The following is a 47,071-nucleotide window of genomic DNA, read 5'->3' on the forward strand; positions in this document are numbered from 1 at the left end:
GCGTTCCAATGGCTCGGTGCTGACTGATGGCAACACGCAGCTTGCAGCCCTTTATTACGTCGATCCACGCCGCTTCTCCAATGAGGATGCCGATGTCGATCTGACCGCCGGCCTGTCGGCTCGCGTGCTCGAACAGAACATGACCGTTTCCGCATCGGAATCGATCACGCCGCAGACCGAGGAGTTCGCCGACGACATCCTGCCCGTCCGCGTCGATACGCCGATCGCCAAGGCGCTGACGGATTCCGGCTATCCGCAGCAATATGCCGATGGCATTGCCGGGTTTATCTCACAGCAACTGGGTTCCGCCGATCTCGACAAGGGCGACGTGCTGCGGATCGGCATCATTCAGAAGGGCGAGCAGGCAAAGATCATTCGAGCCAGCGTCTATCGCGGCACGCGCCATCTCGTCACCGTGGCCGTCGACGACAAGGGCAGATACGTGCCCGGAAGCGAGCCGCCGATGCTGGATGCCATCGCCACCGCCTTCGATGACAATTCATTCGCGCCGCCACCCGGCCAGAACCTGCCGCGCGTCTATGACGGCATCTATCGCGCGGCCCTGTCCTACGGCATGACCAAGGATATGACGGCGCTGATCATCAAGCTGCTCGCCAGCAATGTCGATTTCCAGGCGCAGTTGAGGTCGACCGATAGTCTCGAGGCCTTCTTCTCCGTCGCCGACAGCGCCGGCCAGGCGACCGAGGATTCCGAACTGCTCTACGTCAACGCTCGTTTCGGCGATACGCAGACGCGCTTCTACCGCTTCCAGGACCCCGATGACGGCACGGTCGACTATTTCGACGAGAACGGCAAGAGCATCCGCCAGTTCCTGCTGCGCAACCCAGTTCCGAACGGCATCTTCAAATCGGGCTTCGGCATGCGCCGTCACCCGATCCTCGGTTTCGCCCGCATGCACACCGGTGTCGACTGGGCGGCCCCCCGCGGTACGGCAATCATCGCCGCCGGCAACGGCACTGTTGAAAAAGCCGGCTGGGATTCCGGCGGTTACGGCAACCAGACGATCATCCGCCATGCCAACGGCTATGAATCCTCCTACAATCACCAGAGCGCCATCGCCAAGGGCGTTATCCCCGGCGCCAAGATTCGTCAGGGTCAGGTGATCGGCTGGGTCGGCACGACGGGCGAGTCCACCGGACCGCACCTGCACTACGAGCTGATCGTCAACGGCACCAAGGTCGATCCCTTGCGCATCCGTCTGCCGGGCGGCAAATCGCTGCAGGGCGAAGCGCTGGCCAAGTTTGAGGACGAGCGCAAGCGTATCGATACGCTGCTGAACAATCAGACGGCAGATCAGGTGGCGAGCAAGTAATCGCCGCTATAGCCGGCAAGCTGATGAACCGTTCAGTCGTTTCGCCCCCGCCAAACAGAAATGGCGGCCAAAGCCGCCATTCTCATTCATCCGGAGAAACGGCTTAGGCCGCTTCGCTCACCGTCTGCCGCGTCCTGAACTGCAGCCGGTCCGAACCGCTCGTCACCTTCACCGTCGACCGATCAGGCACCTGGCCCGACAGGATCTGCTCGGCCAGCGGATCCTGCACGAATTTCTGGATCACCCGCTTCAACGGCCTTGCGCCGTAGACCGGATCGTAACCCTTATTCGCCAGCCAGTGGCGCGCTTCCTCGTCAAGGTCGATGACGATCTTGCGTTCGGACAGCAGCACCACCAGCCGCTTCAGCTGGATATCGACGATCGCGCCCATCTCCTCACGCTTCAGCCGGTGGAACAGAATGATCTCATCGATGCGGTTCAGGAATTCCGGCCGGAAATGCCCGCGCACAACCTCCATCACCTCCTCGCGAACCGTATCGCTGTCGTCACCGTCCTTGAGCTGCGTCAGATATTCGGCGCCGAGGTTCGAGGTCATGATGATCATCGTGTTGCGGAAATCGACGGTCCGCCCCTGGCCGTCCGTCAGGCGTCCGTCATCCAGCACCTGCAGCAGGATGTTGAAGACGTCTGGATGCGCCTTTTCGATCTCATCGAACAGCACGACCTGATACGGCCGGCGGCGCACGGCCTCCGTCAGCGCCCCGCCTTCGTCATAACCGACATAGCCCGGAGGCGCACCGATCATCCGGGCAACGGAGTGCTTCTCCATATATTCCGACATGTCCATGCGCACCATCGCCGTTTCGTCGTCGAAGAGGAAGCGGGCGAGCGCCTTGGTGAGCTCCGTTTTACCGACGCCGGTTGGGCCGAGGAAAATGAACGAGCCGATCGGCCGGTTCGGATCCTGCAGACCGGCGCGGGCGCGGCGCACAGCGCGCGACACCGCCTGAACCGCATCGCCCTGGCCGATTACCGATTTCGCCAGTTCATCCTCCATCCGAAGCAGCTTGTCGCGTTCGCCCTCCAGCATCCTGTCGACCGGAATGCCGGTCCAGCGGGAAACGACATGGGCGATATTGTCGGGGATAACAACCTCCTGCACCATCGCGCCGCGTTCGCCATCCTGCCTCTCAGCATCGACCAGCTGCTTTTCCAGATCCGGGATGACACCGTAGGTCAACTCGCCGGCGCGCTGGAATTCACCCTTGCGCTGGGCAATCGCCAGTTCGTTGCGGGCATCGTCGAGCTGCTTCTTGAGATCGGCGGCAAGGCCGAGCTTCTGCTTTTCCGCCTGCCAGCGGGCCGTCAGCGCATCGGCTTCCTCTTCGAGGCCGGTCAGTTCGGTCTCCAGCCGCTTCAGCCGGTCGGCCGAGGCAACGTCGGTTTCCTTCTTCAGTGCCTCGCGCTCGATCTTCAGCTGGATGATGCGGCGGTCGAGTTCGTCGAGTTCTTCCGGCTTGGAATCCACCTGCATGCGCAACCGCGCCGCCGCCTCGTCCATCAGGTCGATCGCCTTGTCGGGCAGGAAACGATCGGTGATATAGCGGTTGGAAAGCGTCGCAGCCGCCACCAGCGCGGCATCGGCGATGCGCACCTTGTGATGCTGCTCGTATTTTTCCTTCAGGCCGCGCAAGATCGAGATCGTGTCTTCGACCGTCGGCTCGTCGACGACAACAGGCTGGAAGCGCCGAGCAAGCGCCGGGTCTTTTTCGACATGTTTGCGATATTCGTCGAGCGTGGTCGCGCCGACGCAATGCAGCTCACCGCGGGCAAGAGCGGGCTTCAGAAGGTTGGACGCGTCCATTGCCCCATCGGCCTTGCCGGCGCCGACCAGCGTGTGCATCTCATCGATGAACAGGATGATCTCGCCGTTCTCAGCTTGCACCTCGTTGAGCACGGCCTTCAGCCGCTCCTCGAATTCGCCGCGGTATTTTGCACCGGCAATCAGCGCGCCCATATCGAGCGCCATCAGCTTCTTGTCCTTCAGCGATTCCGGCACGTCACCGTTGACGATGCGCAACGCCAGACCCTCGACGATCGCGGTCTTGCCGACACCGGGTTCGCCGATCAGCACAGGATTGTTCTTTGTGCGGCGCGAAAGCACCTGAATGGTGCGGCGGATTTCGTCGTCGCGGCCGATCACCGGGTCGAGCTTGCCGTCGCGGGCTTCGGCGGTGAGATCACGTGCGAACTTCTTCAGCGAATCGAAACCCTGCTCCGCATTGGAAGAATCCGCCGTCCGGCCCTTGCGGATGTCGTTGATGACCTGGTTCAGGCCCTGGGCCGTCACGCCTGCGTTTTTCAGTGTCGAAAACGTCGAGGCCGAGGATTCGATCGCCAGCGCCTGCAGCAGGCGCTCGACGGTGACGAAGCTGTCGCCGGCCTTCTTCGCCGCCTCTTCGGCGGTCGAGAGCACCTTGGCGAGCGGCTGCGCCAGATAGATATTGCCGTTACCGCCGGAAATTTTCGGCAGTTTGGCCAGCGCTGCGTCATTGGCGAGGCGTGCAGCCTTGGCATCGCCGCCGGCGCGCTCGATTAGCGACGCCGCCATGCCCTGATCGTCGTCGAGCAGCACTTTCAGCACATGTTCGGGCGTGAATTGCTGGTGACCCTGCGCCAGCGCATAGGTCTGCGCCGACTGAATGAAGCCGCGCACCCGCTCGGAGTATTTCTCGATATTCATATTCTACCTCCATGGATCGCCCTGCCCTGACGAGGCGCAGACCGATGATTGAGATCGACCCCCTGAAAAGGCAGGCCGCGCTTGGCCCATCTCAGATTTGGGCGAAGCAGTCGAGGAGAATATGGTACCCTGTTCTGCGAGTTTAAAGAGCCGACAAAACGAAAATCCCCGGCGCGAAGCCGGGGATTTTCGTCGCAATTCTAACAGATGGCATGAACCTCATACTCCCCCTGAAGGAGAAGCGAAATCCTCATTCCGATGCGGCGTCAGCCAGTACCGGCGCCTCGCCAGAGGAACCCTCGCCCTCAGCGGCTGCTTCGCCTTCAGCGCCGCGACGCGGGCGACGGGGACGGCTGCCGGTGCTGCGACGGCGGGGCTGGCGCGGCTGACCGCCGGAGCCTTCCTCATCCATGGCGACCTCGGCCGGAATGCCTTCGATCTCCGGCTGCGGGCCGGTTCCGTCGATCACCTCGGGCTGGGGTGCCGGTGCAGCCGCCGGGGCAGGCGCCGGTTGCGGCTGTGCCTGCGGCCGGTGCTGCTGCCTGCTCTGCGGCGGCTGGACGATAACGACATCGTCGCCGTCATTGTCGTTGTTATCCATATCGTCGCCGTCGCGATCCGCACCGTCCCGATCAGAACCATCGCGATCATATTCGCCGCGATCGTCGCGCTGGAAGCGTTCCTGCATCTGCGCCTGGGCGCTGGCGATGATACGATAGTAATGTTCGGCGTGCTGGAGATAGTTCTCGGCAATCACGCGGTCGCCGGAGCTTTGGGCGTCGCGGCCGAGCTGTGCGTATTTTTCGGCGATATGCTGAGCAGTACCGCGAATCTTCACATCGGGGCCGGAACTGTCATAGGTCCGGGTCAGCGGATTGCCGCCCTTGCGGTTGAAATTGTTGTTATTGTTATTGTTACTTCCGCCGCCGCCACCGCCGTTATTGTTGTTACCACGCCCTCGACCGCGCTTGTTCTGCTGTCCTGGCCTCATAGATCGTTCACCTGAATTCTCTGTTTATGATGGATACATGGCACCAACCGCCATGACCGAAAAGCGGGTCAGGACCTTTGTGCCGCGAGCATACTGCGCCTTTGCGCCGACCTGCCGCTTGGTTTTCAAGTCAGATTGACTGATTCACGCATTGGGTCGTGTTCAACCGTTGAAACTCTCGTTTAAAAGAGCGGACCCCCGAGGCAAACCAAGTACCGAACGAATCTCGTTCATTCCTATCTGCCCAACACGTGACCGCAACCTATATTGCTTCCCGTGGAAATCCAAGCCTTTTCTTCGCAATAACAATAATGTCCTGTTCAATGCAGCAATTATCGCCAGTCACGCGAGCGCGAACACGAGCACTCTATCATTCTGACCATAATCTTTTACGGATTTGAGGCATTTGAAGCCTTTCGCTTCAAAAATCGCCGTCACATCGTTTCGCTGATCGTAGCCGATTTCGAGTCCGACGACCGCATCGGGCCTCATGAACCTTGCGGCATCTTTGGCGATCGCGCGGTAGGCGTCAAGCCCATCCGGGCCGCCATCCAGTGCCGCAACCGGATCAAATTTCGTCACTTCGGGAGCAAGATCGTGAATGACATTGGAAGCAATATAGGGCGGATTTGAGACAATCGCATGAAACCAACCCTGGATGCTCTCGAACCATCTCGACTGTACGGCTTGGAAACGATCCTGTAATCCGTTTCTTTCTGCATTCGATGTTGCCGTCCGAAGTGCATCCGCCGAAATATCGCTGCCGATACCTGACGCTTCAGGACATTCGCTCAAAAGCGCAAGGCATATCGCCCCCGTCCCGGTTCCCATATCAAGAATATGGAGATGGTCTTGCGCCTCTGCAAGGTCATTCAGATAGGCAAGCACCGTATCGACCAGGATTTCCGTATCCGGTCGCGGTTCCAGCGTTTCCACTGAGAGCCGAAGCGGCAGGCCATAGAACTCCCGCTCGCCGAGAATGCGATGCACCGGCTCATGACCGAGCCGCCGCTGCACCGCCTTGAAAATCACCTCGGCCTGCTCAGAAGAAAGCCGCTCGGACGATCGCGTCAAAAGCTCGGTCGGCGATAGCTTCAGAAGGCCCGCGACAAGCAACCGCGCATCGGTCGCCGGGTCGGCGACACCTGCTTCGATGAAGCGGCGGCGCGCTTCGGCAAGCGTATCGGCGACCGTCGAGCTCATTGTTGCTCGCCGAGTTGTGCCAGCTGGCTTGCCTGGTAATCGGCCATCAGCGCATCCACCACCTCCTCGATCTCACCTTCCATCATCCGGTCGAGCTTGTAGAGCGTCAGATTAATACGGTGGTCGGTAATGCGACCCTGCGGGAAATTATAGGTTCGGATGCGTTCCGAGCGGTCGCCGGAGCCGACCTGGCTCTTGCGGTCGGCCGAGCGCTCGCTGTCGGCCCTCTGCCGCTCGGCATCGTAGAGCCTGGAGCGCAGCACCTGCATCGCCTTGGCGCGATTCTGGTGCTGCGATTTTTCCGAGCTGGTGACGACGATACCGCTCGGCAGATGGGTGATACGCACCGCGGAGTCCGTTGTATTGACGTGCTGGCCACCGGCACCCGAAGAGCGCATCGTGTCGATGCGGATATCCTCCTGGCGGATCTCGATGTCGATCTCCTCGGCCTCCGGCAGCACAGCCACCGTTGCGGCCGACGTATGGATGCGCCCGCCCGCCTCGGTCTCCGGCACACGCTGCACACGATGCACGCCGGATTCGAATTTCAGCTTGGCGAACACGCCCCGGCCGGTGATCGTCGCGATGATTTCCTTGTAGCCGCCGGCTTCGCCCTCGCTCGCCGAGAGCACCTCAACCTTCCAGCCTTTCTCCGCCGCAAAACGCTCGTACATGCGAAAGAGATCGCCGGCAAAAAGGGCCGCTTCAGAGCCGCCTGTGCCGGCGCGGATTTCGAGGATGGCGCTCTTCTCGTCAGCCGCATCCTTCGGCAGCAGCAGGATCTGCATCTCCTGCTCAAGCGCCTCGATCTGCTCTTTCACCTCGGGCAGCTCCAGCTCCGCAAGGTCGCGCATTTCGCGGTCGACCGACTTGTCTTCGAGCAGCGTTTCGAGATCGGCAAGCTCGGCGATCGCCCTCTCATAGGCGCGGATCTTCGTCACGACGGGCTGCAGCTCGGAATATTCGGATGCGAGCTTCACATAGACATCGGCAGCCGGGCCGGCCGACATGCGCGCTTCGATCTCGCCGAAACGGCGTTCCAGCTCGCGCATCTTTTCAACGGGAAGCTTCGCCACCCTTCACTCCGATTCTTCTTAGTCTCTGTCTAAAGGGGAATATTGTGGCTTTCGGCGAAGCGGGCAAGCACCTCGCGCATCGGCATCATGGCGTGGATATCGTCCAGCACCTCGTCCATCGCCTTGGTCAGCGCCCCGACATCGAGCCCGAGCAGCATTGCCTTCACCGGCCCGATCGAGGCCGGCGACATCGAGATCGAACGGAAGCCGATGCCGAGCAGCGCCATCGCCGAGATCGGTTTGCTGGCAAGCTCGCCGCAGAGCGTTACCGGCGTCTTGTTCCGGTCCGCGCCGCGCACGATATCGCGCAGAATGCGCAAAAACGGTTTGCCGAGCGGATCGAAGCGGTCCGAGACCCGCGCATTGCCACGATCGACCGCCATCGAAAACTGGAAGAGGTCGTTCGAACCGACCGAGACGAAATCGACCGCCTCCATCAGTTCATCGAGCTGCCAAAGCAGTGCAGGCACCTCCAGCATCGCGCCGAATTGCAGCTTGCGCGGCAGCCCGTGGCCGAAGCGCGAGAGATGCTGCACTTCCTTCTGCAACAGCTCGCGCACGATCTTCAGCTCGGAAACCTCGGTCACCATCGGCACCATCAACTTCAGCTCGGTGTCTGCCGATGCCTTCAACAGAGCGCGCAGCTGGGTACGCAACAGTCCCGGCCGGTCGAGCGACAGCCGGATGGCGCGCCAGCCGAGTGCGGGATTTTCTTCCTCATGGCCGCGGAAATACGGCACGACCTTGTCGCCGCCGATATCAAGCGTACGGAAGGTGACGGCGCGGCCCGCCGCCTGTTTTATCACATTGCGATAGAACTGTTCCTGCTCGTCCGCCTTCGGCATGGTGGAGGCGATCATGAACTGCAGTTCGGTGCGGAAGAGGCCGATGCCCTCGGCACCCGATTCCGAAAGCTGCGGCAGGTCGACCAGCAGCCCCGCATTCATCATCAACCCAATCCGCTGCCCATCCTTGGTCACCGGCTCGACGGCGCGCAGCGCCCGGAACTGTTCCTGCCGCCTGGCGCGGAAGCGAACCTTTTCCTCGTAGGAACGCCGGTGATCGGCCATCGGTCGCAGATGTACATGTCCCTCGTCGGCGTCGATGATCACGGCATCGCCGTTCTCGGCGAGCGCCACCACACCGGCTGCCTGGCCGATGACCGGAATACCCATGGCGCGCGCAACGATCACCACGTGGCTTGTCACCGCGCCTTCTTCCAGCACCAGCCCGCGCACATTGGCCCGCGGATAATCGAGCAGCTCCGCCGCGCCCATGGCACGCGCCAGGACGACCGCATCGTTGGGGAAACCTTCGGCAGTCGTCCGCCCGGTATACCCCGTCAATTGTCTGAGCAGCCGGTTCGCCAGATCCTCGAAATCATGCATGCGTTCGCGCAGATAGGGGTCGGTCAACCGCATCATCCGGGCTTTGGTGTCGCTCTGCACCTTCTCGACCGCCGCTTCCGCCGTCAGGCCGTTGCGGATCGCCTCCTCGAGCTTGCGCACCCAGCCCTGGTCATGCGCGAACATGCGATAGGTCTCGAGCACCTCTCGATGTTCGCCCTCCATCGAGACATCGCGACGCGACAGCATGTCGTCGATCGAGATCCGCAGCGAGCCCATGGCTTCGGCCAGCCGCCGGATTTCCTTCTCGGCATCCTCGTTCAACAAATTGGTGACGACGATGCGCGGCTCGTGCAGCACGACGTAACCGAGGCCGATGCCGTCATTATACGTGTCGCCGTCGACGGTCACTGAACGCGTCAGGTCAAGTTCGAGGCCCGGCTTGGTGATCTTCTTCAGCTCGCCGGTGGCGATCATCTCGGCCAGCACCATCGCCGTCGTCTCGAGCGCTTCCAGCTCTTCCTCGCGATAGTTGCGGCTCGCCTTGTTCTGCACGACGAGAACGCCAAGCGAGCGCCCGGTCCTGAGGATCGGCACGCCGAGGAAGGAATGGTAAATCTCTTCGCCCGTTTCCGGCAGGTAGCGGAAAGCAGGGTGCGACTGCGCATCGGAAAGGTTCAGCGGCTGGGCCGAGGCGGCGATCGTGCCGACCAGGCCTTGCCCCATTTTCAGTTGCGCCAGGTGCACGGCCTCACGGTTGAGGCCTTCGGTCGCATAGAGTTCGAGCACGCCGTCGGCCCGCAGCACGTAAACGGAGCACACCTCCGCCACCATGTTGCCGGCGATCTGGCGGACGATCCGGTCAAGACGATCCTGCGGCTCCAGCGGCTCCGCCATCAACTCGCGCAGCCGCCTGAGCAGCACGCGCGGACCGCCGGAAAGGTCTCTCATGGCGTCTCAAGCTCCCGAAACAACGCACTCAGTCCCGGCGGGCCGGCCTTCGTCTCCTCAACCTGAAGGGGCAGGCCGCCCACTGGGAATCAATTCTTATCCAGACCGTAGCAGGAATGCAAAGTCCTGACAGCGAGTTCTGCATAGGGACCGTCGATCAGGATGGAAATCTTGATCTCGGAGGTCGTGATCGCCTTGATGTTGATGCCTTTTTCGGCAAGTGCACGAAATGCGGTAGCCGCAACGCCGGCGTGACTGCGCATGCCGATGCCGATGACCGACACTTTCACCAGCCCCGATTCGTTCTGCACGACATCGTAGCCGATCTTCTCCTTATGGTCGCCGAGCACCTTGATTGCCTTCTCGACGTCACCTGACGGTACGGTGAAGGTCATGTCGGTCTTCGACCCGTCCTCGGAGATATTCTGGACGATCATGTCGACATTGATATGGGATTCCGCGAGCGGCCCGAAGATCGCCGCGGAAACGCCCGGCCTATCGGCTAGACGGCGAAGCGAGATCTGAGCCTCATCCTTGGCATAGGCGATGCCGGTGACTACTTCCTGTTCCACGATTTCATCCTCGTCACAAATCAGCGTTCCGGGCGGGTTTAGCAGATCGCCCATGCCCGGAGCATCGGGATCTTCGAATGACGAGCGCACGAAGGTGCGCACCTTGTGCACCATGGCAAGCTCGACCGAGCGCACCTGCAGCACCTTGGCGCCGAGCGATGCCATCTCGAGCATTTCCTCGAAGGCGATCTTCTTCAGCCTGCGCGCCTTCGGCACGATGCGCGGGTCGGTCGTGTAAACGCCGTCGACATCGGTATAGATATCGCAACGATCCGCCTTGACAGCTGCCGCGATTGCGACGGCCGACGTATCCGATCCGCCGCGTCCGAGCGTCGCGAGGCGGTTGTCTGGTCCCAGTCCCTGGAAGCCGGCAATGACGGCAACCTGCCCCTCGCCCATCCGTTTGACGATGTCGGAACCGTCGATTTCCATGATGCGCGCCGCGCCATGCGCATTGTCGGTGCGGATCGGGATCTGCCACCCCTGCCAGGAGCGCGCATTGATATCCATCGCCTGCAATGCGATCGCCAGCAACCCGGAGGTCACCTGCTCGCCGGAGGCGACCACCGCATCATATTCCCGCGCATCGTAAAACGGCGAATTGGCGCCGATCACCTTCGGCATGCCCTGGACCCAGCCGACCAGTTCATTGGTCTTGCCGGACATGGCCGACACCACAACCGCCACCTCGTGGCCGGCATCGACTTCGCGTTTTACATGGCGGGCGACGTTCTTGATGCGGTCCAGGTCAGCGACGGACGTGCCGCCGAATTTCATTACGATGCGTGCCATATGCCTCTACCACGACTGGCGCCGGGAAAGCGGAAAACCGGACCCGGCATCACGAAAGCTCTGGGGCAGACCGCTTGGCCAGAGAGCCGGGCTCCCGACTTCCGGAACCGCTCAAAAAGCCTAGGTCCCCAAGGCCCCAAGTTGCGGCGTCTCTTAGCGAGTTTGGCGGGGGGAGGCAAGCGCGCGCGATAAAAGCAATTACCCAACTTTGCGTCAAAAGCTGTCCCTGACTACCCGTCACGTTGCCCGCGGAGATCCCGGCACGTAGGATTAAGAAAACAGATCGCAGGACTCTCATTTCACCTTGTCGGAAAAACGCTCGATCATATCGTCCACACGCGACAGGAAGAGCTTGAGCAATGGCGAGCTGTTTGCCTTGTGATACCCCACCATCAGATCGATTGTCGGCGCCTTGCCGATGAGCGGGCGGCTGATGACCGACCGGGATAGGAAGTTCTCGGCATAGGCGGGAAGCAGCGCGACGCCGCGGGTGGACGCGACAAGCGACACGCCCATGGCGAAATTGTCGATCAGGTGCTTCGGCGCGATCTTGAGACCGAGCCGATCGAAATAGTCGTTGATGACGCCGCGGAGTATATGCGGCGTATCGGACATCCCGATGAAAGTCTCGCTGGCAAGATCCATGGGATCGATCGCCTTGCATGCGGCAAGGCGATGGTCGCTTGGCAGGATCACCACCAGCGGTTCTCTTGCGATGACGACATATTCGATATCCGGCTTCGGCTCGCGGCGCAGAAAGGCGATGTCGAGTTTTCCGCGCTGGAGTTCATCGGCAAGCTGCGGCGAATACTGGCTCGAGACCCTGATCTCGATGTTGGGCAGCTCGTCCCGAAGAATTCTCGTGGCATGAGGGAGCCAATCCACCTCCTGTCCCGTCAGAAAGCCGATGGAGAACACCGGTTTGCTAGGCTCTGCAGCGCGCCGCGCCGCCTCCACCGCAGCTTCCGCCTGAGCAATCGCCTGACGTGCATGCTCCAGAAAGGCAAGCCCGGCTGCCGTCGCCTCCACACCCCGCGCGCTGCGCGTCAGCAGCGGAACGCCGACCTCGTATTCGAGATCCCTGATCTGACGGCTGAGCGAAGGCTGTGCCGTGTGCAGCCGTTGTTCAGCGGCAAGCGTCAGGCTGCCTTCTTCGACGACGGCGACAAAATAGCGAAGATGCCGGAGTTCCATCTTAACCTCCATGCCTGGAAGGCATGGCTACCAACTTACAAAGTCTTTTTCATCGGCGCAAGAAGCGCCTAGATCTTTGCTCAACGGAAACGATCACGGAAACGAAATCAGACGACAAAATCTGCGCCTGTTTTGATCCGTCTTTCGGAAAAACAATGAATTTCAAAGGATTAATATCATGTCTACCCCCGTCGTTCTTATCACAGGCGCGCTGACCGGCATCGGTCGGGCCGCTGCAGTAGCACTGGCCAAGGAAGGTAACCGAGTTGTCGTTTCCGGCCGCAATGAGGAAGCAGGCCATGCCTTGGAAACCGAGCTTCGCTCGCTAGGCGCTGAAGCCGAGTTCATCCGCGCGGATGTTCGCGACGATGACGATGTCCGCAAGCTGGTGGATCAGACGATCGAACGCTTCGGTCGGTTGGATGCAGCGGTCAACAACGCCGGCACCGAAGGCAAGCCGGGTGCCGTGACCGAACAAACCGCTGAGAGCTATGGAGCGACCTTCGATACCAACGTGCTCGGTACGCTGCTTTCGATGAAGCACGAGTTGCGCGTCATGCAGGCGCAGGGCCGCGGCAGTATCATTAATATCTCGTCGACCTATGGTCATGAAGGAGCCGCCGGCGCGTCCGTTTACGTCGGCAGCAAGCATGCGGTCGAAGGCATGACCAAGTCGGCGGCGCTCGAAGTCGCCGCGACCGGCGTTCGTGTCAATGCCGTGGCACCTGGCCCGACCGAGACGGGCATGCTGAACCGCTTCACCGGCACACCGGAGAACAAGACTGCACTGCTTTCTGGCGTGCCGCTTGGCCGTATCGGCCAGCCGGAAGAGATGGCCCATGCCATCGCCTTCCTTGCTTCCGACAAGGCTTCGTTCATCACCGGCCAGATCGTCACGGTCGATGGCGGCAAGACTGCTGGTTAATCCCGAACTCAAGGGCGGCCCCTGGCCGCCCGCATCCTCCAAACTCCAGCAAGGGATGAATACGATGTTTACCCACCAGACCGCCCCGACCGAATTCGTCGACGCCAACGGTATCCGGTTCGCCTATCGCGTTTTGGCAATCAAGGCGGCATTCCGCTCGTCTTCAATATGCACTTCACCGGTACGATGGATCATTGGGATCCACTGGTAACCGATGGTTTGGCAAGGAATCGCGAGGTGATCCTGTTCAACAATGCCGGCATATCAAGCACCTCTGGCGAAGTGCCAACTTCAATCGAAGAAATGGCCATCAACGCCGCAGTCTTCATCAAGGCGCTTGGGCTGACTGAGGTCGACGTTCTCGGCTTCTCGCTCGGCGGACTTGTCGCCCAGGAACTGGCGATCGCAGAACCGTTGCTCGTGCGCCGGCTGATCCTCGTCGGTACCGGTCCGCGCAGCGGTGAAGGCAGGACAACATTGACGCCCGAGGCCCAACAGATCTTCGGCGCAAGTTATGCGGATCCGGATAATCTCTGGCTTGGCGTCTTTTTCACACCTTCCGAGAAAAGTCAGACAGCCGGCCGCGAATATCTGAAGCGCTTCCGTCTACGCAGCGAGGGTCGTGATCCGGACGTCAGCGACAAGGTAGCATCGGCCCAGATCGCAGCACTTGGCAAGTGGGGCGCTCCTCGCGAGAATCCCTTCGACTATCTCAAAGCGATCCATCAGCCGACGCTGGTCGTGAATGGAGGACACGACGTGATCATCTATACCGTCAACTCCTTCATCCTGCCGCAACACATCCCGAACGCGCAGCTCATCATCACCCCGATGCGAACCACGGCTCGCAGTATCAGTATCCCGAGCTCTTCGTCGCGCACGCATCTCATTTCCTCGATGCACTGAAGTAACCGACCCAAACCGGCGCAATCCAGCACTCCGACAAGCCCAGCCGACATCCGGCACGCGACTACCGGCCGATGGACCATGCGCGGATCATCCTGAATTCTAACTCGAAAGGAGACCTTCGTGCCCAATCTTTCAGGTAAAACCGCCCTCGTCACTGGTGCCTCGCGCGGCATCGGCCGCGCCAGCGCGCGGGCGCTGGCCAAGGCAGGCGCACAGGTGCTCGTCCACTACGCTAGCAGCCCGGCAGAAGCCGACGCTGTTGTCGCCGAGATCCGCGCAACCGGCGGCCGCGCCGAAAAAATTGGTGCCGACCTTTCGGCAGTAGACGGACCGCACAAGCTCGCCAGGCAGACCCGCGACATTATCGGCGGGCGACTTGACATTCTGGTGGCAAACGCAGGCGTCTCGAAAGCCGCGACAATCGAGGACATGACGGTCGAAGACTTCGACGGTCTCTACGCCGTCAATGTCCGGGCGCCTTTCTTCCTCGTGCAGCAGCTGCGGCCGGTGATGTGCACCGACAGCAGTGTCATCTTCGTCTCCTCGCTCGCGGCGCATGCCTCGGTCGGCACGCTTTCGGCCTATGCCGCGACGAAGGGCGCAATCGATACACTGGTCAAGCATTTTGCCTCGGCGCTCGGCCCGCATGGCATCCGAGTCAATGCCGTTGCCCCCGGCGTCGTCGAGACCGACATGTCGAACTTCACCAAGACGGATGCCGGCCGGGATTTCACGCTCGGCATGCAGGCGCTGAAGCGCATCGCCCAACCGGACGATATTGCCGGCGCCATCGTCTTCCTCGCTTCCGACGATGCCCGGTGGATCACCGGCGACACACTCCGCGTCGACGGCGGATCGAAACTGTAAACGCTCATCCATCTCAATCCTTCAAGGACAGGACAATGAAACTCTATCAATCCAAGGGTTCGCCCAATTCTCGCCGCGTGCGGATACTGATCGCCGAAAAGGGCCTCGACGTCGAACTGGTCGCTATCGACCTGGGCGCCAAGGAGCAATTCTCCGATAGCTACCGGGCGGTCAACCCGCGCGTGGTGGTGCCGACCCTCGTGCTCGATGACGGCACGGCGATCGGCGAGGTTCCAGCCATCCAGCGTTATCTCGACGAGGCATATCCTGATGTGCCGCTGCTCGGTACGACGCCGAAGGAAAAAGCGATCATTGCCATGTGGGATCGGCGGGTAGAGGCGGAAGGCTTCGCCTCCACAATGGAAGCGATCCGCAACACCGTGCCAGGACTGAAGGACCGCGCCATTGCTGGCCCGCATGATTACGAACAGATCCCTGCCCTCATCGACCGTAGCAGGAAACGTCTCGCCAATTTCTACGGCGATCTCGAAATGCGCCTAAAAGACGTCCCCTTTGTTGCCGGCAATGCCTTCTCGGTGGCCGATATCACGGCACTGGTGACCGTGGATTTCGCTACAAACGCAATCTCCGCGCCAATCCCTGCTGAGACGACGGCATTGAAGGCCTGGTACGACAAGATCGCCAACCGGCCAGCGGCAACTGCCTGATGCCCGTAAGCGACGGTAGCAAGCATTGCGACCGCCGCATACGCTTCTCCTGCCCCTGCAACTCGGATCTCCTCTGGGAACAGGCCGCACCGCTCGCTCGGCATAACCTCTTGGGGTTATGTTCGATCCGTCCGCCTTCCTTCGTCATTTGTTCACAAAAACAATATGCATGTCTCGACGCTTACCGATGGCCGCTTCAAGGGTCTCGACATGACCTGTCCCTTCAATATGCTGCCGCAGCTTCCGGCCCTCTCGCTGCCCGTCGGGTTGCAGATTGTCGGCCGCCGTTTCGGCGACGAACATGTACTTTCCCATGGTGCTGCACTGGAGGCACGCCTAATCGCAACCGGCATCACCCAACGCGTCTGCCGCCACCCTGAACCGTGCCCCTTGACTTATGCCCGCGATCGTCCGACTTCACTTGGGACGAACGATGGAGAGGACGATGACGGAAACCGCCAGAAGGACGATCGACCAGACCGAGGTGGACCGCTTCTCGGCAATGGCGGCGGAATGGTGGAGCCCGACCGGCAAGTTCAAGCCGCTGCACAAATTCAACCCCGTCCGCCTTACCTATATAAGAGACAAGGCCTGCGAGAATTTCGGCCGTGAACCGAAAAGCGCCCGCCCGCTCGACGGCCTGCGCGTACTCGATATCGGCTGCGGCGGCGGTCTGTTGTCTGAACCGGTCGCCCGCATGGGCGCCTCAGTCACCGGCGCCGATCCGTCCGAGAAGAATATCGGCATCGCCTCGACCCATGCCAGGGCTTCCGGCGTTTCGGTCGATTATCGCGCCGTCACCGCCGAGGAGCTGGCAGACGCCGGCGAAACTTTCGACATCGTTTTAAACATGGAAGTGGTCGAACACGTCGCCGACGTCGAGTTCTTCATGACCACCTGCGCGAAAATGGTCCGCCCCGGCGGCCTGATCTTCGTTGCCACCATCAACCGCACCATGAAGGCGGCAGCGCTTGCCATCTTCGCTGCCGAGAACATCTTACGCTGGCTGCCGCGCGGCACCCACCAGTATGAAAAACTGGTGCGCCCGGAAGAGCTGGAAAAGCCATTGGCGGCAAGCGGGCTCGAAATCAGCGACCGCACCGGCGTCTTCTTCAATCCGCTGTCGAATCAGTGGAGCCTGTCCAGGGATATGGACGTGAATTATATGCTGCTGGCGAAGCGACCCGCATAGCTCCACCGATAATAAGCGCTACACTTTCAGCGTTCGGACGCAGGCAAGCAGATCCTTTTGAGTTTCTGCATTGCGAGCGGCAAGTTCCCTGACCCGGTCGCGATCGATTGTCGTCTCCGCTCCGCCAGGCCCGTAAGCCTGCTTGAACGTAAAGGCGCGAGGGCTTTGCCCGTGATCGGCAAGATATTCGAGGTGTTCGACACCCTCCTGCCAATCGGGCCGGTGATGCCCCGACACCCACCACAGAACCAGCGGCGGCCATGTCTGTGTCACATTCCAGTTGCGCGCGTGTTTCAGCGCCTCGGCATGCACGCCGTTATAGGTAAAGGCCATCAGGCACTCGATGTCGGCCCAGAGCGAAAGGGAGGAGGGCGCGGACGTAAAACCGCTGCCTTCGATATAACGGGGAAAGACTTGAACGCCCCAGCTTCTGGCTCCGGGATAACCGGGATAACCGGAGCGTCCGATAAAGCCGCAGGCACGGCCGGCGGCTTCGAAATTCAAGGGCTCGCGGAGAACGAAGCCTTCGACCGTTTCGCTTTCGGCAGGCGCGATGTGCAGGCCGAAATTGTAGAGGGCAAGACGCGCGGACTGCATTTCAGTTCACATCTTCAGGTAAAACCGGAATGGCGGCGATCTCGATGCCCTCTTCGAGCAGCGCCTGCGCCTCGTCGACCGTCGCCTGGCCGATGATGCCGCGGGCATCCGCCTCGCCATAATGGATCTTGCGGGCTTCCTCGGGAAACTGCGTGCCGACGTCCTCGGAATTGGCCTTGACCGCGGCGACCGCCTCTTTGAGCTTTTGCAGCGACTCCTGACGCAGGGCATCCATCGCCAGCGTCTGCCTCTCGTCCTTCTTCCGCGCCGTCGACACCGAGGGCGCCATCAGGAGCTTGGAGACGGCGGCGGAATGACAGACCGGACAGGTCAGGAAACCGGTCGCGACCTGACGATCGAAATCGGCACTTTCCGAAAACCAGCCTTCGAATTCATGGGCATTGTCGCAAGTGAGGGAATAGCGGATCAAGCGGCGACGCCTCCGGCGACTGCTCCCGCAATCTTCTCGACCGAGAACTCCCGGCCGTTCCTCAGATTCGGGATCTTGTCATGCGCAGCCTTGACCGCGCCGGGATCGATGTCGGCGATGATGACCGCCTCCCCTGTGGCGCCGGCCGACGCCAGCACCGTGCCCCAGGGATCGACGATCATCGAATGGCCGAAGGTCTCGCGCCCGTCCTCGTGCCGGCCGGCCTGCGCGGCGGCGATGACAAAGACACCGTTCTCGATCGCGCGTGCCCTGAGCAGTATCTCCCAATGCGCTTCGCCGGTCTGCTTGGTAAAGGCGGCGGGAACTGTCATCACCTCGGCGCCGGCAACCGCCTGGGCGCGGAAGAGTGCTGGAAAGCGCACATCGTAGCAGATCGCAAAGCCCACTTCGGCAAAGGGCAGCGACAGGACGCGCGCCTCCGAGCCAGCCGTATAGGCAGCACTTTCACGCCAGCTCTCGCCATTGTCGAGGTCGACGTCGAACATGTGGATCTTGTCGTAGCGATTGCGGATCCTGCCGTCGGGGCCGAAGAGGAAACCGCGATTGGCGATCTTGCCGTCGGAAAGCGCGATCGCCGTCGAGCCGACATGCATGTGGATGCCGAGTTCCCGGGCGAGCTCGGAGCCGGTCTTGACGATGATGTCATGCGTCTCGTCTGCGAGCACCGCACGCGCCGCCGCGCGGTCGCGCTGCAGCATGCCGGTCATCTCAGGCGTCTGCACATAGGTCGCGCCTTGGGCGGCGGCCTCGCGCACCAGCCGCGCCATGGCGGCGGCATTCTTCACCGGATCGACCCCGGAACACATCTGGACGGCGGCGGCCTTGAAGCTCATCGGTTCGTCCTCAGGCCGCCAGCATCGGATCGAGCTTGCCGGCCCGATCGAGCGCAAAGAGATCGTCGCAACCGCCGACATGATCGCCGCCGATGAAGATCTGCGGGAAGGTGGTACGCCCGTTCGACTTGCCGATCATCTCCTGGCGAAGGTCCGGTGAATATGTCGCATCGTGCTCGACGTAGTCGACACCCTTTTCTTCGAGAAGGGACTTGGCGCGGCTGCAAAAACCGCAGAATTGCCGCGTATAGATGGTGACGGGTATCATAATCTCTCCAGACCGATGCCGGGTATTTCTGTCATATAGGCTCGGACAACGCCCTTGCAAAGGTCAAAACCGTTATCTCGGCCGCGCCCGCCTTGCGCAGCGTCCGGCTTGCCGCAGCCACCGTCGCCCCTGTTGTATAGACGTCGTCGACGAGGACGATGCGCTTGCCGAAAATGTCGTTTTCGCAACCTTTGGCAATCGCGAAAGCGCCCCTGACATTGCCTTCGCGCGCCTTCGCGCCAAGGCCAACCTGCTGGCTGGTGCGCTTGACGCGCACAAGTGTGGCGGCAAGAAGCGGCTTACCCGAGAGCCTTGCCATATGGCGGGCAAGTTCGGCTGCCTGGTTGAATTTGCGCGCCAGCATACGGGTGCGGTGCAGCGGCACCGGGATCAGCGCATCGCAGCTTTCGACCGTCCCGTCGGAAGCGCGCAGCATCCAGGCAGCCATCATCGGCGCCAGATCGGTGCGGTCGCGATATTTCAACCCATGCACGAGATCGCGAACCGCATGGTCGTGGGTCGCAGCCGAGCGCAGCCGATCGAAGGGCGGCGGGTGGGCAATCGCCTCGGCGCTGAGGATGCCGGTGCCGAGATCATGCGAGAAGGGAATGCCGAGCACCTCGCAATAGGGCCGTTCGATGAAGCGGATGCCGGACCAGCATTTCGCACACAGCCCGCGATGGCCGCCGGTCGAAATGCCGCAGACGGAACAGGCGGGGGGATAGAGAAAATCTGCAAGCACGGAAAACGGCCGCAAGAGCTGCGCCCGCAAGAACTCCGTCCGTGTTTTGCCATCGATCGGCCTCATGCGGCTGAGACTAAAGCATGTCGCGCAAAAGTGTGCAGCGGTTTTTGCGTCAACGACATGCGTAAAAACAAAGAGCTAAAGCGCATGGAGCGAATCTGAAAGATCGCGACGCGCTTTAGCGCGTTCTTCCAGAAAGGAAAATCGTCTTGCTGCGTCAGCGCCACAGGATTAATGACATCGTCATGGAATCGATCTTCGACAGAGCCCTGATCGCCGCACATCGTCATCGCGCGCTCGCGAATAACGACCCGAAAGCCGCCTTCCTGCTCGACATTGCCGCTGAGGAAATGGCGGAAAGGCTTGCTGTTATCGAGCGGACCTTCGAGACCGCCGTCGAACTGCATGGCGCAACTGGAGCCGCCGCCCGTGCCGCGCTGGCGACCGGCAAGATCGGCACGATGATGCGCGTCGAGAGCGAGAAGGCCTATGCGAGCCCAGGCGAAACCTTGATCGAGGCGCCGCTTGAGGACGTGCCGCTCCAGCCGCAATCGGCCAATCTCATCCTTGCTCCGCTCAGCCTGCATCTGACCAACGATACGCCAGGCGTCTTCATCCAGATCCGTCGCGCTCTAAAGCCGGACGGCCTATTCCTGGCGGCTATCCCCGGTGCCAGCACGCTGCAGGAACTGCGCGACGTGCTGCTGGCCACCGAGGTCGAGATGACAGGCGGCGCAAGCCCGCGTGTCATCCCCTTCGCCGATGTGCGCGATGTCGGCAGCCTCTTGCAGCGCGCCGGCTTCGCGCTGCCGGTGATCGACGCGGAAAACTACACGGTACGATATGACTCGCTATTTCCGCTGATGCGGGATCTGAGAGCCATGGGCATGAGCAATCCGCTTGCAGCCCGGGGCCGGGTGCCGCTGACGCGCGCCTTCTTCCTGCGTGCAGCCGAGATCTATGCCGAGCGCTATTCCGATCCCGACGGGCGCATCCGCGCGACCTTCTCGATCATCTATGTCTCGGGATGGGCGCCGCACGAGAGCCAGCAAAAGCCGCTGAAGCCGGGTTCAGCCAAGGCACGCCTTGCCGATGCGCTGAAGGTGGACGAGCACAAGCTCAGCCAGTGACAGCGACGGTCTCTTCAATTTGTGATCATACCGTTGTTGATCACGTTGAAGACATTCTGAAGGGCGCCGGTGAAGAACCCGAGACCCGAGACGAGAGCGCCGCAAATGAGCGCGGCGATCAGACCGTACTCGATGGCCGTCGCACCTCTGTTATCTGCAAGAAATGCTTTCAAAAGATGCATGACCCCAACCCTTGGCGCGAACTGACAGCAAACGACCATTCCACGACCATCGGGCGATGGCCGGCATTTTTCAGCAACCGGCGCCGACGCCATAGCCCTGGACGACGCAGACCGAGCCGGGCGTATCCTGGAGGACGCTGCGGCGGATCGTATAACGCTTGCCGCTTTCGCTCTTCGGGATCGATCCGGTTGTCATCGTGTCGAATTCAAGCGGCGCGCTGGCAAAGACGCTCTTCTTCGAGGAATCCGCAAGCATCGGCGTCAGGATAAGCGTCAGGGCGACCACCGCCGTGCCGAACAGAAGGGCGATATTAAGCGCACCCGTCCTGCGCGAGGCAGACGAAACCCGTTCCTTTTCCCGGACAGCTTTCCAGAAATCATCGTCCATGACGTCAAGCCTTTTAATACACGCACGCCAGATGCTTGATTGAGGCCGATCTTTGGCAGAAGGTGTTAAATGATCCATTAATATCCACAGCCGAAAATGGCCCGGCATGATAATAATCAGGTAACGCTAATACATATCATCGGGAAATTCGCAGCGGTTCCGGGGAGGCATCATGCAAAAGACAAAGACTAAAGCGCATCATCCGAATCCGGATCGGCGTGATGCGCTTTAAAGTAAATCCTGCAGCATTGGGATGAGCGGCTCGTCGGCCGGCGGCATCGGGTAATCGCGTAGCGCCTGCGGACGCACCCATTTCAGTGCTTGACCCTCGCGGCCCTGGGGAATGCCCTCGTAACGCCGGCAGATATAAAGCGGCATCAAAAGGTGGAAGGTTTCGTAAGAGTGGCTGGCGAAAGTCAGCGGTGCCAGGCAGGCGATCTTGGTGTTGATGCCGAGCTCCTCTTCGAGCTCCCGCACCAACGTTTCCTCCGGCGTCTCGCCGGGCTCGACCTTGCCGCCGGGAAACTCCCACAACCCGGCAAGCGACTTTCCCTCGGGGCGCTGTGCCAATAGGATACGCCCATCGGCATCGATCAGCGCACAGGCGACAACCAGCAATATCTTCCGGCCGGCATCGCTCATCGCGGCTCCTGCTGCCAATAGCAATAATGATAAGCGTCGCGAAAACCGAGGCGTTCATAGAGTGCGATGGCCGGACGGTTGGACAACTTCACCTGCAGCCAGGCCGATCGGGCGCTGCGCATGCGCGCCCAGCGCAGCGCCGAGGTCAGGATCTCGGTGCCCAGTCCCTCGCGCCGCCGCGTTTCGGAGACCGAAAGCGACATGATGCCGGCAAGGTCGTTGTCCTGAACGCAGAGCACGGTCGCCAGCGGGCCGTCCGCCGCATTCTCGATCATGAACAGGCCGGACGGCGGCTTGATCGCCGAAATGATCTCGGCAAGCGCCGGCTTCAAGTTCAGTGGCGCCCGGTCGACGGCGAGGTTGGCGTCGACGAACCGGCCGATATCATGGGTCGGCAGGTGATCGAGCGTATCCGGCAGCTCGGCCTCGGCAAGGTCGCAGGTCATCACCACCGTCTCGTCGAACCGCGTCCAGCTCTGCGCGCGCAGAAGCTCGATCAGCACCGGCGAAGCAAGCGGCGTCTGGCGGATGACGGCGGCGCGGCCATAGGCCTCGAACTTCCGGCTCGCCTTTTCCAGGCGGATTTCGACGTCGCGATGGTCCGAGGGATCGAGCGGCACGATCGAATTCAGCCGGTTGGACGGATGGCCGGCCGTCAGCCGCACCTGCCAGCTGCCGTCATATTGCACGGACGCCGCCGGCCAGGCCCGGAAGCCGACGGCCTCCAGCCTGCGCACCAGCGGCAGATTGTGTGAAGAGATGGATGCCTGCACCAAAGAACGATCAGCTCCGATAGTCGCCATTGATCGCAACATATTCCTTGGTGAGGTCGCAGGTCCAGACGGTTGCCGAACCAGTGCCGAGTCCAATGTCAACTTTGACGGGGATATCCTGCGCCTTCATGACCTTCGAGGCGGCCTCCTCGGAATAATCGGGATCGCGCTCGCCATTGACCGCGACCCTGATGTCGCCGAACCAGATGGCCAGCCGGTCGCGGTCGGCCATCTCGCCCGATTTGCCGACCGCCATGACGATGCGGCCCCAATTGGCGTCTTCGCCGGCGGCCGCCGTCTTGACCAGCGGCGAATTGGCGATCGACAGTCCGATGCGCTTGGCTGCGGCATCGCTCTCGGCGCCCGTCACGGTGATTTCGAGCATCTTGGTGGCGCCCTCGCCGTCCCGCACCACCTGCAGCGACAGATCCTTCAGCACGTCGTTGAGTGCGGCCCGGAATGCTGCAAGGCGCGGGTCGTCGGCACTTTCGATACGGGCCTGGCCGTCCTTGGCCGCAGCACCCGTCGCAAACAGCATCAGCGTGTCGGAGGTGGAAGTGTCGCTGTCGACGGTCATGGAATTGAAGGTCGGGCCGACGCCATCGGACAGAAGCACTTGCAGCGCCTCGGGCGCGATGTCGGCATCGGTGACGACGAAGGAAAGCATCGTCGCCATATCGGGCGCGATCATGCCGGCGCCCTTGGCAATGCCGTTGATCGTCACGACGACGCCGCCGATCTCGGCGCTGCGGGTCGAAACTTTTGGATAGGTGTCGGTCGTCATGATCGCCTTGGCGGCCTCGAACCAGAAATCGCCGGTCGCTTCGACCTGCATCCGCTCCAGAACGCCTGAGAATTTGGTGGCGTCGAGCGGCTCGCCGATGACGCCGGTCGAGGCCAGATAGACTTCGTTTTCGGCGCAGCCGACTGCAGCGGCAGCCGACTTCGCCGTCAGTGCGGTCGCCTGGCGGCCCTTCAGGCCGGTGAAGGCATTGGCATTGCCGGAATTGACGACGACGGCGCGGGCACTGCCATGCGGCAGATTGGCCCGGCAGAAATCGACCGGCGCCGACGGGCACTTCGAACGGGTGAAGACGCCCGCAACGGCCGCCGGCTTGTCAAAGACCATCATCAGCACGTCGGTGCGGTCCTTGTACTTGATGCCGGCGGAAGCCGTCGCCATGCGCACGCCGCGCAGCGGCGGCATCGAGACGAAGGATTTCGGAGCGAGCGGAGAGACGGAACCGGACATGATGAAACCTGCCAATGGGCATTTCCAGGCGAATGGAAACCGGTTCGCCGTCCGGAAATGCAACAACAACAATGATATTAAAGGGCCCGGAAAAACCGGGCCCTGATGCGAATATTACTGCTTCGGCGCCGGCGCGACGGGATCACTGCCCGGCTCCGGCTGCTTGTTGGCCTGATCGTAACCCTTGCGCAGCGTCTCGTCGGTGATTTCGATCTTGGCGGAGGCCTTCGCCTTATTCAGAAGTTCAAGATACTTGTCGCGCATGACGAGCTGACGAACCTGATCCTGCACCTGCTCGAAGGGCGGCGGCGCGGCGTCGCGTTTATCTTCGACCTTGATGACGTGATAGCCGAAATCGGTCTTGACGGGCGTCTTGGAATAGGTGCCCTTCTCCAGCGCGAAGGCCGCGTCCTCGAATTCCTTGACCATCCGGCCGCGCGAGAAATAACCGAGATCGCCGCCTTCCGACTTGTTCGGATCGGTGGACTTTTCCTTGGCGAGTTCGGCGAAATCCTTGCCGGCGTCGAGCTGCTTGATGATGTCCTTGGCTTCGTCCTCGGTCTTGACGAGGATATGACGGGCGTGAACTTCCTCCTGCTTCGGCAGAGCAGCGACTTCCTTGTCGTAGCGAGCCTTGACTTCTTCAGGCGTCACGATGTCGACGACATGCTTCTTGAAGTAGGCGTTGTGCAGCTCGCGGTCGGTGAGATACTGCATGCGCTTCTTGAATTCGTCGGTCTGATCGAGCTTCTCGGCCGCAGCGTCGGCGGCGAGCAGCTTCACGTCGATGGCGGCGGAAAGGGCTGCGACCTTCTTTTGGTCATCGGGAAGCTGCGCCAGCTGCGGGTCGAGATTGGCGACGGCGAGGTCGAGTTCCGACTGGTGAATCTCCAGCGTGCCGACCTTGGCGATGACGGCGTCATCGGCATAGGCCGGGGCCTGGAGCGCAACAAAAGTTGCAAACGCCAGTACGGCAAGTTTGTTGGTGCTCAACATGAAATACCCTTCACAGTTACATCGCCGGTTTCAGCATCGCCTGAATCGGCCCAAAATAGCCATCAACACCGGATTGTGGCCTTTCTGTATCCGCCAAATCCGTTGACATCATTCGACCCCCCTCTTATCTGTCACGCAACCTCGCGTCCAGAACAGTTTCCGGGCGTTTTAGCCGCGCGCCTGATTTTCGGCTGGGCCGCGAACAACAAACGTCGGGGATGAATATTTGAGAAAGGACCAGTCATATGGTCAGCTTTGGCGGTCTAGCCCGCAAGTTGTTTGGATCTTCCAATGACCGCCGCGTGCGGTCTTTCCAACCGAACGTCACTGCCATCAACTCTATCGAAGAGAAGACCAAGGCCCTGACGGACGAGCAGCTCACGGCAAAGACCGTAGAGTTTCGTGCGCTGCTTGCCGAGGGCAAGACGCTCGACGACATTCTGATCCCGGCCTTTGCCGTCGTGCGCGAAGCCTCGCGCCGCGTTCTCGGCCTGCGGCCTTTTGACGTACAACTGGTCGGCGGCATGATCCTGCATTCGAATGCGATCGCCGAAATGAAGACCGGCGAAGGCAAGACCCTCGTCGCCACCCTGCCGGTCTATCTGAACGCGCTTTCCGGCAAGGGCGTGCACGTCGTCACCGTCAACGATTACCTCGCCCAGCGCGATGCCGCGACCATGGGCCGCGTCTACAGCTTCCTCGGCATGACCACCGGCGTCATCGTCCACGGCCTCTCCGACGAGGAACGTCACGCGGCCTATGCCTGCGACATCACTTACGCCACTAACAACGAACTCGGCTTCGATTATCTGCGCGATAACATGAAGTACGAGAAGAACCAGATGGTCCAGCGCGGCCACAACTTCGCGATCGTCGACGAAGTGGACTCGATCCTCGTCGATGAGGCGCGCACGCCGCTGATCATCTCCGGTCCGCTCGACGACCGCTCCGAACTCTATAATACGATCGACGCCTACATTCCGATGCTGGTGCCTAGCGATTACGAGATCGACGAGAAGCAGCGCTCGGCCAACTTCTCCGAAGAGGGCACCGAGAAGCTGGAAAACCTGCTTCGTCAGGCCGGCCTCTTGAAGGGCAACGCACTCTACGACATCGAGAACGTCGCGATCGTCCACCACGTCAACAACGCGCTGAAGGCCCACAAGCTGTTCCAGCGCGATAAGGACTATATCGTCCGCAACGACGAAGTCGTCATCATCGACGAGTTCACCGGCCGCATGATGCCGGGCCGCCGCTATTCGGAAGGTCAGCACCAGGCGCTCGAAGCCAAGGAAAGGGTGCAGATCCAGCCGGAAAACCAGACGCTGGCCTCGATCACCTTCCAGAACTATTTCCGCATGTATGCCAAGCTCGCCGGCATGACCGGTACAGCGCAGACGGAAGCGGAAGAATTCGCCAACATCTATAATCTCGATGTCATCGAGGTTCCGACCAACCTGCCGATCCAGCGCCTCGACGAGGACGACGAGGTCTACCGGACCTTTGACGAGAAGTTCAAGGCGATCATCGAGGAGATCCTCGACGCCCACAAGCGCGGCCAGCCGGTACTGGTCGGCACCACCTCGATCGAAAAATCCGAACTGCTCGCCGAACGCCTGCGCAATCAGGGCTTCGACGACTTCAAGGTATTGAACGCCCGCTATCACGAGCAGGAAGCCTATATCGTCGCACAGGCCGGCGTGCCGGGTGCCATCACGATCGCCACCAATATGGCCGGCCGCGGTACCGACATTCAGCTCGGCGGCAACCTCGACATGCGCATCGAGCGCGAACTCGGCGAAGTCGAAGCCGGTCCCGAGCGCGACGCCCGGATCCAGGCAATCGTCGAGGAAATCAAGGAACTTAAGCAGAAGGCGCTCGCCGCCGGCGGTCTCTACGTCATCGCCACCGAACGCCATGAAAGCCGCCGCATCGACAACCAGCTGCGCGGCCGCTCCGGCCGTCAGGGCGACCCCGGCCGCTCGAAATTCTACCTCTCGCTTCAGGACGACCTGATGCGCATCTTCGGCTCCGACCGCATGGACAGCATGCTGACCAAGCTCGGGCTCAAGGAGGGCGAGGCGATCGTCCATCCGTGGATCAACAAGGCCCTGGAGCGCGCCCAGAAGAAGGTCGAAGCCCGCAACTTCGATATCCGTAAGAACCTGTTGAAGTACGACGACGTTCTCAACGATCAGCGCAAGGTGATCTTCGAGCAGCGCCTCGAACTGATGGAATCGACCAATATTTCCGAAACCGTTTCCGACATGCGTCGTGAGGTGATCGAGGATCTGGTCGAAAAGCACATCCCCGAGCGCGCTTATGCCGAGCAATGGGATGCAGCTGGCCTGAAGACCGGTGCCTTGAACATCCTTAATCTCGACCTGCCGGTTGAAGATTGGGTGAAGGAAGAAGGCATTGGCGAAGACGATATCCGCGAGCGCCTGACGAAAGCCACCAACGCCGCCTTCACGGAAAAGGCCGAGCGTTTCGGCGACGACATCATGCATTATGTCGAACGCTCGGTGGTCATGCAGACGCTCGATCATCTCTGGCGCGAGCACATCGTCAATCTCGACCATCTGCGCTCCGTCATCGGCTTCCGCGGCTATGCCCAGCGCGATCCGCTGCAGGAATACAAGTCGGAAGCCTTCGAGCTGTTCACCGCGCTGCTGAACAATCTGCGCGAGGCGGTGACCGCACAGCTGATGCGCGTCGAGCTGGTGCAGCAGGCCCCTGTCGAGCCCGAACCGCCGTTGATGCAGGCCCACCACCTGGATCCGACGACCGGCGAGGACGATTTCGCCCCGGCGATCTACCAGGCATCGGAAGTCCTCGTTTCTCCCGAGAACCGCAATCCTGATGACCCGGCCACCTGGGGCAAAGTCGGCCGCAACGAGACCTGCCCCTGCGGTTCCGGCAAGAAATACAAGCATTGCCACGGCGCCTTCGAACAGGTCTGAGGCAAGCCGCAAAGACTGCGAAAATGCCGCCTTCGGGCGGCATTTTCTTTTCTGCGGCAGCGCCGGAAAACCGGAATTACAGTGTCGGGCGGCAAGCCCGATCCGGAACCGTTTCTTAACCCTGTTCTGTCAAGACTTCGGGACGATTTGCCTGACTTTCAGAGTTTTGCGTGTTCATCATGGCGGTCATAGAAACAGCGGAGAAAATGCTGCCCGCGGGCCTGCGCCTGATCGGCGGCCGCGCGTTGCGCATGCTTGCAGCGGTGCTCACCGAACGTGGTGAGAAGGCGGCCGCTCAGCGCATGGCGCTGACGGCCTTCACGATTCGCATCCTTAGCGCGGCACTCGCCTTCGTCTCCCAGATCGTGCTTGCCCGACTGATGGGCGAATATGAATACGGCATCTTCGTTTTCGTCTGGGTACTGGTCGTCGTCTTCGGCGATCTCTCATGCCTTGGTTTCCAAACGGCGATCATCCGCTTCCTGCCGCAATACCGGGCAGCCGGCGCCGTAGAGGAAATCCGCGGCCTCACCGGCACGGCGCGCATCTTTGCACTGCTTTCGGGTACTGCAGTGCTCGCCGCCGGCATGCTCGGGCTGCATTTCTTCGGCGATATGATCCAGGTCTATTATCTCGTCCCGATCTTCCTCGGCCTGCTCGCCATGCCGATGATCGCGCTCGGCGACATTCTGGAAGGCACCTCGCGGGCGAACCACTGGCCGGTGATGGCGCTGAGCCCGGTCTATATTATCCGCCCCATCCTCATCATCGCCTTCATGCTGATTGCCATTGCCAGCGGCGCCGAGCATACGGCCGTCACCGCGATGCAGGCAGCACTCGCCGCGACCTTCGTCACCGCGCTTGGCCAGTATGCCGCAACGCTCTATCGCCTTCGCCGGCATTATGACAAAGGCCCGCACAAGGTCGATTTCCTCGCCTGGTTCAGCGTCGCTTTTCCGATTTTCCTGATCGAGGGCGTCAGCTTCCTGCTCACCAATTCCGATGTCGTCGTTGTCGGCATTTTCCTCGAGCCGCACGACGTCGCCATCTACTTCGCCGCCGCCAAGACGATGGCGCTGGTGCATTTCATCAATTTCTCGGTCAAGGCGGCCTCCGGCCCGCGCTTCTCCTCGATTATCGCCGAAGGCGACCACGCCCAGCTGGCGACCGCCGCCATCGACGCCGCCCGCTGGACCTTCTGGCCGGCGCTCGGTGTTGGACTTGCGGTGCTTGCCGCCGGACATCTTCTGCTGTCGCTCTTCGGCGGCGCCTTCACCTCAGGTTATCTGGTCATGGCGATCCTGCTCGCCGGCATCCTCGCCAAGTCGTTGGTCGGCCCGGCCGAAACGCTGCTGATGATGGCCGGCAGACAGAATATCTGCGTCGCGCTCTACGCCGGCGCGCTGACGGCCAATGTCGGCCTCAACCTTGCTTTGATCCCGCATTACGGCATCGAAGGCACAGCGATCGCCACGGCTTCCGCCATGGCGGTCGAGGCAATCCTGCTGCATCTCGCCGTGCGCCGCACGCTCGGCATCGTCCTTTTCGCCTTCGCCAGCCCCTCCGCCGCAACGCCAGAGATGAGAGTTCGATAGATGGTGCGTATTCCTCCCGTTACCGAAAGCACCGACAGCGCTGCCAACCGCATGGTGCATGATCTCGCCGCGCTGCATTTCGAAGCGCCGCGGGCCGAGGCGCGCGCCGAGATCGGACGACCGGGACGCGAGCTCTGCCTCTACCCGGGCAAGCTCGGCTATGAGCTGCAGGAAGAACTCGACTTTCTCTCCCACCGGGCTATGGAACCGAACGTCTTCTTCTCCGGCCGCTTTCTCGCTCCCGCCATGCCGCGGCTCGAAGACCGGCAGGTAAACTTCGCCCTGATCCGCGACCACAATGCCGGCCGCAGCCGCATGCGCTTTCTGATGCCGTTTTCGATCGACAAGCCGGGCTTTGCCGTCGGTCCGTCGATCATCCGCGGCTGGTCGAACAGCTTCGGCCCGCTTGGCACGCCGCTGGTCGACAGCGAGGATGCAGCCGAGACCCTCGACAACCTCTTCGAGGGACTGACCGCGCGCGATCTCAATCTGCCCGGCATACTGGTTCTGCCGGATCTCAGGCTGAACGGCATCTTCGTGCGCATGGTCAAGGCCGTGGCGCTCAGCCGCAATCTTCCCGTCACCGTCACCAATCCCTACTTGCGGCCGATGCTGCAGAGTGACGAAGAGGCGCCGGCCTATCTCGGCCGCACCATCTCTTCCTCGCACATGCGCGAGATGCGCCGCCAGTGGCGTCTGCTGGAGGAACAGGGAACGGCGGTGTATGCCGTCGCCCGCCAGCCCCGCGAAATCCACATCCGTTTCGAGGAATTCCTGGCTATGGAAGCCGGCGGCTGGAAGGGTAAGCGGCGAAGCGCTCTTGTCACCGATCGCTATCATACGGCTTTCGCCCGCGAGGCGGTGTCGAACCTTGCCGCCGTCGACGCCGTGCGTATTCACACGATCGACCTCAACGGCAAGGCGATTGCCGCCATCGTCGTTTTGATGATGGGCGGCGAGGCCTACACCTGGAAGACCGCCTATGACGAGAACTATGCCCGCTATTCGCCGGGCAAGCTGTTGATGAGCGAACTCACCGAGTGGCATCTCGACGACGCCAATATCGTGCGCTCCGATTCCTGCGCCGTCTCGGATCATCCGATCATGAGCCGCTTCTGGCAGGAGCGCGAGGAGATGGGAACCCTAGTGATCGGCCTGACGCAGAACGGCGACCGCGACATGCGCCAGGTCTCAGCCCAGCTCCACATGTACCGCAGCACCCGCAATATGGCGAAGATGCTGCGCGAGAAGATCATGTCGCTGGCCGGCCGGGGCTAAAGCCCTTTATTTGCATATCGTTCTTCCGGAACCGCTACACACTTCCGGGCGATATGCACTAATCTTCGGCCGCCGCCTTTTCGCGCAGCAGCCGGCGGATCACCTTGCCGGTGGTCGTCAGCGGCAAGGCATCGATGAATTCCACCTCGCGCGGATATTCGTGCATTGAAAGCCGCGTCTTCACCCACTCCCTGATATCGGCGGCCAGCGCCTCGCTTGGATGATGGCCTGGCGACAGAACGATATAAGCCTTGACGATCTCGGTGCGCACCGTATCGGGTTTGCCGACGGCGGCGGCAAGCTGCACGGCGGGATGGCCGATCAGGCAATCCTCGATTTCGGCCGGGCCGATGCGATATCCCGACGAGGTGATGACGTCGTCATCGCGGCCCTCGAAAGTGACGTAACCGTCGGCGTCCTGCCGGCCGATATCGCCGGTAAGCAGCCAGCCTTTGGCGAATTTTCGCGCCGTCGCCGCCGCATCGTCCCAATAGCCGAGGAACATCACGGGATCGGGACTGGCGATAGCGATCTGGCCCGGTTCGCCGACTGGCAAAGCGTCACCCGCTTCGCTGACGATCGCAACGCGATGCCCGGGCACCGCCCGTCCGATGGCGCCCGCCTTGGTGACGCCATGGGCAGCGCTCGAAGCGAGCACGAAATTGCACTCCGTCTGGCCGTAGAATTCGTTGACGGTGATGCCGAGCGTGCGCTGTGCCCATTCATAGGTCTCGCGGCCGAGCGCCTCCCCGGCCGAGCCGATGGTGCGCAGCACCAGATGGTATTTCGAGCGTGGATCCGAAACAGATCGCATCAGCCTCAATGCCGTCGGCGGAATGAAGGCGTTGCGCACCCCCATCTCGGCCATGATCCGATAGGCCATGTCGGCATCGAATTTCTGCGCCGGCGACGAGACGACGGGAACGCCGAGCAGCAGGCTCGGCAGCAGCGCGTTGAGCAGCCCACCCGCCCAGGCCCAGTCGGACGGCGTCCAGACCTTGTCGCCCGCTTTCGGAAAATCCTCATGGGCAAACTGCATGCCGGGAATATGGCCGGGCAGCACACGGTGGCCATGCAGCGCACCCTTCGGCGGCCCCGTCGTTCCCGAAGTGAAGATCATCAATGCGGGATCGTCCGGACCGGTCTTGACGACATCGAAGACGGGAGAATGGCCGTCCACCAATTCGCCGAAGGCGGCTGCATCGGCACTCGCCCCGTCGATGCTGATGAGATGTTTCAGCATCGGCAGCCGATCGCGGATCTGGCGGATGCGTTCGAGACCGAAGCCATTGGTGACGACGGCCACGACGCCTGCCGCCTTCAGCCGGTATTCCAACGCCTCGACGCCGAAGAGCAGCGCCAGCGGCAGCGCGATCGCGCCGCTCTTGTAGATCGCCACATGCGCAATCACCGTCTCGAAGGATTGCGGCAAGAGCAGCGCGACGCGATCGCCACGTTCGATACCAAGCGAAACCAGCGCATTTGCAAAGGCCGAGGAACGGTCGGCGAGCGCGCGATAGGTCAGGGTGCGGTGATGGCCGTCCGGGCTGAAATGTTCGAGGCAGACGCGCTCCGGCGCCCTCGCCGCCCAGTCGTCGCTGACGGCGCGGCCGATATTGAAGCCTTCGGGAATCCGCCACGAGAAATCGCGATAGAGATCGTCGTAGCGATCGTGGGACGGCAGGATCATAGGCGAAATCCGGTGAATGCTGCACCAGCTAACACCTTGTGCTGCAATTGCGCAAGCAGCCGGTCCGGGGCGGCGATGACAGGCCTGGCTTCCGAGCCCATCACGCATTGTTGTGTGCCTGGCAGAACGGTTCTTCGTCGGCCGCCCTGCGACTTTGCCGGTTCCGCGCTAGATCATGGAGGCCATCCCCCGGGGCATGGAATTGGGGGCATCGAATTGGGTGATCAAATTTTAATCGCGGAGTCGTTTCATGGAATACGCAAAATTTGGCAAGACCGGTCTGGAAGTTTCGAAAATCTGCCTGGGCTGCATGACCTTCGGCGATCCCGGCCGCGGCAATCATGCCTGGAGCCTGCGGGAAGAAGAAAGCCGGGCGATGATCAAGCAGGCGATCGACCTCGGCATCAATTTCCTCGACACCGCCAACACCTATTCCAACGGCTCCTCGGAAGAGATCGTCGGCCGTGCTATTAAAGATTTCGCCAAGCGAGAGGACATCGTGCTGGCGACCAAGGTGTTCAATCGCATGCGGCCAGGCCCCAACGGCGCCGGCCTGTCGCGCAAGGCGATCTTCGATGAAATCGACAACAGCCTGCGCCGTCTCGGCACCGACTATGTCGACCTCTATCAGATCCACCGCTTCGATTACACGACGCCGATCGAGGAAACGCTGGAAGCGCTGCACGACGTCGTCAAATCCGGCAAAGCGCGTTATATCGGCGCCTCCTCCATGTATGCGTGGCAATTTGCCAAGGCGCTCTACGTCTCCAGGCTGAACGGCTGGACCGAATTCGTCAGCATGCAGGACCACCTGAACCTGCTCTACCGCGAAGAAGAACGTGAAATGCTGCCGCTCTGCGAAGATCAGAAGATCGCCGTCATCCCCTGGAGCCCGCTTGCCCGCGGCCGACTGACCCGCGACTGGGACGAGGCGACGGCGCGCAGCGAAACCGACGAATTCGGCAAGACGCTCTACACGCAGTCGAGCGATGCAGACCGCAAAATCGTCGAGGCCGTGGCCGAGATCGCCAAGGCTCGCGGCGTCTCCCGCGCCCAGGTCGCAACCGCCTGGATCCTGCAGAAAAGTGCCGTGACCGCCCCGATCATCGGCGCTTCCAAACCGGGCCACCTCAGCGACGCGGTTGCCGCGCTCTCCGTCAAGCTCACCACTGAAGAAATCGCCGCACTGGAAGCACCCTACATCCCGCACGCCGTCGCCGGTTTCAAATAGCCGCCGGCGGGTTTTCAGCCTCAGCGATCAAGGCAGATCCCCTCCGTTTGCGCGGAGGGGAAATCGAAACCATCACCATCCTGAGATTATATCCGACTGCCGGGATCGAGCTGCCGGCGCATCGTCACCAGAAACTGCTCGGCAAGCGCCCTGTCCTCCACCGCGCGCGCCAGAATGACGGCGCCCATCATCGATGAGAGGGTCGTCGCGGCATTGGCGCGGCGTTCTTCTTCGGTCTCGCCGGGAACGATATCGGCGAGTGTGTCGACCAGCACGGACAGCCCGTCGCTGAAGACGGCGCGGACAGCACCGCGGCTGCGGCTCACCTCCTGGATCAGCGTCGCGAAGACGCAGCTGCCGCCCGGATCGTCGACCGTGCGCCAGTGGATATAATGGTCGAGCAGCGATTCCAGCGGCCGATCCGGAGAATCGGCGATATGCTCCTTCCAGCGCGTTTCGACCTTGTCGATCAGCTTACGGCTGACCTCCAGCGCCAGGTCGTCCTTCGAAGCGAAATGACCGTAGAAACCGCCATGCGTCAGCCCCGCCGCCTTCATGATGTCGGCGACGCCGACCCCGTCGAAACCGTTCTCGCGGAAGAGCACGCCGGCAACGCCCAGGATGTTCTCTCGGTTTTCGGCAAACTTCTCGCGGCTCACCCGCATTTTTCATCTCCAGAAATAGTCGCTTGACAAAATATATGACGTCCATCATCAATAGGCAACAAATATGATGGCCATCATGTAAATCGATCTTGCATTTTCCCCAAGCTGAATTCGAACGGAATCTCGCCCATGGTTTCCACAGCCCTTGCCTCCTCTCTTGCCCGGCGTAACATCCACTACGGCTGGGTCGTCGCTGCCGCAACCTTTCTCACCATGCTGGTCACCGCAGGCGCCATGGGCGCACCTGGCGTTCTCATCAAGCCGCTGCAGGACGAGTTCGGCTGGGAGACGTCGCAGATCTCCTCAGCCCTTGCCATCCGACTGATCCTTTTCGGTTTCATGGGCCCGTTCGCCGCCGCCTTCATGAATTATTTCGGCGTGCGCAAGGTCATCGTTTTCGCCCTCGCCCTGATCGGCGCTGGCTTCATCGGTTCGCTGTTCATGACGACGCTGTGGCAGCTGCTGCTGCTCTGGGGCATTGTCGTCGGCTTCGGCACCGGCCTGACGGCCATGGTACTCGCCGCAACGATCTCCACCCGCTGGTTCACCAAGCATCGTGGCCTCGTCGTCGGCATGCTTTCGGCAAGTTCGGCCACCGGCCAGCTCGTCTTTCTGCCGCTGATGGCGGAGCTGACGCAACGCTATGGCTGGCGCTCGACGGTGTTTTTCGTCTGCGCCATGATCATGGTCGCAGCCCTTGCCGTGCTTGCCTTCATGCGCGACCGGCCGGCCGACCTCAACTTGCCCGCCCTCGGCGAAACTCAGGTCACGCCACCGCCGGCAAGCACCTCTCTCGGCGTCGCGCTGATGACGCCGATCACCGTGCTCAGGGAAATCTCCAAGACCTCGACCTTCTGGATCCTGTTTGCCACCTTTTTCATCTGCGGCCTCAGCACCAATGGCCTGATCCAGACCCATTTCGTCACCCTCTGCGGCGATTTCGGCATCGTGCCGGTGGCCGCCGCCAGTGTGCTGGCCGTCATGGGCATCTTCGATTTCTTCGGCACCATCGGCTCCGGCTGGCTGTCCGACCGCTTCGACAATCGCTGGCTGCTGTTCTTTTATTACGGCTTTCGCGGCCTGTCGCTGCTCTACCTGCCCTTCAGCGATTTCAGCTTTTACGGCCTTTCCATCTTCGCCGTCTTCTACGGCCTCGACTGGATCGCCACCGTGCCGCCGACCGTCAAGATCGCCGCCGACCGCTTCGGCCGTGAAAAGGCCGGCCTTGTCTTCGGCTGGGTCTTTGCCGGCCATCAGCTGGGAGCCGCCACCGCCGCCTATGGCGCCGGCCTCTCGCGCACGGAGCTTTCGAGTTACCTGCCCGCCTTCTTCATCGCCGGCGCCTTCTGCCTGCTGGCATCGATCCTGGCGATCACGCTGAAGAAGTCCGGCCTGACCGCTCCGGCACCCGCGGCGGCCCATTGATATCACAAGCATCCGGCCTCGAAACGAGGTCGGATCTCTCTACAGGATCAGTTGGATAACTTCGCTTGCCCGTCTTGCGCGTGCAGGCGCTCACATGTTAGACAGCCGCCCGGTCGTATCCGTTGCCCCATTGGCGGAATTGGTAGACGCGCTCGACTCAAAATCGAGTTTCGAAAGAAGTGCTGGTTCGACTCCGGCATGGGGCACCAGCCTACGCTCTATGAGCTTCGGCTCGGCCAGCCGAAGAGAGCAGCTAAGCGGAGGCTGTCGCGCCGCAGTTCCGTCAGGAATGAAGGCGGACTGGTTCGATAGTTCATCCCGAATACAATTGTGTCGTACCTCCGCATCAACAAACTGACGCGGGAGCACGCAACGAATCCGTATCCGAATAAAACTACTTGTTCTTCAACAGCCACATCTTGCCGGCCATGGTGATGCCGTAGACGTCTTTCGAGACATCGTCATCGAGGTGCCGCCGCTCGAGAAAACCAGGCTCCTTCAGCTCACCCAGCGTCTTGGCGGTGACCGATTTGATTTTCTGAGGCCGCTCTTTCCAACGGTCGGTCTTTGCGTAGGTCACCGTCGCGTTCTGATGCGTCCATTTATTGGCTGGCTGAGGGTAAAGGTCTCCATCCCTGGCGAGTTTCAGTGCGGCAATCTGGGACGGCGTAAGCTCAATCATACTAAAAGATCCTGTGCAGGTGTTGTTTGCGCTGGGAATGCGCTTGTACCAAAGGCGTGCTCATAACACCGACGGACGAGTTTCACCACTGCATTGCGATATTCGCGCCACGAAAGGCGAAAACCCGGCTCATTGGAACCGGGCTTCGCCTTCGTCGGGTAATCCTGGTCAATCGCAACGCCGGACCGTCTTGGTAACCTCGCCTTCGTCGGTCTGTCGGGTGACGCTCCTGGTTTCGCAGCCATAGTCGCGATAGCGGCGGTGCTCGCGTTCGCGCACCGCACCGAAAGTGACGCCACGCTCGCTGATGGTGATGCCGGGTCGTACCCGCTCATGACGATAGCCGTCGTCATAGGAACGCTCCCGGACATAGACGCTGTCGGCGAGAACAGGCGCTGCAAACGAGCAGGCGGCAAGGGCCGCTACAGTACAATTCAGGATGATCTTCCGCATGTCGTTTCTCCTTTCTTGATGAAAGAGCAACGAGACAAGAGACAAGTGGTTCCAACATCGCCGGAGGCCCGACCTTGCGGCAGACGAGTTCCAGGCCTCACGGGCAAGACCGCAAACAAGGGCAGCGCACCCAAATCAACTGTTTAATTCCGCTTGCACTTCGTACAGAGTGGCCGCCGCAATCACAGGAAGGGTCAGACGTGCATCAGGAAGTAGGGCTCATCGCGACGGTTGCCGTCAGTTTCGTTTTCGCGGCGGTCCTGGGGTATGCTGCTGACCGGCTTCGGCTGCCGCCGCTGGTCGGCTACCTGATGGCCGGTATCCTGATGGGGCCGTTCACGCCGGGCTTCGTCGCCGATACCGCCCTTGCCGGTCAACTCGCCGAAATGGGCGTCATCCTTCTGATGTTCGGCGTCGGCCTGCATTTTTCCGCCTCCGACCTGCTGGCCGTGCGTGGCATCGCCGTGCCGGGCGCGATCGGGCGCATCATCCTCGCCACCCTCATGGGCATCGGCCTTTGCAAACTCTGGGGCTGGAGCCTCGGTGCCGGCATCGTCCTGGGCCTGAGCCTGTCTGTGGCGAGCACCGTCGTTCTGCTGAAGGCGCTGGAGGAGCGCAATCTCGTCAACGCGCCGAGCGGGCGCGTCGCCGTTGGCTGGCTGATCGTCGAGGATCTGGTGATGGTGCTGGCGCTAGTGCTGCTGCCGGCCCTTGCAGAACTTCTGGGTGGCAATGCCGTCGCTACGGCCAACCACGGCCTCGGCGAGCTTTCCCTGGTGCTGACGATCGGCCTGACGCTGCTGAAGGTTATGGGTTTCGCCGCCATGGCGATCTTCCTCGGCCCGCGCATCGTGCCCTGGCTGCTGACGATGGTCGCCCGCACCGGCTCGCGCGAACTCTTCACGCTGACGGTACTGGCGATCGCCCTCGGCATCGCCTTCGGCTCGGCGGCGATCTTCGGCGTCTCCTTCGCGCTCGGCGCCTTTTTTGCCGGCGTCGTCATGAGCGAATCCCAGCTCAGCCACAGGGCAGCGGCCGACTCGCTGCCGTTGCAGAATGCCTTCTCCGTGCTGTTCTTCGTCTCCGTCGGCATGCTCTTCGACCCATCGATCCTGGTGCGCCAGCCGCTGGCGGTGATCGGCGCGCTGGCGCTCATCATCCTCGGCAAGGGCATCATCACCTTCACGATCGTCATGCTGCTGCGATATCCGATCGGCCTGGGGCTGACCTTGGCCGGCGGCCTTGCCCAGATCGGCGAATTCTCCTTCATCCTCGCCGGCCTCGGTGTCTCGCTTGGGCTGCTGCCGCATGAGGGCCAGGATCTGATCCTTGCTGCGGCAATCCTGTCGATCACACTCAATCCCATCGTAATCTTCGCGACCGACGGGCTGAAGAAATATATCCATTCGAAATGGCCCTCCCTTTGGGAAAGCTACGGCAGGAAGAGGCAGAAGGCGCTCGGCAAGGAACTGGAAAAAATCAAGGCGCTCGGTGAGGAGCGCGAACGCGAGCATCAACTGAAGATGCAGCAGCTGATCGAGACTTTCCCGCTATTCTCTGAGGTCGACGAAGACGCGCAAGAGGAACTGCTGCTGCTCTTCAAGGCGAAATCCGCGCCGCCCGGCGAGCGCGTCATCCGCCGCGGCGATCGCGGCGACGGCATGTATTTTATCTCATCGGGAGCGGTGGAAGTCCGCCTCGCCAGTGGCGCGATCCGCCTGGAGCCCGGTGCCTTTTTCGGCGAAATGGCGCTTCTGACCGGCGGACGGCGCACTGCCGACGTCATTGCCGTCGACTTCTGCCAGTTCGAGGTGCTCGAGCGGCGCGACTTCAACATGTTCATGGCGCGTCATCCCAATTTGCGCGCCGCAGTCAGCGAAATGGCCCAGAAACGCACGGAGATGAACGACCAGCGTCAGCAATGGGAAAAATCGATGGATCTCTCATGACGCAACATCGGCGCATGTCTCGGCGATAGCACGATTGCTCAGCCTGCCGGCCAATAGCCATCGGCGCGGAAATCCTCCGGGATCGGATCGAGTCGCGACAAGCTCTCGGCCGCAAAATCGATCTGCAGCGACAGGTATTGAAGAGACGCCAGCATCGGCACGCCGGTCGCGAACTCCCGGATGCGCGAGAGATGATAGCCGCTGGCACTCAACCGCCGCGCCGCCTCCCGGCGCACGTCGTCTAGGCTCGGCCCGCCGCCCTCTTCGAACCGCTCAACCATGTGCACGGCCTGCCCGCGGCCGCCTTCAATCACTTTGAACATGCTCATGCCACCCTGCAGTCGCCCCAATTCGGCTGGAGCATGATGTCTTAAGAAAACCGCCCACAGTTTTCGGTATCATGCTCTGAGACAGCTTGCCGGAGAATCGCCGATTCGCCATCCCGTGAAATCTTGGGAGAGGCGCCGATGCCCCACATCACGAAAATTTTTGGACAGGGGTGGCACGAAGGACACGGGCAAGCATTTACAGCGCCGCACACGCCCCCTAAAGCTTTTCGCACTGCAACAGGAAGGGAACGGAATGCTCCGCAGACTTTACGACTGGACCATGTCTTTGGCCTCGCGCAAATCGGCCGAAGTCTGGCTCGCCGTCATCGCCTTCGTCGAAAGCTCCATCTTTCTCGTCCCCGCCGATGTGCTTTTCCTGCCGATGGCGCTTGCCAAGCCGGAGCGCTCCTATCGCTACGCGTTGATCGCGACCATCGCTTCCGTGCTCGGCGGCATCGCCGGCTGGGCGCTCGGCTATTACGCCTATGAGACGGTGGCCCGGCCGGTTCTCGAATTCTACGGCAAGCTCGACGCCTTCGAGCAGATGAAAGCCTATGTCACCTACGAGACGATCCTGCTGCTGCTTGTCACATCAGGTGTTGCGCATCTGCCGCCGATCAAGATCGTCACAATCCTGTCCGGCGTCATTCACGTCAATCTGGGCCTTTTCATTGTTTCGGCGATCGTTGCGCGCGGGGCGCGTTTCCTCTTCCTCGCCTGGCTGCTGCGCCGCTACGGCGAACCGATCCGGGACTTCATCGAGAAGCGCCTCGGCCAGATCGTCGGCTTCGGTGCAACTGCCGTGATCGTTTTATACATCGCCTACCGCTACCTCGCTCACTAGAACATAAGGTTGTCCGAAAACCGCTCGCGCTTTTCGGCATCGTGCCACTAAGCCAACTTCGCGGAGTTCCGCCATGACTGCCACTTCCTCGCCGCTCGCCCGCCCCGGGTTTGTCTATTCCATATTGCTCGCCATCGGCATGGCGGCCGCGGTCGGCACGGCGCTTGGTTTCCAATATATCGGCGGCTACATTCCCTGCGCACTCTGCCTGCTGCAGCGCCAGCCTTATTATTACGCCATCCCGATCGCCATCCTCGCAGCGATTTCGGAACTCGTCGGCCTGCCGAACTGGATCACCCGCGCGCTCATTCTTGCCGCCGGCATGCTAATGCTGGTCACCGCGGGCATGGGCGTCTATCACGCCGGCGTCGAATGGCATTTCTGGGCCGGCCCGGCCACCTGCTCGACGACGGCCAGCAGCATGACGACCAATGCCGGCGATCTGCTCGGCGAACTCAACACGATCAAGGGCCCATCCTGCACCGATGCAGCACTCAGGGTGCTCGGCCTGTCTTTTGCGGGCTGGAACGTGATTGCCGGAATTCTGCTCGCAGCCTTCGCCTTCGCAGGCGTTCGCAAAGCCGCTTGATCAAGGCTGCAGTTCGGTATCCCAGTAGAGATAGTCGAGCCAGCTGTCATGCAGATAGTTTGGCGGGAACAGCCTGCCGTTATTGTGCAGATCCTGCACCGTCGGCTGATAGGGCTTCTGCGACGGGAACATGCTTGCCTGCTTGGGAAGCTTGCTGCCCTTGCGCAGATTGCAGGGCGAACAGGCTGCCACGACATTCTCCCAGGTGGTCTCGCCGCCATGGGCGCGCGGGATGACGTGGTCGAAGGTCAGATCGTCATGGGCGCCGCAATACTGGCATTCGAACCGGTCGCGCAGGAACACGTTGAACCGGGTGAAAGCGGGATTGCGGGACGGCTGAACGTAGGTCTTGAGACACACGACACTCGGAAGCCGCATCGAGAAACTCGGCGAGGAAACCGAATGCTCGTATTCCGCGATGATGTTCACGCGGTCGAGAAATACCGCCTTGATCGCGTCCTGCCAGGACCACAGCGACAAGGGATAATAACTCAGTGGCCGGAAGTCAGCGTTCAGGACGAGCGCTGGCAGGGCCTGTGGGGAGACTGCAATCGTCAAGGGACTCTCCTGATCGATTCGGCATCTGCACCTGTATATTAGGCCGGTTGTTACAGGATTGTGAAGTCCAATAAATTCAGAGGATAAAGGCAATTTGAAGAGTGTTGCCGATCAGCTGGTCGGCACCATGTCGCGGCGCGTTTTCGCGGCGTAATAGGCCCAGAAAAGCCGGGCCGCCACGGAGCGCCACGGCGACCAGGGTTCCGCCAAGGCAGCCAGAGCCTTTGCTTCAGGCCGGGCCGCGAGACCGAATGCCGCGCCGACGGCATTCTGAAGCGCGACATCGCCGGCCGGAAAGACATCGGCATGGCCGCCGCAGAACATCAGATAGACCTCCGCCGTCCACGGACCGACGCCCTTCAGCGCGGTGAGTTCGCCAAGCGCTTCTTCAGGCGGCATCAGGCAGAGCCCGGAAAGATCGAGGCGGCCGGAGGCAACGGCTTCGGCGATCCGCGACAGGGTCTCAGCCTTGGCGCGTGACAGGCCGAATTCACGCCAGGCTTCGGCGTGAAGCAGCGCATAGCCCTCGGCGGTCAAAAGACCGTCCGCCGGCAGCATGCGCCGCCAGATCGCCTCGGCACTGGCGCGCGATACCATTTGTGAGACGATGATATGGGCAAGGCCGGCAAAACCCGGTTCGCGCAACCGCAGCGGAACGGGCCCTGCATCCACCGCGATCGGCACAAGGCGTGGATCGACACGAAGCAGTGCTTCGAGCCCCCGGCTGACGTCGTCTTCGTTGCGGATGATCTGCACATCGCCTCGCAGTGGTTCAAAACCTAAATCCATGGCAGAAGAAAGCATGACCACGAGCGAGCGTCAAAAACCTGTCTTTCGTTTTGCGCCGAGTCCCAACGGACAGTTGCATCTCGGCCATGCCCTCTCGGCTCTCCTGAACCGCGACATGGCGGCGGTCGCGCGTGGGCGCCTGCTGCTGCGCATCGAGGATATCGACCAGGGGCGCTGCACCCCGGAGTTCGAGGCCGGCATCCTGAGCGATCTCGACTGGCTTGATATCGGCTGGGAAAGCCCGGTGCGGCGCCAGTCGGAACATTTCCCCGCATATCAGGCAGTACTGCACGCGCTGATCGAGCGCGGCCTGGTCTATCCGGCCTTCCTGACCCGAGGCGAGGTGAAGGCGCGCGTCGCTGCCTATGAGGCGGCCGGTGAATCCTGGCCGCGCGATCCCGACGGCACGCCACACTATCCCGCAAACGATCGCGAGCGCCCGGAAGACGAGTGGCGGGAAATGCTGACCTCGGGAAAGAAACATGCCTGGCGGCTCGATATGCGCAAGGCGCTGGACCTGATCGGCGAACTACTGTTCTGGACCGAAACCGGCGACGGCAGATCGGGCGAGATCGCCGCCGAACCCGAAGTCTGGGGCGATGTCATCCTGTCGCGCTCGGACGCCCCGTCGAGCTATCATCTTTCAGTCGTCGTCGACGATGCGCTGCAGGGCGTCACCCACGTCGTGCGCGGCCTCGACCTCTTCCCCGCGACATCGGTGCACCGGCTGCTGCAGGTACTGCTCGACCTGCCGCAACCGATCTATCACCATCACCGTCTCATTCTCGATGCGGCTGGCCGCAAGCTTTCGAAAAGCGACGGCGACAGCGGGCTTGGTGAATTGCGCACCCGCGGCATGTCAGGGGCCGATATTCGCCGCCTTGTCGGGCTCTGATGCCCGTTCGGCACGCTCTCTGCCGACGATCGAAAGCGTGTGGGAGAACATCCGGAAGACGCGGAATTTGATCAGCGCCGCATTGATCTCCGCCCCGATGATGAAGATGACGCCGATCATGTAGAGGAAGATCAGCACGATCATGACCGAGGCTAGGCCGGCATAGGTTGCGGTATAATTGGCGAAGGTCGCCAGATAATAGGCAAAGATCAGCGCGCCGGCGAGCCAGAGAAGCAGGGTCAGCAGCACGCCCGGAATGACGTCGAAGACCCGCCGCTTGCCTGCCGGCAACCAGAGATGCATGACCAGCAATCCGACCGTCAGAACCACCAGCGTGCCGTAGATGCGCCAGCTGAAGACGATGTCGAGCGTGTCGGCAAACAGCGGAAACCAGTTCCTGGCATAATCGAGCGCCAGCGGCACGGCGACCAGCAGGATGCTGATCGCCGCAAAGATGATCACCGCGATCAGCACATAGCCGAGGCTCGCGAGGCGGGTGAAATACCACGGCCGCGTCTCCTGCACCCGGTAGGCGCGGTTGAGCGAGATGCGCAGCGCCTCGACGCCGTTCGAGGCGAAATAGGCGGCCGCCAGCACCGAGATCGTCAGCAGCCCGCCGCGCGGAATTGTCAACACCTGCAGCACCTGGTCGGCGAGCGGCTTGGCAATCGCCTCGGGCCAGGTGTCGAAGATCAGATGGATGGCGGTCGAGGAAAATTGATCGGCGCCGAGGAAGCTTGCAAGCGCCGTGCCGAAGATCAGGAAGGGGAAAACCGCAAGCAGGCTGGACAGCGCCACATGGCTCGCCATGGCAAAGCCGTCGTCCTCGATCATATGACAGATCGCGTCGTAGACCACGTCGTAGATCGTGCGCAGCGCCTTCGGCATTCCGTCTCCGGCTTTCCAGATTGTATCCTCTGGCCGAATATGGGAAACGAGTCCCATTTTGTACAGGAATCATTCCATGGCGGGAGAGCGTACCATCGTCGTGACCGGATGCTCGTCCGGCATCGGCGCTCATTGCGTGCGGGCTCTGAAAGCCGATGGCTGGCGCGTCTTTGCGACGGTGCGCAAGGCGGAAGACCTGCCGGGGCTGGAGGCAGACGGCATTGAAGCCTTGCTGATGGACTATGCCAGGTCCGAGACGATTTCGGAGCTGGTCGACGCGGTCCTGGAACGCAGCGGCGGCCGCATCGACGCGCTTTTCAACAATGGCGCCTACGGCCAGCCGGGCGCCGTCGAAGATCTTTCGACGGCCGCGTTGCGCGCCCAGTTCGAGGCGAATTTCTTTGGCTGGCACGAACTGACGCGGCAGATCATCCCGGCGATGCGCAAACGCCAAGAGGGGCGGATCGTGCAGTGCTCGTCGATCCTCGGCGTCGTGCCCTATCGCTATCGCGGCGCCTACACCGCTTCCAAATTCGCGCTCGAAGGCCTCAGCATCACCTTGCGCATGGAGCTGCAGGGCAGTGGCATCCATGTGAGCCTGATCGAGCCGGGACCGATCGCCACGCGTTTCACCGCCAACGCGCTCGCAAAGATCAAGGAGCATATCGACCTTGAGAATTCGCCGCACGCGGCCGACTATGTCAAGCAACTGGCAAGACTTAATGGATCTGGCCCGGTCAGCCGCCATAAGCTTGGCCCGGAAGCAGTCTATTCCGTATTGAAACACGCATTGAACTCGAAAAATCCAAGGCCACATTATCCTGTAACGACTCCGGCCAAGCAGGGCATGTTCCTGAAGCGGCTGCTTCCGGCAGACCTCTTCTACCGCCTGATGCGCTGGACGGACTGAGAAAGCTGAATGCCATGTCCACGGTCACCTATATCCTTGCGATCATCGTCATGGGCGCCGTCGCCCTCGTCCTGATCCGCGGCCTCTTCAATATGATGAAGGGCGGCGATGCCAACCGTTCCAACAAGCTGATGCAGCTTCGCGTCCTGCTACAGGCAATCGCCGTCGTCCTGATCATGGTGACGCTCTGGCTGACCGGTGGTGGCCGGCCGACGTGACCGGGCAATCTAACGACAGAGGGATAAAATTGGGTACTATCGTCTCCTCGAACTCTCTCATTCCTGTGCTCGTCACAGGAATCCAGCCACCGCGCGTCCGCGCGGTGAATAACAAAATCCGACGTTCAAAAGCCTCTCCCGCGCCCAAAGACTTGGGCGCACTGGATTCCTGTGACGAGCACAGGAATGAGGGAGGTGAGGCCATGCACGACGCGGTGGTTCTGTACGCAGCGGCAAATTTTGCGACAATGCCAACTCCACCTTCCGTCACCCCAGGCCTTGAGCCGAGGATCCGTGCCACGACTGCTAGTGAATGCCATGTGGATGCTCGGGTTAAGCCCGAGCATGACGAAGGGTGGAGTGGTTCAGCCTTCCCGCCAATAGGCGGTGCGGCATGGTAAAACTCAACAAGATCTACACCAAAACCGGCGATGACGGCACCACAGGGCTGGTTTCCGGGCCGCGCCGGACAAAGGACGATCTCCGCGTCGAGGCCTATGGCACGATCGACGAAGCCAATTCCGCCATCGGCCTGGCGCGACTGCACACGGCCGGCTTGCCCGAGCTCGACGCTATGCTGATGTCGATCCAGAACGACCTCTTCGATCTCGGCGCCGATCTCGCCACACCCGATACCGGCGAGCCGCCGGCCTACGAACCGCTGCGGATCGTCGAGGCGCAGGTCGACCGCGTGGAGCGCGAAATCGACCAGTTGAATGCCGGCCTGGAACCGCTGAAATCCTTCATCCTGCCGGGCGGCAGCCCGGCCGCCGCACATCTGCATCTTGCCCGGACGATTGCGCGGCGCGCCGAACGTTTGATGGTGGCGCTTGCCCGCACCGACGGTGAAATCGTCAGCGAGGCAGCGATGAAATATGTCAATCGGCTCTCCGATTTCTTCTTCGTCGCCGCGCGTCATGCAAATGATCGCGGCCATGCGGATGTGCTTTGGGTTCCGGGAAAAAACAGATAGGCTTGCCGCGGTCGCGATCGCCGGGGGGCCTTATGTTCATACCTTTTCACGACGCCAATACGCTGAAATATATCAAGGTTCAGTGGGTGACGCTCTCACTGATCGCATTGAATGTCGCGGTCTGGCTTGTGACCAGCCTGGAGAGCGAGCAGGCCGCCCAGGCGACGACCGTCGGGCTCGGCTATATCCCGGCGATCGCCTTCGGTGACGCGGTGCTGGCGCAGGGGCTGGAAATCGTGCCGGAACCGCTGACCTACCTCACCTATGCCTTCGTCCATTCCGGCTTCTGGCATCTGGCGTCCAACATGATTTTTCTCTGGGTCTTTGGCGACAATGTCGAGGACGCGATGGGACACTTGCGCTTCCTGATTTTCTACGTCGTCTGTGCAGCCGCCGGCGCGCTCTGCCACGGTCTGCTGGCCATGGCCTCGCAGGCACCGCTGGTTGGAGCCTCGGGGGCGATCTCCGGCGTCGTCGCCGCCTATGTCATGCTGCATCCGCGCGTCAAGGTCTGGGTGCTGGTATTCTTCCGTTTGCCCCTGCCCTTGCCTGCCTTCATCCCGCTGCTTTTGTGGATCGGCCAGCAGTTCTTCATGCTGGCGATCGCACCGGATGGCGATGTTTCCTGGGGCGCCCATGTCGGCGGCATCCTTGCCGGGGCTCTTCTGATCCTGGTGTTGCGCCGACCCGGTGTACCGCTGTTCGACCGGGAGATCGTTACGCCCCGCGCCGTGAGAAGCGATCCTGGCGCCGGCCCTGCCATCGCCGCCGGCACGGATGGGCGCACAGCGCAGCGCCTTCCCTGGGGCCGACGCTGACAACAATATTGACGTGAACGTAAACGTTCATATATTGCCCGGCGAATCGTCTACCGGCGGCATAGAAGCGTTGTATTTGGAGGAAAAGCGCGTATCGATGTCGCCATTCGACAATCGGAGCGGCGCGCGAGCGGGCATTTTCGTTGAAGCCAGTTTCCCGTGAAGGAAGGACCCCCCATGAAGATTCTCGTGCCCGTCAAACGGGTCGTCGACTACAACGTCAAGATCCGGGTGAAGCCGGACGGCACGGGTGTCGAGCTTGCCAATGTGAAGATGTCGATGAACCCGTTCGACGAAATCTCGGTGGAAGAGGCGCTGCGGCTGAAGGAAGCCGGCAGGTGCGAGGAAG

At 61.4% G+C, this 47,071-nt stretch carries 47 protein-coding genes, 1 tRNA gene and 1 pseudogene (1 of these 49 cut by a window edge); 22 read left to right on the top strand and 27 right to left on the bottom strand.

Translation table 11 applies throughout. The features are described from left to right. On the top strand, positions 1 to 1,333 hold the 3' portion of the coding sequence (locus tag HJB83_RS31365; RefSeq protein ID WP_164007964.1) for a M23 family metallopeptidase. Its footprint begins 608 nt before the window's first position; 1,333 of the gene's 1,941 nt are visible here — the last part of the coding sequence; its start codon lies off the left edge, out of view; its stop codon occupies positions 1,331 to 1,333. Between the two features lie 103 nt (positions 1,334 to 1,436). Here the strand turns inward: HJB83_RS31365 and clpB are convergent, their stop codons facing one another. The 7 genes from clpB to HJB83_RS31400 form a co-directional block, all read right to left on the bottom strand. Then, a complete protein-coding gene (gene clpB, locus HJB83_RS31370) occupies positions 1,437 to 4,037 on the bottom strand; it encodes an ATP-dependent chaperone ClpB (RefSeq protein WP_221133179.1) in 2,601 nt (866 codons plus the stop codon). A gap of 250 nt (positions 4,038 to 4,287) precedes the next feature. Beyond that, positions 4,288 to 5,028 carry a DUF4167 domain-containing protein gene (locus tag HJB83_RS31375; protein ID WP_221133180.1) on the bottom strand — a complete coding sequence of 247 codons (741 nt, stop codon included), beginning with the start codon at positions 5,026 to 5,028 and terminating at the stop codon, positions 4,288 to 4,290. A 342-nt stretch (positions 5,029 to 5,370) separates the two neighbouring features. Beyond that, the gene (gene prmC, locus HJB83_RS31380; RefSeq protein ID WP_221133181.1) at positions 5,371 to 6,231 is read right to left on the bottom strand and encodes a peptide chain release factor N(5)-glutamine methyltransferase; all 861 of its coding nucleotides are present in this window, start codon (positions 6,229 to 6,231) and stop codon (positions 5,371 to 5,373) included. Then, positions 6,228 to 7,307 carry a peptide chain release factor 1 gene (gene prfA, locus HJB83_RS31385; RefSeq protein WP_221133182.1) on the bottom strand — a complete coding sequence of 360 codons (1,080 nt, stop codon included), beginning with the start codon at positions 7,305 to 7,307 and terminating at the stop codon, positions 6,228 to 6,230. The genes prmC and prfA overlap by 4 nt, the downstream gene beginning before the upstream one ends. A 29-nt stretch (positions 7,308 to 7,336) precedes the next feature. Continuing rightward, entirely contained in the window at positions 7,337 to 9,604 is a 2,268-nt protein-coding gene (gene ptsP / locus HJB83_RS31390) for a phosphoenolpyruvate--protein phosphotransferase (protein ID WP_207581948.1), read from the bottom strand. Positions 9,605 to 9,693: 89 nt separating this feature from the next. Next, on the bottom strand, positions 9,694 to 10,968 hold the full coding sequence (locus HJB83_RS31395; RefSeq protein WP_003566987.1) for an aspartate kinase: 1,275 nt from the start codon (positions 10,966 to 10,968) through the stop codon (positions 9,694 to 9,696). A gap of 294 nt (positions 10,969 to 11,262) precedes the next feature. Next, positions 11,263 to 12,162: a LysR family transcriptional regulator gene (locus HJB83_RS31400; protein WP_221117831.1), complete on the bottom strand. Its 900-nt coding sequence runs from the start codon at positions 12,160 to 12,162 to the stop codon at positions 11,263 to 11,265. 178 nt (positions 12,163 to 12,340) lie between these two features. Between HJB83_RS31400 and HJB83_RS31405 the strand changes: the two genes are divergently transcribed. From HJB83_RS31405 to HJB83_RS31420, 4 genes are all read left to right on the top strand, one after another. Beyond that, entirely contained in the window at positions 12,341 to 13,087 is a 747-nt protein-coding gene (locus tag HJB83_RS31405) for an SDR family NAD(P)-dependent oxidoreductase (RefSeq protein WP_207581950.1), read from the top strand. Between the two features lie 186 nt (positions 13,088 to 13,273). Further along, positions 13,274 to 13,993: an alpha/beta fold hydrolase gene (locus HJB83_RS31410; RefSeq protein WP_405049181.1), complete on the top strand. Its 720-nt coding sequence runs from the start codon at positions 13,274 to 13,276 to the stop codon at positions 13,991 to 13,993. Between the two features lie 123 nt (positions 13,994 to 14,116). After that, complete coding sequence (locus HJB83_RS31415; protein WP_221133184.1) at positions 14,117 to 14,863, top strand: SDR family oxidoreductase; 747 nt, start codon at positions 14,117 to 14,119, stop codon at positions 14,861 to 14,863. Positions 14,864 to 14,898: 35 nt separating this feature from the next. After that, positions 14,899 to 15,531 (top strand): glutathione S-transferase family protein, encoded by a 633-nt coding sequence (locus HJB83_RS31420; RefSeq protein WP_221133185.1) that lies wholly within the window; start codon positions 14,899 to 14,901, stop codon positions 15,529 to 15,531. 144 nt (positions 15,532 to 15,675) lie between these two features. On the opposite strand, the gene HJB83_RS31425 is transcribed toward HJB83_RS31420, so the two are convergent. After that, positions 15,676 to 15,834: a hypothetical protein gene (locus HJB83_RS31425; RefSeq protein ID WP_207581954.1), complete on the bottom strand. Its 159-nt coding sequence runs from the start codon at positions 15,832 to 15,834 to the stop codon at positions 15,676 to 15,678. Positions 15,835 to 15,976: 142 nt separating this feature from the next. Here HJB83_RS31425 and ubiG point away from each other — a divergent pair, with 142 nt between their 5' ends. Further along, complete coding sequence (ubiG, locus tag HJB83_RS31430; RefSeq protein WP_221133186.1) at positions 15,977 to 16,723, top strand: bifunctional 2-polyprenyl-6-hydroxyphenol methylase/3-demethylubiquinol 3-O-methyltransferase UbiG; 747 nt, start codon at positions 15,977 to 15,979, stop codon at positions 16,721 to 16,723. A gap of 18 nt (positions 16,724 to 16,741) precedes the next feature. Here the strand turns inward: ubiG and HJB83_RS31435 are convergent, their stop codons facing one another. The 5 genes from HJB83_RS31435 to HJB83_RS31455 are packed head-to-tail and all read right to left on the bottom strand — an operon-like array spanning position 16,742 to position 19,680. Beyond that, a complete protein-coding gene (locus tag HJB83_RS31435) occupies positions 16,742 to 17,320 on the bottom strand; it encodes a DUF3291 domain-containing protein (protein WP_221133187.1) in 579 nt (192 codons plus the stop codon). Between the two features lies 1 nt (position 17,321). Next, entirely contained in the window at positions 17,322 to 17,750 is a 429-nt protein-coding gene (locus tag HJB83_RS31440; RefSeq protein WP_221133188.1) for a DUF1178 family protein, read from the bottom strand. Further along, entirely contained in the window at positions 17,747 to 18,604 is an 858-nt protein-coding gene (locus HJB83_RS31445) for a carbon-nitrogen hydrolase family protein (protein WP_221133189.1), read from the bottom strand. Before HJB83_RS31445 ends, HJB83_RS31440 begins: the two co-directional genes overlap by 4 nt. A 10-nt stretch (positions 18,605 to 18,614) precedes the next feature. Next, positions 18,615 to 18,872 (bottom strand): glutaredoxin 3, encoded by a 258-nt coding sequence (gene grxC / locus HJB83_RS31450; RefSeq protein ID WP_221133190.1) that lies wholly within the window; start codon positions 18,870 to 18,872, stop codon positions 18,615 to 18,617. Positions 18,873 to 18,903: 31 nt separating this feature from the next. Next, a complete protein-coding gene (locus HJB83_RS31455) occupies positions 18,904 to 19,680 on the bottom strand; it encodes a ComF family protein (protein ID WP_221133191.1) in 777 nt (258 codons plus the stop codon). A gap of 182 nt (positions 19,681 to 19,862) precedes the next feature. On the opposite strand from HJB83_RS31455, the gene HJB83_RS31460 reads away from it, so the two are divergent. Next, positions 19,863 to 20,747 carry a methyltransferase domain-containing protein gene (locus HJB83_RS31460; RefSeq protein WP_221133198.1) on the top strand — a complete coding sequence of 295 codons (885 nt, stop codon included), beginning with the start codon at positions 19,863 to 19,865 and terminating at the stop codon, positions 20,745 to 20,747. Positions 20,748 to 20,761: 14 nt separating this feature from the next. Here the strand turns inward: HJB83_RS31460 and HJB83_RS31465 are convergent, their stop codons facing one another. From HJB83_RS31465 to HJB83_RS31490, 6 genes are all read right to left on the bottom strand, one after another. Next, complete coding sequence (locus HJB83_RS31465) at positions 20,762 to 20,929, bottom strand: Flp family type IVb pilin (RefSeq protein WP_207581961.1); 168 nt, start codon at positions 20,927 to 20,929, stop codon at positions 20,762 to 20,764. A 70-nt stretch (positions 20,930 to 20,999) separates the two neighbouring features. Then, positions 21,000 to 21,317, bottom strand: a complete 318-nt coding sequence (locus HJB83_RS31470) for a hypothetical protein (RefSeq protein WP_207581962.1) — start codon at positions 21,315 to 21,317, stop codon at positions 21,000 to 21,002. Positions 21,318 to 21,545: 228 nt separating this feature from the next. Beyond that, positions 21,546 to 21,959 carry an 8-oxo-dGTP diphosphatase MutT gene (gene mutT, locus HJB83_RS31475; RefSeq protein ID WP_007632760.1) on the bottom strand — a complete coding sequence of 138 codons (414 nt, stop codon included), beginning with the start codon at positions 21,957 to 21,959 and terminating at the stop codon, positions 21,546 to 21,548. After that, positions 21,956 to 22,762: an N-acetyltransferase gene (locus tag HJB83_RS31480; RefSeq protein ID WP_207581963.1), complete on the bottom strand. Its 807-nt coding sequence runs from the start codon at positions 22,760 to 22,762 to the stop codon at positions 21,956 to 21,958. Before HJB83_RS31480 ends, mutT begins: the two co-directional genes overlap by 4 nt. After that, complete coding sequence (gene argJ, locus HJB83_RS31485; RefSeq protein ID WP_207584384.1) at positions 22,743 to 23,984, bottom strand: bifunctional glutamate N-acetyltransferase/amino-acid acetyltransferase ArgJ; 1,242 nt, start codon at positions 23,982 to 23,984, stop codon at positions 22,743 to 22,745. Before argJ ends, HJB83_RS31480 begins: the two co-directional genes overlap by 20 nt. Positions 23,985 to 24,098: 114 nt before the next feature. Beyond that, entirely contained in the window at positions 24,099 to 24,980 is an 882-nt protein-coding gene (locus tag HJB83_RS31490; protein WP_207581964.1) for a peptidylprolyl isomerase, read from the bottom strand. Positions 24,981 to 25,225: 245 nt separating this feature from the next. On the opposite strand from HJB83_RS31490, the gene secA reads away from it, so the two are divergent. The 3 genes from secA to HJB83_RS31505 all read left to right on the top strand — a co-directional run bounded on the left by secA (position 25,226) and on the right by HJB83_RS31505 (position 30,816). Continuing rightward, positions 25,226 to 27,943, top strand: a complete 2,718-nt coding sequence (secA, locus tag HJB83_RS31495) for a preprotein translocase subunit SecA (protein ID WP_221133192.1) — start codon at positions 25,226 to 25,228, stop codon at positions 27,941 to 27,943. A 179-nt stretch (positions 27,944 to 28,122) separates the two neighbouring features. Next, the gene (locus HJB83_RS31500) at positions 28,123 to 29,538 is read left to right on the top strand and encodes an oligosaccharide flippase family protein (RefSeq protein ID WP_221133193.1); all 1,416 of its coding nucleotides are present in this window, start codon (positions 28,123 to 28,125) and stop codon (positions 29,536 to 29,538) included. Beyond that, complete coding sequence (locus tag HJB83_RS31505; RefSeq protein WP_207581967.1) at positions 29,539 to 30,816, top strand: GNAT family N-acetyltransferase; 1,278 nt, start codon at positions 29,539 to 29,541, stop codon at positions 30,814 to 30,816. Between the two features lie 58 nt (positions 30,817 to 30,874). Here HJB83_RS31505 and HJB83_RS31510 read toward each other — a convergent pair whose 3' ends face one another. Continuing rightward, the gene (locus tag HJB83_RS31510; protein ID WP_221159771.1) at positions 30,875 to 32,506 is read right to left on the bottom strand and encodes an AMP-binding protein; all 1,632 of its coding nucleotides are present in this window, start codon (positions 32,504 to 32,506) and stop codon (positions 30,875 to 30,877) included. Positions 32,507 to 32,756: 250 nt separating this feature from the next. Between HJB83_RS31510 and HJB83_RS31515 the strand changes: the two genes are divergently transcribed. Beyond that, positions 32,757 to 33,737, top strand: a complete 981-nt coding sequence (locus HJB83_RS31515) for an aldo/keto reductase (protein ID WP_207581969.1) — start codon at positions 32,757 to 32,759, stop codon at positions 33,735 to 33,737. 86 nt (positions 33,738 to 33,823) lie between these two features. Here HJB83_RS31515 and HJB83_RS31520 read toward each other — a convergent pair whose 3' ends face one another. Next, positions 33,824 to 34,402, bottom strand: a complete 579-nt coding sequence (locus HJB83_RS31520) for a TetR/AcrR family transcriptional regulator (protein WP_221159772.1) — start codon at positions 34,400 to 34,402, stop codon at positions 33,824 to 33,826. A gap of 129 nt (positions 34,403 to 34,531) precedes the next feature. Between HJB83_RS31520 and HJB83_RS31525 the strand changes: the two genes are divergently transcribed. Continuing rightward, positions 34,532 to 35,827 (top strand): MFS transporter, encoded by a 1,296-nt coding sequence (locus tag HJB83_RS31525; RefSeq protein WP_221133194.1) that lies wholly within the window; start codon positions 34,532 to 34,534, stop codon positions 35,825 to 35,827. Between the two features lie 124 nt (positions 35,828 to 35,951). Beyond that, a tRNA-Leu gene (locus HJB83_RS31530) sits at positions 35,952 to 36,036 on the top strand. A 185-nt stretch (positions 36,037 to 36,221) separates the two neighbouring features. On the opposite strand, the gene HJB83_RS31535 is transcribed toward HJB83_RS31530, so the two are convergent. After that, positions 36,222 to 36,509 carry a hypothetical protein gene (locus tag HJB83_RS31535; RefSeq protein ID WP_097622071.1) on the bottom strand — a complete coding sequence of 96 codons (288 nt, stop codon included), beginning with the start codon at positions 36,507 to 36,509 and terminating at the stop codon, positions 36,222 to 36,224. 168 nt (positions 36,510 to 36,677) lie between these two features. Then, a complete protein-coding gene (locus HJB83_RS31540; RefSeq protein ID WP_207581972.1) occupies positions 36,678 to 36,962 on the bottom strand; it encodes a hypothetical protein in 285 nt (94 codons plus the stop codon). 200 nt (positions 36,963 to 37,162) lie between these two features. Between HJB83_RS31540 and HJB83_RS31545 the strand changes: the two genes are divergently transcribed. Beyond that, the gene (locus HJB83_RS31545; protein ID WP_207581973.1) at positions 37,163 to 38,911 is read left to right on the top strand and encodes a cation:proton antiporter; all 1,749 of its coding nucleotides are present in this window, start codon (positions 37,163 to 37,165) and stop codon (positions 38,909 to 38,911) included. Positions 38,912 to 38,949: 38 nt separating this feature from the next. Here HJB83_RS31545 and HJB83_RS31550 read toward each other — a convergent pair whose 3' ends face one another. Continuing rightward, the gene (locus tag HJB83_RS31550; protein ID WP_221133195.1) at positions 38,950 to 39,240 is read right to left on the bottom strand and encodes a hypothetical protein; all 291 of its coding nucleotides are present in this window, start codon (positions 39,238 to 39,240) and stop codon (positions 38,950 to 38,952) included. Positions 39,241 to 39,493: 253 nt separating this feature from the next. Here HJB83_RS31550 and HJB83_RS31555 point away from each other — a divergent pair, with 253 nt between their 5' ends. Both HJB83_RS31555 and HJB83_RS31560 read left to right on the top strand, forming a co-directional pair. Beyond that, entirely contained in the window at positions 39,494 to 40,084 is a 591-nt protein-coding gene (locus HJB83_RS31555) for a YqaA family protein (protein WP_207581975.1), read from the top strand. A gap of 73 nt (positions 40,085 to 40,157) precedes the next feature. Then, complete coding sequence (locus tag HJB83_RS31560; RefSeq protein WP_207581976.1) at positions 40,158 to 40,673, top strand: disulfide bond formation protein B; 516 nt, start codon at positions 40,158 to 40,160, stop codon at positions 40,671 to 40,673. Here the strand turns inward: HJB83_RS31560 and HJB83_RS31565 are convergent, their stop codons facing one another. Both HJB83_RS31565 and HJB83_RS31570 read right to left on the bottom strand, forming a co-directional pair. After that, complete coding sequence (locus HJB83_RS31565; RefSeq protein ID WP_007632738.1) at positions 40,674 to 41,231, bottom strand: HNH endonuclease; 558 nt, start codon at positions 41,229 to 41,231, stop codon at positions 40,674 to 40,676. A gap of 111 nt (positions 41,232 to 41,342) precedes the next feature. After that, positions 41,343 to 42,035 carry a DNA-3-methyladenine glycosylase gene (locus HJB83_RS31570; RefSeq protein ID WP_207581977.1) on the bottom strand — a complete coding sequence of 231 codons (693 nt, stop codon included), beginning with the start codon at positions 42,033 to 42,035 and terminating at the stop codon, positions 41,343 to 41,345. On the opposite strand from HJB83_RS31570, the gene gluQRS reads away from it, so the two are divergent. Continuing rightward, positions 42,034 to 42,915: a tRNA glutamyl-Q(34) synthetase GluQRS gene (gluQRS, locus tag HJB83_RS31575; RefSeq protein ID WP_221133196.1), complete on the top strand. Its 882-nt coding sequence runs from the start codon at positions 42,034 to 42,036 to the stop codon at positions 42,913 to 42,915. The genes HJB83_RS31570 and gluQRS overlap by 2 nt on opposite strands. Here the strand turns inward: gluQRS and HJB83_RS31580 are convergent. Continuing rightward, positions 42,880 to 43,803 carry a YihY/virulence factor BrkB family protein gene (locus HJB83_RS31580; protein WP_207581979.1) on the bottom strand — a complete coding sequence of 308 codons (924 nt, stop codon included), beginning with the start codon at positions 43,801 to 43,803 and terminating at the stop codon, positions 42,880 to 42,882. The genes gluQRS and HJB83_RS31580 overlap by 36 nt on opposite strands. A 76-nt stretch (positions 43,804 to 43,879) precedes the next feature. Between HJB83_RS31580 and HJB83_RS31585 the strand changes: the two genes are divergently transcribed. The 5 genes and pseudogenes from HJB83_RS31585 to HJB83_RS31605 all read left to right on the top strand — a co-directional run. Beyond that, on the top strand, positions 43,880 to 44,713 hold the full coding sequence (locus HJB83_RS31585; RefSeq protein WP_221133197.1) for an SDR family oxidoreductase: 834 nt from the start codon (positions 43,880 to 43,882) through the stop codon (positions 44,711 to 44,713). Positions 44,714 to 44,727: 14 nt separating this feature from the next. Then, entirely contained in the window at positions 44,728 to 44,931 is a 204-nt protein-coding gene (locus tag HJB83_RS31590; RefSeq protein WP_207581981.1) for a twin transmembrane helix small protein, read from the top strand. Positions 44,932 to 45,325: 394 nt separating this feature from the next. Then, entirely contained in the window at positions 45,326 to 45,904 is a 579-nt protein-coding gene (locus tag HJB83_RS31595) for a cob(I)yrinic acid a,c-diamide adenosyltransferase (protein WP_207581982.1), read from the top strand. Positions 45,905 to 45,936: 32 nt separating this feature from the next. Further along, positions 45,937 to 46,722, top strand: a complete 786-nt coding sequence (locus HJB83_RS31600; RefSeq protein ID WP_207581983.1) for a rhomboid family intramembrane serine protease — start codon at positions 45,937 to 45,939, stop codon at positions 46,720 to 46,722. A gap of 177 nt (positions 46,723 to 46,899) precedes the next feature. Beyond that, a pseudogene (locus HJB83_RS31605) lies at positions 46,900 to 47,071 on the top strand (electron transfer flavoprotein subunit beta/FixA family protein); the annotation flags it as partial.

Source organism: Rhizobium sp. NZLR11 (assembly GCF_019685115.1).
Taxonomy (GTDB): Bacteria; Pseudomonadota; Alphaproteobacteria; order Rhizobiales; family Rhizobiaceae; genus Rhizobium.

Excerpts from the sequence above, each read along its gene's own strand:
- clpB (WP_221133179.1), bottom strand. The coding sequence starts at position 4,037 with ATGAATATCGAGAAATACTCCGAGCGGGTGCGCGGCTTCATTCAGTCG.
- HJB83_RS31375 (WP_221133180.1), bottom strand. The coding sequence starts at position 5,028 with ATGAGGCCAGGACAGCAGAACAAGCGCGGTCGAGGGCGTGGTAACAAC.
- prmC (WP_221133181.1), bottom strand. The coding sequence starts at position 6,231 with ATGAGCTCGACGGTCGCCGATACGCTTGCCGAAGCGCGCCGCCGCTTC.
- ptsP (WP_207581948.1), bottom strand. The coding sequence starts at position 9,604 with ATGAGAGACCTTTCCGGCGGTCCGCGCGTGCTGCTCAGGCGGCTGCGC.
- HJB83_RS31395 (WP_003566987.1), bottom strand. The coding sequence starts at position 10,968 with ATGGCACGCATCGTAATGAAATTCGGCGGCACGTCCGTCGCTGACCTG.
- HJB83_RS31400 (WP_221117831.1), bottom strand. The coding sequence starts at position 12,162 with ATGGAACTCCGGCATCTTCGCTATTTTGTCGCCGTCGTCGAAGAAGGC.
- HJB83_RS31405 (WP_207581950.1), top strand. The coding sequence starts at position 12,341 with ATGTCTACCCCCGTCGTTCTTATCACAGGCGCGCTGACCGGCATCGGT.
- HJB83_RS31410 (WP_405049181.1), top strand. The coding sequence starts at position 13,274 with ATGGATCATTGGGATCCACTGGTAACCGATGGTTTGGCAAGGAATCGC.
- HJB83_RS31420 (WP_221133185.1), top strand. The coding sequence starts at position 14,899 with ATGAAACTCTATCAATCCAAGGGTTCGCCCAATTCTCGCCGCGTGCGG.
- HJB83_RS31425 (WP_207581954.1), bottom strand. The coding sequence starts at position 15,834 with ATGTTCGTCGCCGAAACGGCGGCCGACAATCTGCAACCCGACGGGCAG.
- ubiG (WP_221133186.1), top strand. The coding sequence starts at position 15,977 with ATGACGGAAACCGCCAGAAGGACGATCGACCAGACCGAGGTGGACCGC.
- HJB83_RS31435 (WP_221133187.1), bottom strand. The coding sequence starts at position 17,320 with ATGCAGTCCGCGCGTCTTGCCCTCTACAATTTCGGCCTGCACATCGCG.
- HJB83_RS31445 (WP_221133189.1), bottom strand. The coding sequence starts at position 18,604 with ATGAGCTTCAAGGCCGCCGCCGTCCAGATGTGTTCCGGGGTCGATCCG.
- grxC (WP_221133190.1), bottom strand. The coding sequence starts at position 18,872 with ATGATACCCGTCACCATCTATACGCGGCAATTCTGCGGTTTTTGCAGC.
- HJB83_RS31455 (WP_221133191.1), bottom strand. The coding sequence starts at position 19,680 with ATGAGGCCGATCGATGGCAAAACACGGACGGAGTTCTTGCGGGCGCAG.
- HJB83_RS31460 (WP_221133198.1), top strand. The coding sequence starts at position 19,863 with ATGGAATCGATCTTCGACAGAGCCCTGATCGCCGCACATCGTCATCGC.
- HJB83_RS31465 (WP_207581961.1), bottom strand. The coding sequence starts at position 20,929 with ATGCATCTTTTGAAAGCATTTCTTGCAGATAACAGAGGTGCGACGGCC.
- HJB83_RS31470 (WP_207581962.1), bottom strand. The coding sequence starts at position 21,317 with ATGGACGATGATTTCTGGAAAGCTGTCCGGGAAAAGGAACGGGTTTCG.
- mutT (WP_007632760.1), bottom strand. The coding sequence starts at position 21,959 with ATGAGCGATGCCGGCCGGAAGATATTGCTGGTTGTCGCCTGTGCGCTG.
- HJB83_RS31480 (WP_207581963.1), bottom strand. The coding sequence starts at position 22,762 with ATGGCGACTATCGGAGCTGATCGTTCTTTGGTGCAGGCATCCATCTCT.
- argJ (WP_207584384.1), bottom strand. The coding sequence starts at position 23,984 with ATGTCCGGTTCCGTCTCTCCGCTCGCTCCGAAATCCTTCGTCTCGATG.
- HJB83_RS31490 (WP_207581964.1), bottom strand. The coding sequence starts at position 24,980 with ATGTTGAGCACCAACAAACTTGCCGTACTGGCGTTTGCAACTTTTGTT.
- secA (WP_221133192.1), top strand. The coding sequence starts at position 25,226 with ATGGTCAGCTTTGGCGGTCTAGCCCGCAAGTTGTTTGGATCTTCCAAT.
- HJB83_RS31500 (WP_221133193.1), top strand. The coding sequence starts at position 28,123 with ATGGCGGTCATAGAAACAGCGGAGAAAATGCTGCCCGCGGGCCTGCGC.
- HJB83_RS31505 (WP_207581967.1), top strand. The coding sequence starts at position 29,539 with ATGGTGCGTATTCCTCCCGTTACCGAAAGCACCGACAGCGCTGCCAAC.
- HJB83_RS31510 (WP_221159771.1), bottom strand. The coding sequence starts at position 32,506 with ATGATCCTGCCGTCCCACGATCGCTACGACGATCTCTATCGCGATTTC.
- HJB83_RS31515 (WP_207581969.1), top strand. The coding sequence starts at position 32,757 with ATGGAATACGCAAAATTTGGCAAGACCGGTCTGGAAGTTTCGAAAATC.
- HJB83_RS31520 (WP_221159772.1), bottom strand. The coding sequence starts at position 34,402 with ATGCGGGTGAGCCGCGAGAAGTTTGCCGAAAACCGAGAGAACATCCTG.
- HJB83_RS31525 (WP_221133194.1), top strand. The coding sequence starts at position 34,532 with ATGGTTTCCACAGCCCTTGCCTCCTCTCTTGCCCGGCGTAACATCCAC.
- HJB83_RS31535 (WP_097622071.1), bottom strand. The coding sequence starts at position 36,509 with ATGATTGAGCTTACGCCGTCCCAGATTGCCGCACTGAAACTCGCCAGG.
- HJB83_RS31540 (WP_207581972.1), bottom strand. The coding sequence starts at position 36,962 with ATGCGGAAGATCATCCTGAATTGTACTGTAGCGGCCCTTGCCGCCTGC.
- HJB83_RS31550 (WP_221133195.1), bottom strand. The coding sequence starts at position 39,240 with ATGAGCATGTTCAAAGTGATTGAAGGCGGCCGCGGGCAGGCCGTGCAC.
- HJB83_RS31555 (WP_207581975.1), top strand. The coding sequence starts at position 39,494 with ATGCTCCGCAGACTTTACGACTGGACCATGTCTTTGGCCTCGCGCAAA.
- HJB83_RS31560 (WP_207581976.1), top strand. The coding sequence starts at position 40,158 with ATGACTGCCACTTCCTCGCCGCTCGCCCGCCCCGGGTTTGTCTATTCC.
- gluQRS (WP_221133196.1), top strand. The coding sequence starts at position 42,034 with ATGACCACGAGCGAGCGTCAAAAACCTGTCTTTCGTTTTGCGCCGAGT.
- HJB83_RS31570 (WP_207581977.1), bottom strand. The coding sequence starts at position 42,035 with ATGCTTTCTTCTGCCATGGATTTAGGTTTTGAACCACTGCGAGGCGAT.
- HJB83_RS31580 (WP_207581979.1), bottom strand. The coding sequence starts at position 43,803 with ATGCCGAAGGCGCTGCGCACGATCTACGACGTGGTCTACGACGCGATC.
- HJB83_RS31585 (WP_221133197.1), top strand. The coding sequence starts at position 43,880 with ATGGCGGGAGAGCGTACCATCGTCGTGACCGGATGCTCGTCCGGCATC.
- HJB83_RS31590 (WP_207581981.1), top strand. The coding sequence starts at position 44,728 with ATGTCCACGGTCACCTATATCCTTGCGATCATCGTCATGGGCGCCGTC.
- HJB83_RS31595 (WP_207581982.1), top strand. The coding sequence starts at position 45,326 with ATGGTAAAACTCAACAAGATCTACACCAAAACCGGCGATGACGGCACC.
- HJB83_RS31600 (WP_207581983.1), top strand. The coding sequence starts at position 45,937 with ATGTTCATACCTTTTCACGACGCCAATACGCTGAAATATATCAAGGTT.